Here is a 55,103-nt window from a genome sequence, read left to right as displayed (position 1 = left end):
GTTGCGGGTCAGGGTGGTGCGATCCATGCCGAGTTCCCCAGCCAGGTCGCCCAGCACGCGTGGCTCGCGTTCGCTGCGGCGCAGGATCGAGTACTGATTGAGGCTCAGGCCGGCCCCGGCCAGTTCATGGTCGTACACCTGGGTGACGCGGCGGCTTGCGCGGCGCAGGCGGAAGCAGGTGCATGTGCTGGGCGATGCGGTAGCGGAGGGGGCGGGCATGCGGGATTGATCGCGATGGGGGCTGCCGGATGAATTATGTGTATATGCACATAATTGTTGTCAAGAAGGGCGGCTGCCATCCAGGCCAGCCGCCCCGGGGAGGGCCGTCAGTCGCCGGTCAGAAGTACGCGCGGATGCCGAAGGCCACGCCGCGGCCCGGCAGCGGCGCGTAGTCGCGCAGCAACGAGGTATGCGGGCGGGCTTCTTCGTCGGTCAGGTTGCTGCCATCCAGGAACACTTCCCAGCTTGATGCCGTGCGATCCCAGCGATATGCCAAGTGCGCATCCACCAGCGTGTAGCCGTCACTCGGCTCCTCGTTCTGTGCAAGGTCGTCCTGCTTGCTGTAGCGAACCGCACCCAGCGACGCGCGCCAGCCACCCAGCGACCAGCCCAGGTCGGCCCCGACGCGCATCGGTGCGATACGCGGCAGGTGACCGCCCTGTGCGATGTCCACTTCGTAACCATGCGTGTGGTCGCCATGCGGTACCTCGAAGGCCACCGTCCGCATGCCGTTGCCATCGAGCTCCGCACGCACGTAGTCGCCGTACACGCGCAGGTCCCATGCGCCGGCGGCGGTATCGGCGAGCTGGATCTTCGCTTCGGCCTCGGCGCCGGTGAAGGTGGCGTCGTCCTGCGTCCACAGGCGCACCGGATAGCCTTCCTCTTCCACGCCGGTATCGGTGAGGTAGATGAAGTCCTTGAACTTCGTCTGGTAGACCGCCAGCTTCAGGTCGACGCGATCGGTGTGCCAATGCGCGCCGATTTCCGCGCGCACGCCCTTCTCGGTGTCCAGCGAAGCGTCACCGATCTCGATGGACTGCGTGGCGACGTGGGTGCCGCCGGCGAACAGTTCCTCATTCGTGGGCGCACGCTCGGAACGGTCCAGCCCGAAGCGCAGGTCGAAGCCGTCGCTCAGGCGCCAGATCGCGGCGGCAGAAAGATTGACCGCATTGAAGTCGCTTGCGGCACGGTCATCCGGCTTCAATTCGACCTTGTCGTAGCGGCCGCCCAGTTCCAGCTTCCACGGGCCGAAGTCCTTTTCCTGCACCACGAAGAAACCCAGGGTGTCGGTGACGGTCGACGGCACGAACGCTTCATCGCCCACGGCGCTGAAATCGGTGCTGCCGAACTGCAGGCCGAAGGCGCCGCGCCAGCCATTCCATTCCTTCTGCACGGCTTCAAGGCGCGCGTCGTAGCCTTCATTGGTGAAACGGGTGCCGACCTCGCCACCTTCCAGCTCCACATGCTCGTAATCGTTCCAGGCCGCGCGCAGGTTGAGGCTCTGCAGGAACGACACCGGGTCGTAGATGCCGGTTTTCAGGTCCAGCCGGTTCTGCACCATGTCGATCCGTACCGCGCCTTCCTCGTGCTCTTCGTGGTCGTGGTCTTCCTCGCCGTCATGGTCGTGGTCATGATCCTCTTCGCCATGCACGTGCGCGCCGGCAGGAATGCCGTAGTCGGTGCGGTAGGTGCTGGTGGCCAGGCCGAAGTAGCCGCGGTCGCCGAGATAGGTCGCGCCGATGGCGCCGGCGCGCGTCTTCACCGAGCTGTTCGGCAACGTGCCGCGGGGCTGCGGTTCCTCTTCGTGTTCTTCGCCTTCCTCGTGGTCGTGCAGGATGGCCACGCCCGGGATGTCGTAGTCATCGGTGTCGCGGACCAGGCCATCGACATGCAGCACCCAGTTCCGGTTGACGCCGTCGAGGCGGAACATGCCGGTGCGTTCTTCGTTGACGGTGTTGCCGCGCACTTCCGCGCGTCCGCTCAGTGGCTGGTCCGGGATCGATTCGGCCAGCCGGCCATCGACCACGTTGACGGCACCCCCTATGGCGCCGCTGCCGAACAGCAGGGTGGCGGGCCCCTTCAGTACTTCGATCTGATCGGCGAGGAACGGCTCGATGCTGACCGCGTGGTCGGCGGAGACCGTGGAGGCGTCCATCGAGCCGATGCCGCCGGACAGCACCTGCACGCGCGGGCCTTCCTGGCCGCGGATGATCGGGCGACCCACGCCCGTGCCGAAATAGGTGGTCTGCACGCCCGGCAGCTTCGCCACCGTCTCGCCCAGGGTGCCGGCCTTGGCCTTGTCCAGCGCTTCTCCGTACAGGACCTCCACCGGGGTGGCGACGGATTCGGCATTGCCCTTCAACGGTGAGGCGGTCACCACGACGGCGTCCAGATCCTTGGCCTGGGGGGCTCCGGCGTCGTCCGCCAGCGCGGCGGGAGAGGCCAGCGCCAGGGCGAGGGCGGCGGCGAGCAGGTGGGGGGCGGGAGGGGCGCGACGCGGGGATGGCATGGGCGTGGATTCACTCATGGTGGGGAAGTTGAAGATGTTATAATATACCAATAGTGACAATATAACCCTCCCGGAAGTCATACTTGTCCCCATGAAGTCCTCCCTCCGCTTCTTCATCGATCGCTTCGCCGCTGCCGGATCGCTGGTGTGTGCATTGCATTGCGCGATCACCCCCCTGATGTTGGCCGCGATTCCCTCGTTGGGCCTGTCCGTGTGGCTGGGCGACGGGTTCGAGCGTGGCTTCGTGACCTTCGTGACCGTGCTGGGCCTTTTCAGCCTGCTCTGGGGCTATCGCCGCCACCGTGCCTTCCGCGCGCTGGGCATGCTCCTGTTCGGCCTGGCGGCTCTGTGGGCGGGTGTGCTGTATGCACCCCTGCACGAAGCCGTGGTGCCGCACGCCATCGTCATGACCGTGGGCGGCACGCTGGTCGGCCTGGCCCACCTGCTGAACCTGCGCCTGAACCACTGGCACATCCACGACGCCAGCTGCGCCCACTGAGCGCCTGCCCGTGACGCCGGCAGGGGCCGGGAAGGCCCCGCTGTGGTAGGCTTTGCGGCCTCGCGCGCAGCGCCCCGATCCGGTGGTCGCACGTGCAATCGCCCTGACCCGGGCGTACTTTTCAGTGAATCAGGAGAACAAAGATGGGCAAGGGTGATCGCAAGACGGCCAAGGGCAAGCGCTATTCGTCCAGCTACGGCAATGCACGCAAGCACACGGTCGCCAAGGCGGGCGTGGCTGCCACCGCCACCGCCAAGAAGTCGGTCGTGAAGACCCCGGCGAAGAAGGCCGTGGCCAAGAAGGCTGTCGCCAAGGCGTAAGCCAACCGCGCCGGCAAGCCCGGCAGCGCGTGCGAAACCCCGGCCCATGCCGGGGTTTTCGTTTTTCTAGCCAGGGGTGACGAGGCGGCCACCCACGTGCACCGCCGACACCAGGTCGCCGCCGAGCCAGTAGGCGAGCTGCGCGGGCTGGCCGATGCGCCAGCGCACGAAGTCCGCGCGTTGACCGGCCTGCAGGCGTCCACGATCCGACACGCCCAATGCCCGTGCCGCATGCACGGTGGCGCCGCGCAAGGCTTCCTCGGGCGTCAGGCGGAAATGCGTGCACGCCAGCGACATCGCCAGCCGCAGGGATTGCAGCGGCGACGTGCCGGGATTGCAATCCGTCGCCACCGCCATCGGCACGCCCTGTGCACGGAAGGCATCCAGTGGCGGCAATCTGGTTTCGCGCAGCACGTGGAACGCGCCCGGCAACAGCACGGCAACGCTGCCTGCCTGCTTCATGGCGGCAACACCGGCTTCCGAGGTGTACTCCACATGGTCCGCCGACAGCCCGTCAAAGCCGGCGACCAGCGCAGCCCCACCGCCATCGCTCAACTGGTCGGCGTGCAGTTTCACGGGGAGCCCCAAAGCGCGTGCGGTTTCGAACACCCGCTGCGTCTGCGCCGCAGTGAAGCCGATGCGTTCGCAGAAGGCGTCCACCGCATCCACCAGTCCTTCCGCATGCAGCAACGGCAGCCAGTCGCACACGGCGCCGATGTAGTCGTCGGCACGTCCTGCGTACTCGGGCGGCAACGCATGCGCACCCAGGAACGTGGTGTGTACCGTGATGCCGAGCGCAGCGCCGATGCGCCGGGCCACGCGCAGCATCTTGCGCTCGTTTTCGAGATCGAGGCCATAGCCGGACTTGATCTCCAGCGTGGTCACACCGTCGTCGCGCAGCGCGCGCGCGCGCGGCAGCGACTGTGCGAACAGGTCGTCCTCGCTGGCGGCACGGGTGGCTCGCACCGTGGACACGATGCCGCCTCCTGCACGCGCGATGTCTTCATAGCTGGCGCCCTGCAGGCGCTGTTCGAACTCGCCGGCGCGGTCGCCGCCGAACACGACATGCGTGTGGCAATCCACGAGGCCGGGCGTCACGCAGTCGCCGCCCGCATCGATAAAGGTGTCGGTCAGCGCATCCGGTGGCGCTGGCAGGCTGTCCATTGCGCCTGCGAACACCAGCACGCCCTCGCGCCAGCCCAGCGCGCCGTTCTCCACCACACCGTAGCCGGTGTCGCCTGTAAGCGTCACCACTCGCGCATTCACCAGTAGGCCGTCCCAACGGAGCGTCATGTGGTCAATCGCCTCCGCCGTCGCCACCGCCGTCCGCGTCGCCCTCGAAGCCATGGACGCTGCCGTTGCCGCCGTCGTCTCGATCCGTCTTCGCGGCCTTCAGGAACACGAAGATCGCAAAAAGGGCCGCCGCGACGAACAGCAGGGCGATTTCAAGAGCATCCATGGGCGTGCCAGAGCAGGGAGCGACGCGGTAGCCTAACGCACCCTTGTCGCCAGCCGTGAGCATTGCCATGTCCCCGCGTGATCCCAACGAAGCGCTGGCCGTCGCCGCTGACGGCGGATGGCGCGTCCCCGGCATCGCCAACCTGCATTCGCATGCCTTCCAGCGCGCGATGGCCGGCCTGGCGGAGCGACAGACGCATCCCGAGGACAGTTTCTGGACTTGGCGCGAGATCATGTACCGCTTCGCGGCCCGCATGACGCCCGACAGCATGTACGCGGTGGCAACGCAGCTGTATGCGGAAATGCTGGAAGTCGGTTACACGCAGGTATGCGAATTCCACTACGTGCACCACCAGCCGGACGGCACGCCTTATGCCGACCCGGCCGCGATGTCGAAGGCGGTGGTGGCCGCCGCGCGCGACACCGGCATCCGCATGACGCTGTTGCCCGTGCTGTACATGACCGGTGGTTTCGACGGACGCGAGCTTTCGCCACGGCAGCAGCGGTTCGGTCACGGCGTGGACGACTTCCTTCGCCTGTTCGACAGTTTGCGCTCCCTGCAAGATGACGCATTGCGCGTGGGCTGCGCGTTCCACAGCCTGCGTGCGGTGCCGGAAGCGGCCATGCGGCGCGTGCTGGAGGCACTGCCCGCCGACGCGCCGGTGCACATCCACATCGCCGAACAGGTGGGTGAGGTGCAGGACTGCCTGGCGCTGCGCCAGGCGCGGCCGGTCGAATGGCTGCTGGGCGAATGCCCCGTCGATCGTCGATGGACGCTGGTGCATGCCACGCACCTCACCGAAGCGGAGACGCGCGGCATCGCCGCCAGCGGCGCCACGGTGGCGATCTGTCCCACGACAGAAGCCAATCTGGGCGATGGGCTGTTCCCGCTGCGCGACTATCTGCAGGCGGGCGGACGGTGGGGCATCGGTTCGGACTCGCATGTCTCGGTGTCGCCCGTGGAGGAACTGCGCTGGCTGGAGTACGGCCAGCGCCTGGTCACGCGCCATCGCAACATCGCGGTGACGCCGGCATCCACCAGTGTCGGTGAGACGCTGGTGCGTGGCGTGCTGGCCAGCGCCGCGGATGCCACCGGCTTCGTGGGGACACAGGGGGATTCCGTCCTCCTGGACGGACATGCTCCCGCACTGGCGGGCGCCACGCAGGACGATGTCATCGACCGCTGGCTGTTTGCCGGCAATCGTCCGCTGGTGGAGGAGGTCCTGGTAGCGGGGCGCCAGGTCGTCGCCGGCGGGCGGCACGTGGCAGGCGAGGCCATCGCGCGACGTTACGCCGGCACGCTTCGGCAGCTGCTGCGGGATTGAAGGCGTGCGGGACGGGCCGTCACCGTCGCCGGTGCCATCCGCCGGATCGGGGGTTCCGTCGCGGGTAGTGCCCGCTCCATCCGATGCCGGCACGGCGCATGGACAGGCGCGGCAGCATGGCGGCCATCCCACCCGGAGCCATGTCATGACGTTCGCGCATTCCCTCGCCCTGACGCTGGCAGTGGCCAGCGGTTCCGTCCATGCCATGAGCGACGACGCACTGGCCGATCTCGTCAGCCAGCGCCTGCAGGGCGATCGCACGGGCGCGTGCATGGCAGTGGCCGTGATCGAAGGCGGCAGCGTAGCCCGCACGTTCCAGTGCGCGGATGGACGGGACATCGCGCGCATTGGCGCCGATGCCGCCTTCGAAATCGGCTCCGTCAGCAAGACCATGACAGCGGCGCTGCTGGCCGACCTGATCCTGCAGGGCAAGGGCTCGCTGGATGACCCGCTGTCCGCGTGGCTGCCGGTGGGCACCAGGCTGCCGGACTACCAGGGCAAGCCGATCCTGATCCGCCACGTGGTGACACACAGCTCGGGATTGCCCGCACTGCCGTCGCGCATGGCCGCGCCGAACGTGGACGATCCCTACGCCAGACTGGACGAGGCCGCGTTGCTCGCCTCGCTTGGCGACGTCACCCTGACCGCCGCACCCGGCACGACATTCGAATACTCGAACTTCGCCTCGATGGTGCTGTCCTACGCCGTCGCCCGCCGCGCCGGCACGGATATGGAAACCTTGCTGAAGCAGCGGCTGTTCGCGCCGCTCGGCATGCAGCACGCTTACATCGACCATGCACCGCCCGGCGTGCGTGCGGCGGTGGGGCACACGCCGAATGCGCGACCGGCTTCCGCCTGGCATTTCCATGCCAACCTCGCGGGCGTGGGTGGCGTGCGCGCCACGCTCGAGGACATGGTCCGCTACGTGCAGGGCCAGCTTGGTGGCGAGGCGACATCCGTCTCGCCCGCCCTGGCGCTGTCGCAGCAGAAGCTTTCCGATGCGCCACCGATGGCGATGAACTGGATGCTGATGCCGGTCGGGGAGCGCATCGTGCACGTGCACGAAGGCGGTACCGGTGGCTTCTCGTCCTTCGTGTCGTTCGACAAGGACGGGCAGCGGGGCGTGGTGATCCTGTCCGACACCACCTGGAATTCGATCGGCAGCCTGGGCTCGCTGGGCCTGCATCTGGTCGACGCCCGCTTCCCGCTCGGCTCGCCGCGCCGCGAGAGCAAGGCGGATGCCGCACTGCTCGATGCGCTTGCCGGTGAGTACCAGCTCGCGGGCGGCATGAAGATGACCGTGCGCCGGAAGGGCGACGCGCTGGAGATCCAGCCCGCCGGGCAGGGCGCCTATGCGATGGGGCACGACACTGCGGGCGATTTCTACCCACGCGAGTTCGATGCCGTCCTGCGGCCGCAGCGTACGGCGGAGGGACAGTCGTTCACATGGATGCAGATGGGCGCCACTCTGCCGGCCAGGCGCATGGATGCCACCGCGTCGTCGAAGCCCGCGTTGAAGCTCGACGCCGCCGTGCTCCGCGACTACGAAGGCGAATACCCGCTCATGCCCGCGTTCGCGCTCACCGTGAAGGCGCAGGGCGGGACGCTGACCATCCAGGGCACCGGCCAGCCGGCGCTGCCCGTGCAGGCGGTGGCGCCGGACGTGTTCGTGATGGACGCCGTCGGTGCCGAGATACGCTTTGAGCGGGATGCGGCGGGCAAGGTGGTTGCATTGACGCTGAAGCAGGCCGGCCACCAGCTGCGCGGCGAGAGGAAGTAGCCATGGATCGCGATTACTCCCTGCGCCAGAAGCTGCCACCCGAGGTGCTGGTGGGTGGCAACGCGGTGTGGAGCCGTTATCGCCAGTACCCGGTGTTCGGCCGGCAGTGGTTGCTCGGTCGCAGTCTGCTGTTCTGCGGCGTGATCGCGGTGGTCGCCGCCTTCATAGGGGCCGGTGTCGGCATGGCGGTGCAGGATCTCGCCATCGCGCTGAAGGTGGCGGCGACGCAGTTCGTCGCCTTCAGCCTGATGGCGACGCTGGGGCCGGCGCTCGCCACTGCAGTGCGCCATCGTGGCTGGCCGGTTGCATGGGAGCGCAAGGCCGTGGTGATCGCCGTCCTGGTCGGCATGGTGCTCAGTTTCTTCGTCGATCGCGTGGCGTCTTCGTACATTGACCAGTTGGTGAGGCCGGAACTGGCTGCCGCCGGACTGCCCATGAAGCCGCCTGTGCTTTCACCCGTGATGAAAGCCATCGGCCTGGCCGTCAACATCGCCGCACTGGTGGTGGTCTATGGCCTGTTTGGTGGCGGTCTGGCCTTGCGCGCGTATTTCAGCGAGCACCGTCGATGGGAAGATCATCATCGCCTGCGCGAACTGACCGCACTCGAAGATCGCGTGCACGAAGCGGACCTGCGCCTGGGTGTGCTGCAGGCCCAGGTGGAGCCGCATTTCCTGTTCAATACCCTGGCCTCGGTGCGCGCACTGGTGCGACAGGATCCCGCTCAGGCGGAGGCCACGCTGGACGCGCTGGTCGCCTTCCTGCGCGCCACCATCCCCAAGCTGCGCGACGACCGCGGGCTGCATGCCACGCTGGGGCAGCAACTGGACATCGTCACCAGCTACCTCGCGCTGATGCAGGTGCGGATGGGCGGGCGACTGGCGTACACGGTGCAGGTGGACGACGCGCTTCGCGCGCTGCCATTCCCACCCTCATTGCTGATCACGCTGGTGGAGAACGCGATCAAGCACGGCATCGAGCCGCGCCCGGGCCCGGGGCGCATCGAGGTGGCGGCGGTCGTTGAAGGCGAGCAGTTGTGCGTCCGGGTCATCGACGATGGGGCCGGCCTGCAGCCTGGCCTGAGCACCGGCGTGGGATTGGCGAACGTGCGGGAGCAACTCGCCGCACGCTACGGTGCGCAGGCGGACTTCGCGCTGTCGCCACGGTCGGACGGCCGCGGTGTTTGCGCCGGGATCCGCGTGCCGCTACGGTCGCAGATATGAGTCGTATCACCGCCGTGATCGCCGAGGATGAAGCGCCGCAACGACGCGCGCTGCAGCAGCAGTTGCACGCTGCGTGGCCGGAACTCGAAATCGTGGCGGTATGCGAGGACGGCGTGTCCGCACTGGAGGCCGTGGCGCGGCATCGTCCCCGGATCGCTTTCCTCGACATCCGCATGCCGGGCGTCAACGGACTGGACGTGGCCCGCAAGGTGGTCGAACAGGAGGGACTGGTGGTTTTCACCACCGCCTACGAGGATTACGCGATCCGCGCCTTCGAGGCGGGCGCTGCGGACTACCTGCTCAAGCCTGTGCAGGACGCGCGGCTGGTGCAGGCGGTGGAGCGCGTGAGGGAGCGGCTTGCAAATCCGCGCGCGCCTGATCTTCGTGCGCTGATCGACGATCTCGAGGCGCGCCTGCGTCCGCAGGGGGAACGGCTCATTCGCTGGATCACCGCCAGCGTCGGCGACAGTGTGCGCATGATTGCCATCGATGAGGTGCTGTTCTTCCAGGCACAGGACAAATACGTGCGGGTGGCGACCGCCGATGACGACGCGATCATCCGCATGCCGCTGAAGGAACTGCTGGGCGGACTTGATCACGATGTGTTCTGGCAGGTGCACCGCGGCGTGCTGGTACGCGTGCAGGCCATCGACCGCGTGCGCAAGGACGAACTCGGCCGACACCAGCTCAGCGTGAAGGGCCGCAACGATGTGCTGCCGGTCAGCGCCGCGTTCCAGCAGCGTTTCCGCGGCATGTAGGCGACCTCAGCCGAACAGGTCGTCCGCCCTCGCCAGCGCGCCTTCCAGCTCCAGCAGGAACTGCTTGGTCGGCAGGCCGCCACCGAAGCCCGTCAGCGAACCGTCAGCACCGATCACGCGATGACAGGGCAGCACGATGGGCAGCGGATTGCGCCCGTTGGCGGCACCGACGGCGCGCATCGCGGTGGGTTTTCCAACGCGCTGCGCCAGTTGCGCGTAGCTGACCGTTTCCCCGTAGGCGATGCCGGCCAGCGCCAGCCACACGGTGCGCTGGAAGTCGGTGCCGCGCGGTGCCAGCGGCAGATCGAACGCGCGGCGCGTCGCGGCGAAATACTCATCCAGTTGGCGCGCGGCCAGATCGAGCACGGGATGTTGCCCCTCCGTCCATTCAGCACGGTTCGCGGGGTGGCGGTTGCGCGGGAATTCGATCGCATGCAGGCCGTCGTCGGTCGCGGCCAGGGTGAGCGTGCCGACAGGGCTGGCGAGGTGGCGGAAGAGGATCATGGCGAGGGCAGGATAAGGGAGCTCGGATCTAGGAGCCACGTGAGTCGCGACCGCATGAGTGAAATGTTCGCTGTCGTTGAAGGATCCCGCTCGCGACTCACGTCGCTCCTGCAGGAGAGCGTGGCTTCTGCGCGGCCATGCTCGCCTTCCACACGTGGATCACCGCATACGCGCGCCACGGCCGCCAGGCTTCCGCGCGTGCCGTCAGGGCTTTCGCTGTCATCCGCGTGCCATCCGTCGGCACGGCCTTCTGCAGGACCAGATCGTCGGCAGGAAACGCGTCCGGATGACCGAGTGCGCGCAGCGCCATGTAGTGCGCTGTCCACGGACCGATGCCGGGCAGGGCTACCCAGCGTGCAGTGAAATCGTCCAGCGTCCGCTCCGGGTTGAAGTCTACGCGACCTTCGATCACTGCACGCGCAAGCCCGCGTATCGTGGCGGCGCGCGCACGGGTCAGGCCGATCTCGGTCAGATCCACGTCGGCGATCGCGTCAGGCGTCGGAAACATCTGCGTCAGTGCCCCGAACGGTGTCGCCAGCGCGGTTCCATACCGTTGCGCCAGGCGGGCGGTCAGCGTGCGCGCGGCGGCCACGCTGACCTGCTGGCCGATGACGGCCCGCACTGCGATCTCGAAGCCATCCCAGCCGCTGGGCAACCGCAGGCCCGGCCGCTCGCGCAGCAACGGACGCAGGCGCGCGTCGCCCTCCAGCGCGTACGCGATGGCCTGCGGGTCCGCATCCAGATCGAACATGCGGCGCAGGCGGTGCACGATCCCCAGCAGTTCGGCAGGTGCCGCACCGTGCAATTCCAGCTTCAGGGCATGTGGGTCCTTCCCATCCCATGCGCTTACCCGCAACCAGCCCGGCGCAGCCCCCGTGCCGATCACGCGTGAATACCCGTGCCCATCCACGGCTTCCACGCCGGGCAGGGCGCGTCCGCGCAGGAAATCCAGCATCGCGGCAAAGTCGTAGGGCGGCCGGTAGCCCAGGCGGAGCGTCATGATCTCGTGCGAAGGCGGCGCATCGCGCTTGCGCAGATCGCGCGGTGCCATGCGGTATTCCTCGCGGAAGGCGGTGTTGAACCGGGTCAGGCTGCCGAACCCCGCTGCCAGGGCCACCTGCGTGATCGGCAGCGCGGTATCGGTGAGCAGCTGCTTGGCGAACAGCAGGCGCCGCGTGCCGTGCACGCCCGCAGGCGTCGCACCCAGGCGTTCGGTGAACAGGCGCCGCAGCTGCCGTTCGCCCAATCCGACTTTCCCGGCCAGTGCGGACAACGGTGCGTCCACCAGCGCGCCCTGGTCGATCAGCTTCAGTGCGCGTGCCACCACCGCATCGCCGCGTCGCCAGGTGCCGTCGCCGGGGGCGAGTTCCGGGCGGCAGCGCAGACACGGGCGGAAGCCGGCGGCCTCTGCGGCGGCGGCGTGCCGGTAGTAGACGATGTTCGCCGGCTTCGGTGCCGGGGCCGGGCATACCGGCCGGCAGTAGATGCGGGTACTGGTGACGGCGGTGAAGAACAGGCCGTCGAAGCGCGCATCGCGGCTCAGGCGCGCCTGTTCGCAGACATGCGGGTCGGGCAGGGCGGTGGCATCGGCGGGAAGCATGCGGGAAGGCTAGCACCGGCCCTGCGCGTGGACTCCCCGTTTCCGGACATCAATGCGGCATGTCCGCCCGCGGTGCCAGCACCGGCGCGAAGGTATCGGCCGTGCCGTCGTTGCGCGCCGGCGCGAGGCCCAGCAACGTCGCCAGCAGCGGGTACACGTCCACGTTGTCGAACGCTGGCAGCGTTGCGCCACGGCGGAAACTGGGCCCCGCCGCCACGAACACCGCGCGCATGGAGGGCAGGGTGTTGTCGTACCCATGCGAACCGCGGTTCAGCCGGTCCTTCGGCACGCGCTGCAGTTGCTCGGCTGGCAGGGCATTCCACCCTTCATCGAACTGGCAGACGATCGCGGGCACGCGCGGATGCCTGCCGTAGTGCCAGCGGGCCGGCAGATCCTGCTTGCGCCAGCATTGGTAGTGGTCGTGCCGACCGAGCAGGCGGTGTCCGGCGGCGGCTTCGTGGCCTGGGCGCGGATTGAAGCCGATCACCTGTCCCGTGCTGACCGCCTCGGCCTGCTCGAACGCGGCCATGTCTTCCAGCGCGATGTACTGGTCCGGTGCCACCGGCGCCATGCCGTGGTCGGAGACCACCACGAGGTCCGTGGACGTGCGCAGTCCGCGTGCATCCAGTGCCTGCATGATGCGGCCCACGGCGGCATCCACTTCGCGGATCGCCGCCAGGGTTTCCGGCGCATCCGGGCCTTTGTCGTGGCCCACGTTGTCCACCCGCTCGAAATACAGCGCCGCCAGGTGGGGGCGCGTCGCCGCGGGCTCGGTCAGCCAGCCGGCAACCTGGTCCGCGCGCTCGAGCGAACTGATCTCCGGGGAATAGGGGACCCACCGCGTGGGACGACGGCCATCGATGGGGGCCGCGTTGCCTGGCCACGCCCAGATCGCAGTGCGCAGGCCGGCCTTCTCGGCGGTATTCCAGATCGGTTCACCCTGCCACCAGCGCGCATCCGCGCCCGCTGCTTTGTCGGCCACCTTGAAGCCGCCCACGGCGTCATCGCGCATGCTGTTGTGGATGATGCCGTGGCGGTCCGGCCGCAGCCCCGTGACCAGGGTGAAGTGGTTGGGAAACGTCAGCACCGGGTAGGAGGGATTCATCCATGCCGCGTGCACGCCCTCGGCCGCCAGGCGGTCAAGGTTGGGCGTGTTGCCGCGTGCCAGCGCGCTGGCGGCCAGGCCGTCGATGGAAATCAGCACGACGCTGTGCCGCGTGGAGGGCGTCGGGGCGGTGGAGGGGGTGGTGGCGCAACCGGCCGTCCAGAGCAGGACGGCCAGCACCGTCACCCTGACCAATGGCAGGCGCATGCGGTACGTAGAGGAGCTGGAATCCATGACAGCTTGGCAGACTCCGGGGAAATCCGCATGACAACGCTCCTCCGACTTTCGTGCACGCTGGCGTTGGGGCTGCTGGCCGGTGATGCGTTGGCCGTGCCGCCGGAAACCACGCGACAGGCCGAATGCGCCGTCTGGCAGCGCGAACTCAGCTTCGCCCAGTCCGTCGCCGACCACGATGCCGCCGCATTCGCCGAGCACCTGCATCCCGACGCCGCCTTCGGTGTCAGCCGCGCGCCGACACGGGGACGCGAGGCCATCACCATGGAATGGGCACCGCTGATAGAAGGCAAGACCCTGAAGCTGCGCTGGTACCCGGCGGTCGTGACCCTCGGCGGCGATGGCCGCACGGCCTATTCCAGCGGTCCGGCCCTGTACGAAGACCCGGCGACCGGCGAGCACAGGATCGGCCGCTTCGGCTCGGTATGGCATCGGGGCGATGACGGCACATGGCGTGTCCTGTTCGACGATGGCGTGTCCCCGCAGAAGGCCGATGCGGCGGCCGTGCAACGCTTCCACGAAGGGCGCAAGGCGCAGTGCCCGCCTGCCTGAGTTCCGCTTAAACGGTCAGGACGTCCAGACTCACATTCACCCGTGGCGAGGCGTAACGTAGCGCCCACACGCTCGCCCGGGAGTCGATCATGAAACACCTGACCCTCTTCGCTTTCGCTGCCTGCCTGGCGGCCACCGCCGCGCACGCCGAATCGCCTGTCGCCGCAGCGCAACCCGCAGCTTCTCCGGAGACGGCTGTCGCCGAAACCCGCGCCGCGACGCCAGCCAGCGATGCCGAGGCCGCCTCCGCAGCCACCGAAAAGCCGCCCGTGTCGGAAGCCAACTGCGTGCGCCAGACCGGCAGCCGCATCCGTCCGCGCGATCACAAGACGGCCTGCAACGGTCTTCCGGGCCGTGCGTACACCAAGGAAGATCTCGACCGTACCGGTCACCTCAACCTGGCTGACGCGCTGCGCTCGCTGGATTCCTCCATCCGGTAGTTCCGCAACGGCACACGCCTTCCCGGTACCGGATCGACCGGAAGGCAAGCACTCCGGCGCGCGCTCCTCACGGAAGGGGAGCGCGCAACGCCTCAACAGTCGTCCGAACGCCCCGAGGCATACCGCAGCCCGCGCACCAGCTGCGCCATGACGTTCGCATCCGCATACACCGCCGCATCGTGTCCCAGCCCCGTGTACCAGCTGCGCCCGCCATCGAAGGCACGGCACCACGCGATGGGATGGTCGTCGCCCATCAGGCCGCCGTCGTATCCGCGTTCGTCCACCGTGGCGATCACCTGCACGCGCCCGCGCGGATTGGCGCGGTAGTTGTAGAGCTCGTCGGTGATCGGCCAGCGCTCACCCACGGGTTTCCCGCCATGCTCTGGCTGCACGTGCGTGGATTGCAGCCCCGGCGGGTGATCGTGGAAGTACGCGCCCACCAGTTGCCCGTACCAGGGCCAGTCGTACTCGGTGTCGGCCGCGGCATGCACGCCGACGAAGCCGCCGCCGTTGCGCACGAAGCCCTCGAGTGCCGCCTGCTGTGCATCGTCCAGCACGTCGCCCGTGGTGCTGGCGAACACCACCACGCGGTAACGCGCCAGATGGGCGGCGGTGAAGGCGCTGGCATCCTCGATGTGATCGACGACCATGCCTTGCGCCGTGGCGATCCGTTGCAGCGTTGCCACGGCTACCGGGATGGATTCGTGACGGAACTTCGCCGTCTTGGTGAACACCAGGATGCGGTCCGGTGGCGTGGCGGCCACAGGCGCCGCGCATGGCAGTCCGGCCAACAGAAAAGCGGAGAGAAGCAGGCGTAGGGCAGTCATGGCCCGGATTCTGCCACGCATGCCATCGCGCACTGCAGCATCGCCGCGGCTCGCGCAGGGCGGCGCCTCCCGCCGATAATGGCCGCATACCTGCATCTGGAACCTGCCATGTCCGATCCCCGCCACGACCCCTCCCGCGTCATCCGCGCCCCGCGCGGCAACACGCTGACCTGCAAGTCCTGGCTCAGCGAGGCGCCGTACCGGATGCTGCAGAACAACCTGGACGCGGAAGTCGCCGAAGACCCCACCTCGCTGGTGGTGTACGGCGGCATCGGCCGCGCCGCGCGCGACTGGGCCTGCTACGACGCCATCCTGAAGTCGCTGCGCGAACTGGACGACAACGAAACGTTGCTGGTGCAGTCCGGCAAACCGGTCGGCATTTTCCCCACGCATCCCGATGCGCCGCGCGTGCTGATCGCCAATTCCAACCTGGTGCCGCACTGGGCCACGTGGGAACACTTCAACGAACTCGATAAGAAGGGCCTGATGATGTACGGCCAGATGACGGCCGGTTCGTGGATCTACATCGGCAGCCAGGGCATCGTGCAGGGCACGTACGAGACCTTCGTGGAAATGGGGCGCCAGCATTACGGCGGCAACCTGGCCGGCAGGTGGATCCTCACCGCCGGCCTCGGCGGCATGGGCGGCGCGCAGCCGCTGGCCGCGGCGCTGGCCGGTGCGAGCTCGCTCAACATCGAATGCCGCCAGTCCAGCATCGACATGCGCCTGCGCACGTGCTACGTGGACGAGCAGGCCACCGACCTCGATGACGCCCTCGCGCGCATCGCGAAGTACACCGCGGCGGGCGAGGCGAAGTCCATCGCGCTGCTCGGCAACGCCGCGGAAATCCTGCCGGAGTTGGTGAAGCGTGGCGTACGCCCGGATGCGGTCACCGACCAGACCAGCGCGCACGATCCGGTGCACGGCTATCTGCCGATCGGCTGGACGGTGGAGCAGTGGCTGGCCGAACAGAAGGTCGAACCCGAGCGTGTGCGCGATGCCGCCAAGCAGGCCATGCGCGTGCACGTGGAAGCGATGCTGGCATTCCAGAAGATGGGAGTGCCGACGTTCGACTACGGCAACAATATCCGCCAGATGGCGTTCGACCAGGGCCTGAGGAACGCCTTCGATTTCCCCGGTTTCGTGCCGGCCTACGTGCGCCCGCTGTTCTGCCGCGGCGTGGGCCCGTTCCGCTGGGTCGCGCTCAGCGGCGATCCGGAGGACATCTACAAGACCGATGCCAAGGTGAAGGAACTGATTCCCGATGACGCACACCTGCACCGCTGGCTGGACATGGCGCGCGAGCGCATCAGTTTCCAGGGCCTGCCGGCGCGCATCTGCTGGGTCGGTCTGGGCCTGCGCCACAAGCTGGGCCTGGCCTTCAACGAGATGGTGCGCAATGGCGAACTGAAGGCGCCGGTGGTGATCGGGCGCGATCACCTCGATTCCGGCAGCGTGGCTTCGCCGAACCGCGAGACCGAGGCAATGAAGGACGGCAGCGACGCGGTCAGCGACTGGCCGCTGCTCAACGCGATGCTCAACGTTGCAGGCGGTGCCACCTGGGTGTCGCTGCACCACGGCGGTGGCGTGGGCATGGGCTACTCGCAGCACTCCGGCGTGGTCATCGTCTGCGACGGCACGGAGGAAGCCGACAAGCGCATCGCGCGGGTGCTGTGGAACGACCCGGGCACCGGCGTGATGCGGCATGCGGATGCGGGCTACGACATCGCCGTGCAGTGCGCGAAAGAGCAGGGATTGAAGCTGCCGATGGCGTGATGGCGTGATGCCCATGTCGCTACCAGACGGCCCGCGATCGCGGGCCGTCTGGCATGTATCTGCTTCGGCGACGGGCGTGCTTGCGATATGAGCCTGGCGGGCTGGCCGGACCCCATGGAGAACCATGTCAGAGTGCGGTCTGTTTCCGGTCATCTGCTTCGTCGCCCACATATCCCTGCCCAAAGGAACTCCAATGAAATACCTCGGCCTTGCCTACTTCACCCCCGGGAAGTTCGCCGCGATGAGCCCAGGCGACATCGAGGAACTGGTGAGCCAGTGCCCGGCACTGGACGAGAAGATGCGCGCTACCGGCAACGTGCTGGTTTCCGCGTCACTGGGAGACAGGGACGGCTGGGCGACGCTTCGCCCGCGCGATGGCAAGACCCTCGTCAGTGACGGGCCTTACACCGAGTCGAAGGAAGTGGTGGGTGGTCTTTTCATCATCGAGGCGGACAGCCGTGATGAGGCGTTGCGAATCGCGTCCATGCATCCGGCTGCCACGCTGGGCGAAGAGGGTGGATGGGCCGTCGAGCTCATTCCCGTGGATTTCTTCCTGGCGCGGTGACGGCCTGCGCGCGCGTCCAGGCGTGTTCTGGCACCCAAACTCCATCCATTCAATCACGATTTCACGAAGAGCCGCGGTGATGTCCGCTGCCAACCGGAGGCGGACAGGAGGCCTGACCGTTCTCTGTAATCCTCAATGAGGAACGATTCGACACTGGACGCAAAAGGCTAGCCACCCGTCCGTGACTAATATCTCAACGGGTTACACGTTGATGGTTCAGAGTGTCCCCGGTAAGCTCGCCACATGAATACCTCCATCGCCCCAGCTGCGGCCAGTCGTGGGCCGGCTACTCATGATGTCCGCGACCAGATCGTGGTCGCGGCGACTGAGCACTTCAGCCACTACGGCTACGAGAAGACCACCGTTTCTGATCTGGCCAAGGCGATCGGCTTCTCGAAAGCCTACGTCTACAAGTTCTTCGAGTCGAAGCAGGCCATTGGCGAGGCGATCTGCTCTAACTGCCTGATACAACTCGAACAAGAAATCCATCAGGCCCTTGAGGGCGTGGAGCAGCCTGCAGAGCGACTGAGAAAGCTTTTCAAGGCATCTACTGAGGCGCATCAGCGGCTCTTCTCCCAGGACCGAAAGCTCTACGAGATAGCGCAGTCGGCCGCCGCCGAGCGGTGGCCATCCGTGTTGGCATACGAGGCAAGACTTCGTGCACTACTTCAGGAAATTCTCCAGCAGGGCCGGGATTCGGGCGATTTCGAGCGCAAGACACCTCTGGATGAGACCACCGATGCAATCCATCTCGTGTTGCGCCCCTACCTGAATCCACTTTTGTTGCCGCATAGCCTGGACCATAGCGAGCAAGCTCCCATGCTGCTCTGCAGCCTTGTACTGCGGAGCCTGTCTCCTTGAAAGAATTTCTAAGTGACTATTGACTAAAATAGTCACAAGTAGCAGAGTGCCGTCCAGATTGGACTGACGGAACTCCTCCATGCGTCAATTTGTTAAAAATTCATTGATCCTTGCGCTTGCGAGTGTCTTGGTGGGTTGCGGTACCGAAGCGGCGTCTGATCCCAGAACAAAGGCGCCTCTGGTACGCACGGCGACGGTAGGGGGGGATAGCGCTGCGTATCGCGCATTCACAGGAACGGTAGCGGCGAGAGTCCAGAGCGATCTCGGATTCCGCGTTCCAGGCAAGGTGTCGCAGCGGCTAGTGGATGCGGGGCAGAAGGTCCGGCGCGGGCAGGTCTTGATGCGCATTGACCCGGCCGATCTTCATTTGTCGGCACAAGCACAACAGCAGGCCGTCGTAGCCGCGCAAGCCCAGGCCAGACAAGCGATTGCCGATGAGGCGAGGTATCGCGCCCTGCTCGGCACGGGCGCCATCTCCGCCTCGTCGTATGACCAGAGCAAGGCCGCAGCCGATGCGGCACGCGCCCAGCTGAGTGCCGCCAAAGCCCAGGCGCAAGTGGCCAGCAACGCCAATCGCTACGCCGAGCTTCTCGCCGATGCGGACGGTGTAGTGATGGAAACACTGGCCGAGCCAGGCCAGGTAGTGAGCGCCGGCCAGCCTGTCGTGCGCCTTGCGCGAACAGGAGAGCGCGAAGCCATCGTGCAGCTTCCCGAGACGCTGCGCCCCGCATTGGGCTCGGTCGGGCAGGCGAAGCTCTATGGCGATCGCAGGGATCCAGTGCCTGCCAAGCTTAGGCAACTCTCTGACGCGGCCGACCCGCTGACACGCACCTACGAGGCCCGGTATGTCCTGGACGGCGCGCTTGCAGAGGCCCCCCTGGGCGCCACGGTCACGGTCGAAATTGCAGATGGCATGCAAACCGCCGCCGCACTGCAGGTCCCCATCGGCGCACTGTTCGATCCGGGGAAGGGGACCGGCGTCTGGGCGCTGGAGGGCAAGCCCGTCAAAGCGGTCTGGCGTCCCGTCCAGGTAGTGGGACTCTCGGATGACATGGCGCAGGTCAAAGGCAACCTGGAATCAGGCCAGAAAGTCATATCGCTCGGCGCGCACCTGATCAAGAACGGCCAGATCGTCATGCCGATGGCCGAACTCAAAAGCGTGTCTTCCGGGGCTCAGCCATGAGCGAAGGGCGATTCAATCTTTCGTCGCTCGCGGTGCGTGAGCGTTCGATCACCGTGTTCCTTCTGTTCCTGATCTCGGCGGCGGGCGTCCTCGCGTTCTTCCAGCTGGGTCGCGCCGAGGACCCGCCCTTTACGATCAAGCAAATGACGGTCGTAACGGCGTGGCCGGGCGCGACAGCGCAGGAAATGCAGGACTTGGTGGCCGAGCCGCTGGAGAAGCGGCTGCAGGAACTGAGGTGGTACGACCGCTCCGAGACCTACACGCGCCCGGGCTTGGCATTCACGATGGTGTCCTTGCGCGACACCACGCCGCCCTCTCAGGTGCAAGAAGAGTTCTATCAGGCGCGCAAGAAGCTGGGAGACGAGGCCAAGAGGTTGCCTGCCGGCGTCATCGGGCCGATTCTCAACGACGAGTACGCCGACGTGACATTTGCCCTCTTCGCCTTGAAGGCGAAGGGCGAGCCACAACGGCTACTGGTGCGTGATGCCGAGGCGCTGCGCCAACAGTTGCTGCATGTGCCCGGGGTCAAGAAGGTCAACATCATCGGGGAGCAGCCTGAGCGCATATTCGTATCCTTTTCACATGATCGGCTGGCGACGGTAGGCGTCAGCCCACAGGACATTTTCAGCGCACTCAACAGCCAGAACGTGCTGACGCCAGCCGGTTCGATCGAGACCCGGGGGCCGCAGGTGTTCGTGAGGGTAGAGGGCGCGTTTGACAACTTGGAGAAGATCCGCCAAACGCCGATCGTGGCGCGCGGACGCACGCTGAAGCTCTCCGATGTAGCCACCGTCGAGCGTGGCTACGAAGACCCCGCTACTTTCCTCGTTCGCAACAACGGCGAACCCGCGCTCCTGCTGGGCGTTGTCATGCGCGACGACTGGAACGGACTGGACCTTGGTGAAGCGCTGGAGTCGGAAGTCAGCAAGATCAACGCCCAACTGCCTTTAGGCATCTCGCTTGCCAAAGTCACCGACCAGGCTGTGAACATCAGTTCGGCGGTCGACGAGTTCATGGTCAAGTTCTTCGTCGCACTGCTCGTGGTGATGCTGGTGTGCTTCATCAGCATGGGCTGGCGCGTCGGCATCGTGGTCGCCGCAGCCGTACCCCTGACGCTGGCCGCAGTGTTCGTCATCATGGCGGCCACTGGCAAGAACTTCGATCGCATCACGCTGGGCTCGCTCATCCTGGCATTGGGACTGCTGGTGGACGATGCCATCATCGCCATCGAGATGATGGTGGTGAAAATGGAGGAGGGATACAGCCGTGTCGCTGCTTCGGCGTACGCCTGGAGCCACACCGCCGCGCCCATGCTGTCGGGGACGCTGGTCACCGCCGTCGGGTTCATGCCCAACGGTTTTGCGCGATCCACTGCCGGCGAATACACCGGCAACATGTTCTGGATCGTCGGCATCGCGCTCATCGTGTCCTGGGTGGTGGCGGTGGTATTCACACCCTATCTGGGCGTGAAGCTGTTGCCGGACATCAAGAAGGTGGAAGGTGGGCATCAGGCCATCTACAACACCCGCAACTACAACCGCTTCCGGGAACTGCTGGCGCGTGTGATCGCGCGCAAGTGGCTGGTTGCCGGCACGGTGGTGGGACTGTTCGCGCTGGCCGTCGTCGGCATGGGCGCGGTCAAGAAGCAGTTCTTCCCCACCTCGGACCGACCGGAGGTACTGGTCGAAGTGCAGATGCCCTATGGGACCTCCATCCAGCAGACCAGTGCCGCGGCGGCGAAAGTCGAAGCCTGGCTTGCGAAGCAGAAGGAAGCCCGCATCGTCACGGCCTACGTCGGGCAGGGCGCTCCACGCTTCTTCCTGGCAATGGCGCCCGAGCTGCCTGACCCGTCGTTCGCCAAGATCGTCGTCCTGGCCGGCGATGACAGGGAACGGGAAGCCCTGAAGTTCAAGCTGCGCGAGGCGATCGCAGACGGGCTGGCACCCGAGGCGCAGGTGCGCGTCACCCAGATCGTGTTTGGTCCACCTTCCCCGTTCCCGGTGGCCTACCGGATCATGGGGCCGGATACGGACAAGCTGCGAGACATCGCTGCGGAGGTCGACGCCGTCATGCGGGCCAGCCCGATGATGCGCACGGTCAATACCGACTGGGGACCCCGCGTACCCACGCTGCACTTCGCACTGGACCAGGACCGCCTCAACGCCGTCGGCCTGACCTCTAGTTCGGTGGCGTTGCAATTGCAGTTCCTGCTCAGCGGTGCACCGCTCACGGACGTGCGCGAAGACATCCGCTCCGTGCAGGTGGTGGGCCGCGCGGCGGGCGAGACGCGACTGGATCCGCAGAAGATTGCGGACTTCACCCTGGTCGGCACGGCAGGGCAGCGCATCCCGCTCTCTCAGGTGGGTACCGTGGAAGTGCGCATGGAGGATCCGATCCTGCGCCGGCGCGATCGCACGCCCACCATCACCGTCCGTGGCGATATCGCTGAAGGCCTGCAGCCTCCGGACGTTTCCACGGCGGTCATGAAAGAACTGCAACCGCTGATCGAGCGACTCCCAGCGGGCTATCGCATTGAGCAGGCAGGCGCGATCGAAGAGTCCGGCAAAGCCACGACTGCGATGCTCCCGCTGTTCCCGATCATGATCGCACTCACGTTGCTCATCATCATCCTGCAGGTGCGATCCATCGCAGCGATGATCATGGTATTCGCCACCAGTCCGTTGGGACTGATTGGCGTGGTGCCGACATTGATCGTCTTCCAGCAACCATTCGGCATCAATGCCCTCGTCGGACTGATCGCCTTGTCAGGCATTCTCATGCGCAACACGCTGATCCTGATCGGGCAGATCCATCACAACGAGCAGGAGGGTTTGAGCCCGTTTGATGCCCTTGTCGAGGCAACGGTACAGCGGGCGCGGCCGGTGATCCTGACCGCGCTGGCCGCGATCCTGGCCTTCATTCCGCTGACGAGTTCGGTTTTCTGGGGAACGCTGGCTTACACCCTGATCGGCGGCACTCTGGCGGGAACCGTCCTGACGTTGGTTTTCCTGCCGGCCATGTACTCGATCTGGTTCAGGATCAAGCCGTCCTCACCCGATGAAAAAGCCGAGCCTGTGCTCGCCCCCGCGCACTGAGCCGCGGTCCGGCACATGAATTCAGATCCGATCAAGAAGGCAGCCATGGAAAAGAAGATTGTTCTGGTCACCGGGGTTTCCTCCGGTATCGGGCGCGCCAGTGCGAGGGCGCTCGCTGATGCGGGCTGCATGGTGTACGGCAGCGTGCGCCAGCTTGACCACGCGGAGCCCGTGAAGGGCGTGACGCTCGTGCAACTGGATGTCCGCGAGCAGGCAAGCATTGATCATGCGGTCGCCACCCTCATCGCGAGGGAGGGGCGCATCGATGTGCTGGTGAACAACGCGGGTCAGAATCTGGTCGGCTCGGTCGAGGAAACCGGAATACCGGAAGTCGAGTCGTTGTTCGACACCAATGTGCTCGGCGTGATGAGGGCCATCCGCGCCGTGCTGCCCCACATGCGCGCGCGCCGCGCCGGTCGGATCATCAACCTGAGCTCCGTGCTCGGATTCCTGCCGGCGCCCTACATGGGCATCTACGCGGCCAGCAAGCACGCCGTTGAGGGCCTGTCCGAGAGTCTGGATCACGAGCTGCGCCAGTTCGGCGTGCGGGTCACGCTGGTGCAGCCCTCCTTCACCAACACCGGCTTCAAGATGAACACGCAGCGCGCCATCGCCCGCGTGTCTGACTACGACCGTGAGCGCGAACTCGCACTACGAGCGATTTCCCGCGCATCGGACGAGGCTCCTGATGCGGCCCTTGTGGCCGACCTCATCGTCGAGGCAGCCCTCGGAAAGTGGAAGATGCGTCGCACGCCCGCCGGCCAGGCATCGCTGCTGGCGAAACTGCGGCGCTTCATGCCTGCCGGGCCGGTGGATGCCAGCCTGCGCAAGACGTTCGGGCTCGCCTGAGCCAAAGCGCATTGGGCGATCTCGAGATGAATGCATCCGCGAAGCGCTGGGAACGCGTGCGTACACATACCCGGGCATGCATCCTTGAAGCGGCTGCCCAAGCGTTCGAGGCTTCCGGCTATGACGACACGGGCATGCATCAGATCGCGGAGATCGCGGGGTACACGAAGGCGACTGTCTACGCACACTATCGCGATAAGGCGCGCCTGTTTGCGGCTGTCATGGAGCTGCATGCATCGGGCTTTCCCGTGGTCGTTGTGCCTTCTGATCCAGAGTCCGAGCTAAAAGATGTGTTGGCCCATGTCGCCCTCGAAATTCAGAAGCTGACTCAATTGGCTGCGTGTCGACGCTTCTGCGGAACGCTCCAGCGTTCCGCAAACGGCGTGGCCTTCTATGCTGAACTCTGGGACGCTTATCTGGCGCCTTACAAGGCGTACATTTGCTCGGCCATGGCTCTCGAGGGGATCGATATGGCAGAGGAGCACGCCGGTCTGTATCTGCAGTTACTTCTGCAGGCGAGCGCGCTGCAGGTCGCGCCGCTAGCGCCGACGAGCGCCGACGCAACGCTGAGCCTCTTTCGTCGAGCGTTTCAGGGCCCAAGCTCACGTGATTAGGCCATCTCATCGAAGTCCCAATGTCTGGCACATCTCGCGCACAGCGTTGAACGGTATGTGCCAGGTGAGCCTACTAACCTTCCACTCAGAACGCGGAGCCCATCACCATGAATGACGTCATCATCATCGGCGGCAGCTTCGCCGGTCTCGCTGCCGCCCTGCAACTTGGCCGTGCCCGTCGCAAGGTCACCGTTCTCGATACCGGCCTGCCGCGCAATCGCTTTGCCGGTCACTCGCATGGTCTGCTCGGCCACGATCACAAGCCGCCGCTGGACATCCTGGCCGAAGCGCGGCAGCAGCTGGCGCGCTATCCGACGATCAGGCTGGTCGATGCCAGGGCCGACAGCATCTCCGGCGCCATCGACGACTTCTCTGTTCTTACCGCAGATGGCGAAAGCCTTGGGGCACGCCGCCTGATCCTGAGTTATGGCGTTGTCGACCAAATCCCTGATGTCCTCGGTTATGCCGAAGGCTGGGGCAAAGCAATTGTGCCTTGCCCCTATTGCGACGGCTTCGAAGTTGCGGGACAACACTGGGGTCTTGTTTGGTCCGGCCCCCAGTCCATGAATCAGGTCAGGCTGTTCCACGATTGGACCGACAGGTTGACGGTCTTCGCCGATGGCCACGACATTGCACCCGATGTCCGGACCGACCTGGCGCGTCGCCACGTAGCTGTCGCTGATGGCCGCATAGTCGGGATTGTTGGTCACGGTGAGCATGAAGCCAGCGTCAAGCTCGATACCGCCCCCGATGTTGCGGTCGACATTCTGTTCGCGCATCCTCGCACCAAGCCGTCCGCAAGCCTGCACGAGTCACTGGGCCTCGACACGGTCACTACGCCTACGGGCATCGCCCTCAAAGTCGACGAGCGCCGCGAAACCAGCATGCCCGGCATCTACGCCGCCGGCGACCTCGCCAACCCCGGCTTGCCCTCGGTCACTACGGCAACATGGCAAGGCGCGATGGCGGGCATCTTCGCCCAGCAGTCGATGCTGGTTTGAGAGCAGAAATCGGAGAATGAGCATGGACGCGGAACCGGACAGTTCGGGTGTGCGTTTCCCCCCGCCCTTCATCTACCTGGGAGCGCTGCTGTCGGGGCTGGCGGCGGAGCGGTTCGTCACTCTGCGCTCTTTCGGCATCGATGGGTGGTTGCTGGTCGCGACGGGCACGCTGCTGTTCGTTGCCGGAGCGACGATGATGCTTGCGGCGGCGGAGCTGTTCCGGCGGCTGGGCACCAACGTTCCGCCGTCGCAGCCAACGACCCTCATCGCAACGGGCGGCCCCTATCGGTGGACGCGTAATCCCATGTACCTCGGTATGGCCCTTGTCTACGCCGGCCTTGCGATCGGCTTGGACGGGCCGATCGCCTTCGCCTTGCTTCCGTTGGTGCTGATAGTGATCCAGACGCAGGTAATCGCCCGCGAGGAGCGCTATCTCGAAGCCAAGTTCGGCGACGACTACCGCCGCTACAAGACCAAGGTTCGACGCTGGCTCTGACTGCCAAGCCAAGCAATAGCCTTATCGGCATAGCGGGCGCGAGTATTCGAATACCTCGCTCGCTGGTCGAGCCACTATGCTTGGTGGCCATGGAGAAGGTGGGATTCATTGACATGCGACGAGTGCTATTTGCGGTTCTGTGCGGCGTCGCGATGTCTTGCGCTGCCGCAGATCAGCCAGCACGCAAGGTTGAACTGGACATCGCCGAGGCGTTGGAGCCGATAGACCGCTCTTACGCGCTCTCGGTAGGCTCGGACTATCCGGGTACCCTGATCCGGGAGGACTCGCAGGCACATTTGGCGGCCGCGGCTGATGAGCTTGGGTTCAAGTATCTTCGCTTTCATGACCTCTTTCACGATGCGCTGGGTACGGTGCGTCAGGTCGATGGCCAAATCGTCTATGACTGGACCAGGATCGATCAGCTGTACGACGCGCTGCTGGCCAAGGGCGTCCGCCCTTTCGTGGAGCTCGGATTCACACCCGCTGCACTGAAGACATCCGACCAGTCGCTCTTCTACTGGAAGGCCAACACATCGCACCCCAAGCCTGCCATGTGGCGCCATCTGATCGACGCATACCTGCGGCACGTGATCGCCAGGTATGGCGTCGATGAGGTGCGCAGCTGGTATTTCGAGGTGTGGAATGAGCCCAATCTGAAGGACTTTTGGGAGGGCGCCGACCGGGATGCATATTTCGAGCTCTACTCCAATACGGCCAGAACCCTTAAGGCAGTGGACTCCCGATTGCGTGTGGGCGGTCCATCCACGGCGGGCGCGGCCTGGATCCCGGAGTTTCTGGCATTCTGCGATGACAAAGAGGTGCCGATCGATTTCGTCACCACGCATACCTATGGCGTCGATGGCGGTTTTCTGGATGAAGAGGGCAGGCAGGACACCAAGCTGCTGAGTTCGCCGGATGCGATCATTGCGGATGTGCGCAGGGCACGGAAAGAGATCGATGCGTCGGCCTTCCCGGGCCTACCCCTCTATTTCACGGAATGGAGCAGCAGCTACAGCCCCAGGGACGTCGTGCATGACAGCTACATCAACGCCCCCTATGTGCTGACCAAGTTGAAGCAGGCGAGGGGGCTGGCCCAGGGCATGAGCTACTGGGCCTACACCGATCTTTTCGAGGAGGCCGGCCCGCCCCCGGCTTCCTTCCACGGTGGATTCGGTCTCATGAATCGTGAGGGGGTGCGAAAGCCGACATGGTTCGCCTACAAGTATTTGAATCAGCTCACTGGGCGCGAAATTCCCACCAACGATGAATTGGCATGGGCATCCGTGGATGAAAGGAAGATCACGATACTCGCCTGGGACTGGCAACAACCCGTCCAGGACGTCAGCAACAGGCCGTTCTATACCCGCAAGCTGGTCGCCAGACCGGCGGTACCGCTCTCTATCCATCTGAAGAGCGTCCAGCCGGGGAGCTACCGGTTGAAGGTGCATCGTACGGGATACCTCAAGAACGACCCTCTGTCGGCTTACATAGACATGGGCTTGCCGTCAGACGTGAGCGCAATGCAGCTGAACGCCCTGCAGTCCGCTACTTCCGATCAAGCCGAGCAGGACAGGATGTTGCGTGTAGGCAGCGACGGACTTCTCAACCTCGATCTGGCGATGCGGAGCAACGACGTAGTCCTGGTCACGTTGGAGCCTCAGCAGAGATAGGCTGCCCATGCGTTCATGCGTTCATGCGTTCATGCGCTCTTCGCCCTCATGTTGACGTTGGCTCAGATGACAACGCTGGTGTCCCTATGAACGCGCTCGAGGAGTCGCTGCAAGGACCATAGCTCCGTGTCGGCGCCGGGGTCGGAGCAGACATTCCAGCCGGGACCGGGCTGGATGACATGCGCTCACTTGAACCAGCTGAACCCGGATTCGATTTGCTCATGATCGATACGGAGGCTGGCCTTGGCCGTGGATTCAGTTGATCGACGCAACATGCTGAAAGCTGCGCAGGCAGCAGGAGTGTTGCAGATGGAGTGCAGGAAGAGGGCCGGTCGCACCGACAGCCAGAAGGCGTTGATGTGGGGCCGCAGGCCCGTGCTTTCGCCTGTGCAGGTCCTTGAATCGTTCCCCTGTCGTTTGGAGCGACAGGGAGTTCCAGGGCCGGGCTGTTCGCGGGCCGCTACACCATCTGCACCACGACCTTGCCCTTGGCTCGCCCGCTTTCTGAGTGGGCCAAGGCTTCGTTGGTGTCCTTGAACGGGAACACCTTGTCGACGACGGGGCGGATCGCGCCAGATTCGATGAGGGTGGAGATCTCGCGCAACTGAGCCCCATCGGCGCGCATGAAGACGAACGTGTACTCGACATTCTTCTGCTTCGCCTTCTTGCGGATGCCTCGGCTCAACAGGCGCATCACCTGCTTGAGCGGCCATGCCAGTCCACGCGCAGTGGCGAACGCCGGGGTGGGCGGACCGGATATCGAGATGAGATGCCCGCCCGGCTTGAGAATCCGGAGGGATTTGTCCAGCTCATCGTTGCCAAGGCTGTTGAGCACCACGTCGTAGTCATGAAGCGCGGCGGCGAAATCCTGCTGCTTGTAGTCGATGACGACATCCGCGCCCAGGGCCTTCACCCAGGCGACGTTGCCCGTACTCGTGGTCGTGGCGACGAAGGCGCCAAGATGTTTGGCAAGCTGGATGGCGATGGTCCCGACGCCGCCGGAGCCGGCTTGGATAAGCACTTTCTGGCCCTTGGTCAGCCTGGCGGTTTCAACCAGCACCTGCCACGCCGTCAGGGACACGAGAGGGAGGGAGGCGGCTTCCACCATGTCGAGATTCTTCGGCTTGAGCGCCAGCGATGATGCCTTGATGGCGATGAGCTCAGCGAAGGTGCCGATGCGGTCGTCGTCGGGGCGTGCATAGACTTCGTCGCCCGGCTTGAACTGATGGACGCGGGCACCGACGCGCACGACCGTGCCGGCCACGTCGTTGCCCAGGATCAAGGGAAAGCGATAGGGCAGGATCAGCTTGAACGCGCCACTCTTGATCTTGGAGTCGAGCGCGTTGACGCCTGCGGCATGAACCTTGACGAGGACATCATCATCCCGCAGGTCCGGCTCGGGCACATCGCCGATGCGGCCGGTCTCTCTTTTTCCGTAGCGATCGATCACGAAGGCTTTCATGGTGCTGCGTCTCTGAGTGGGTGGTGTGGCCAGGTGGAAGTGCGGTGTCGTGACCGGGCAGGGCAGGCGTCAGTCGCCGAGGAACGCTAACGCCTTGGGCACGAACCCGGCGTGATACGGGAAGATGGCGCCGTGCCCGGGGTCCTCGTGGATGACAAGTTGCGAGTGGGGAGTGCGGCGCGCCATGTCGAAACTGTTGGGCGTGGGCACCATTCTGTTGCGGGCCGACAAGGCGCGGCCCGCCGTATTCCAGCCTCAGACAGCGACGCGGTAGCGCTCGGCGGCCTGCGCCTGGCGGATGTCGGTGAGCAAGGCCTGGCGCGTGGCGTCCAGGGTGTCCCAGCGTGCGGCCACATGCAGGGGAGGAATGGTGACGGCTTCGCGGCGATCGAATCCGACCAGCGCCGCATCGACCAGTTCGCCCACGTCCATCACCTCGGGCAATGTGTTGATGTCGATACCGGCACGCTCCCAGATTTCGGTGCGGGTGGCCGCAGGGAGGACCGCTTGCACGTACACCCCTTTGGGCGCCAGTTCCAGGCTCAGCCCCTGGGACAGGAACAGCACGAAGGCCTTGGTCGCGCCGTAGACGGACATGCCGAATTCCGGTGCCAGGCCCACGACGGAGCCGATGTTCACGATCGCACCTTCGCCGGCCTCCACCAGCCGCGGGGCGACGGCGGCGGCCAAGCGTGTCAGCGCGGTCGTGTTCAAGGTCACCAACTGCTCGATGCTGTCGGCCGACTGGTCGATGAAACCACCGGACTGCGCGACGCCTGCGTTGTTGATGAGGATGCCGATGGCGGCATCGTCGCGCAGGCGCGCTTCGACCGTGACCAGTTCATCGCGGCGGGTGAGGTCGGCCGGCAGCACCTCGATGGCGACGCCCGTTTCCTGGCGTAGGCGAGCGGCCAGTGTTTCCAGGCGCGCGTTGTCGCGTGCGACAAGCACGAGATCGTGGCCACGTCGCGCGAAGCGTTCGGCATACGTGGCGCCGATGCCGCTGGAGGCGCCGGTGATGAGGACGGTAGGAAGAGAGGACATGGGCTTTCTCTGTGTGTCAGGGTGGGGATCAAAGGGGTCGATACGCCAGACAGTGGGACGCCACCGCAAAGCAGCGGCATCCGGGTCTACCCAGCGCGTGTGTCGGCCAAGGTCGGGTAGTCGGTGTAGCCCTGGGCGTCGCCGCCGTACAACGTGGCCGGGTTCAGAGCGGCAAGCGGAGCACCGGTCTTCAGGCGCTCGACCAGATCGGGGTTGCTGATGAAGGCTCGACCAAACGCAATCAGATCCGCCTTGCCCTCGGCGAGGCGGGCAGTCGCCAACTGCAGGTCGTAGCCGTTGTTCGCCAGATAGGTGCGCGTGAAGCGGCGGCGCAGGCCATCGAAGTCGAACGGCGCCACCTCGCGTGGGCCACCCGTGGCGCCTTCCACCACGTGCAGATAGACGATGCCGAGTGCATCGAGTTGTTCGACGATGTAGTCGTACTGCGGCTGTGGATCGCTGCTGGAGATGGCGCCGGCCGGCGACACCGGCGAGATGCGTACGCCGGTGCGGTCGGCACCGATTTGCTCGACCACTGCGGCGGTGACTTCCAGCAGCAGGCGCGCGCGATTCTCGATGGAGCCTCCGTAGGCGTCGGTGCGCTGGTTGGCGCCGTCCTTGATGAACTGTTCCAGCAGGTATCCATTGGCGCCGTGGATCTCCACGCCGTCGAAGCCGGCCGCGATCGCGTTGGCGGCGGCCTGGCGGAAGTCGTCGACGATCCCCGGCAGTTCGTTGATGTCCAGCGCACGCGGCTCGGAAACATCGGCAAAGCCGTTGTTGACGAAGGTCTTGGTCTGCGCGCGGATGGCGGAAGGGGCGACAGGCGCGGCATCGCCGAGCAGATCGACATGGGAGATGCGGCCAACGTGCCACAGCTGCGCGAAGATGCGCCCGCCTTGGGCATGCACGGCATCCGTTACCTGACGCCAGCCGTCGATCTGGTCCTGCGTGTACAGGCCGGGGGTGTCCTGGTAACCCTGGGCCTGCGTCGAGACCTGGGTGGCCTCGGTGATGATCAGTCCAGCCGAGGCGCGCTGCGCGTAGTAGGTGGCGGCAAGCGCGCCGGGCACCAGGCCGGCACCGGCGCGGTTGCGCGTCAGCGGTGCCATGACGATGCGGTTGGCGAGGGTCAGCGGGCCGAGTGGGTAGGGTTGGAACAGCGTGGTATCGGTCATGTCGTACCTGAGGTGTGAAGGTGGATTGGGATGGCGGGTAGAGCGCCTCTCCCGGATCCCGTCCTGATCGAGACATCAATGATGATGACCGTAATCATTGATGTCAATGGTTTGATTATGAGCGTCATCTATCGGTGATATAGTGCGGACCTTCCGCAGGCGGGACGTCCAGAGACACGGGTCATGAAGGTCACCAAGCAACAAGTGCAGGCAAATCGGGCGCGCATCGTCGAAACCGCGTCCACCCTGTTCAGGGAGCGGGGTTACGACGGCGTGGGCGTCGCGGATCTGATGGCGGCTGCCGGCTTCACCCATGGCGGCTTCTACAAGCATTTCGGCTCCAAGACCGACCTGATGGCAGAAGCGGCAGCCTGCGGCCTGGCGCGCTCCGCGGACGCCGCGATGAGCGGCGATCCGGCTGACTTCATGAGCTATTACATTTCCCGGGAACACCGGGACAACCCGGGCAGTGGCTGCACGATGGCCGCGCTCTGCGCGGATGCCGCGCGCCAGCCGGAATCGGTCAAGGCGGCGTTTGCGGCCGGCATCGAGCGTCAGTTGTCGGCGCCAGCGCGCCAGGAACAGGCCCCGGGCGACAACGAGAGCGACGAGGCGCGTGCGCGCCGGATCGTCCTGATGGCCCAGGCCGTTGGAGCGGTGGTGTTGTCGAGGTCCTGTCCCGACGATTCACCGCTGGCGGACGAAATCCTGGAGGTCTGCCGGGCGCATGTCCTGGCGCGGCTACCGACTGAACGGCCTGCCTGAGCCCCTTCCCCGTGAAGTGCCATGGACCTCACCGAGCAGTACTGCGCTCCATGAGCGCTTGCTCGATCCGGTGGGAACCTGATGATGCTGTGGGGTGGCGGGTCGCTGCATGGCCTTCAGGCAATCCCCGGCACGCATGGGCGCTTCGACGAACGTCCGTGTCTGGCCGGAAGTCCTCGTAGCCCCATAGCGGAGGGAGCCGGCCCCATCCGCAAGCCACGGAATGTCGCCGGCAACCTTACGCTCCCCGACGCTGACGTGCCCGTGCCTTGCGCGCGACATGCAGAGACGTGCGCGCGAGTGCCGGAGCATCGGGGGCGCAAGCCTCGAACACCCGGTCGCGGGATCTGCAGGCTCGGCCGCAGGCTTCGGATATCCGCGCGTCACCCAGCGAGCGTCGTCGGCGACGGGTCGAGGCTTGCAGCGGCACGTGTTTCTCCCTTGCCTGCGAGCCGCCGAGGGTTGTCGGCGCGTCTTGGTGCCTTGCGCGCAGGTGTTTCCGGCCCAATGGTCACGCTCCGGACCTGGCGGGCGAGTTTCCCGGGCTTGCCGAAGGGATGAAGCGGACCGCATTGCGCTGTCGATGACGGCCGTCCGGCTTCCCGAGGGCCAACGCCGCCGTCGCGCTGCTGGAAGCAGTGCGATCGTCAGCCGCACGTGGGCCTGCTGCATTGTCGCGCCGGTATCGGGTCAGGGACGCCAGACCACCCAATCGCCGGGGGCCACCTGTTGGACGTCCATCGATCTCTCGTGCGCCGCTTCGCGCAGTCGACCTGGCGCGTCGTCCGCTTCCACGTATTCCTTCATGCCGGTGACGCCGTAGTGGATCGGCACCAGCGTGCGCGCGCCCAGGATGGTGGCGGCGGCGACCGCCTGCTCGGGCGTCAGCACGCCCGGCTGGCCGCTGACGGGCTGTCGCCAGCCGAATCGCGCGCCGTTGATCGGGAGGAAGACCGCATCGAACGGCCCGAACTGGCGGCCGATGCGCCACCAGTGGCCGTGCCATAGCGTGTCGCCCCCATGGAAGATGCGGCGTCCGCCGGCAGCGACCACCCACGACACCTGGGTGTCGCCATAGCCGTCCGACGCAGGTACCGGCGTGGCGGTGAAGTCGCCCAGCAACTGGGGTTCCCACAGCGCGCTCGGTCTCGCGCGTGCGCTGGCCGGCATCGGCAACGGCTGTGTCCCCGCTGGATAGGCGAGCACACCGCCGCGGCCGAGCGCATCCGCCACGGCGCGCGCATCGAAGTGGTCCGAATGCGTATGGGTGATCAGCACGCTGGTCTCGCCGACGCTGTCATCCACCGGCACCAGCCGGTCACCGAGCGCGGTTCCCCAGGCGTCCGGGTTGACCAGGGGATCGATGAACAAGGTCGCCTGCGGCAACTGCAGGCGGATGCCGGCCCACGCCAGGCGCTGGACGCGCAGCGTGGGTGCTGGGCCTGACGCCAGCAGGCTGCCCGACGGCAGCAGCGCCGCGGCGGATGCGGCCACGCAACCCGCGAGGAACCGCCTGCGGCCTTCCATGTGCGGACCACCGTTCATGCGTGCATCTCCCGGGATGCGAGGAAGGCATCCAGCGCGAAGATCGCCTGCGACGTGATGACCTCGAGATTGTGGCCATGCCACGCGCGTTCGAACGCCGTCGGCACCACGCCCGGTGCGAGGCAATCCTCGATGCGGATCGTCGCGATCCGGTCGTCGGCTTCCACCGCCGATACCTGCGTGCGGCAGCGGACCACGGCATCCCGCAGCTGGTCGAGATAGTGCAGGGCATTGTCGAGCACCACCGCATCGAACCTGCCGATGTGTCCGCCTATCACCGTCCCGCGGCCGAACTGGCGCATCCGCCCGATGGCGGCGCGGAGCAGGGCAGGATCGGCCTTCGACAGGTAGACGATGTTGCCGACGATGTTGTCGCCCGCGCAGACCAGGTCCGCCGTGGGCACGTCCACGCTCAGGTGGTCCATCGTCTTGCCCGGGTTGTGGAGGAAGCGCAGCGCATGCGCGCCCCAGCGGAGGACCATGTTGTCGAACACCATGTCCGGCTCCCGGTAGAGCGCATCCACGCGGCGGTTCTGCGACAGGTAGGCATGGCGATGGTGCCGATGGGCCATCGTCAGCGCGTCGGGAAACAGCGACATGCCGGCGATGTGGTCGCTCATGAAATGGGTGGCGGCGAGCAGGCGCACGGTCTTGCCCAACTGCCCGCACAGCACGTCGCGCAGGTGTCCTGCGTCCTGCGCACTGCCCAGCGAATCGACCAGCAGCACGTCATCGCCATCGATGAACGCGGTGGCGACGGATTGCACGTCGTCTCCGACAAACATCAGCACGTCGGTATGCACTTCTTCGAACTTCACGAGGGTCGCCTTGCCGTGGGTGGCGACATGGTGGCCAATGCCCTCGGTGGCCACAAACGAGTTGTTTTGTCGTTCGCTTCAGAAAAAGTAACGCGATACGATGCCGGCCGGCCCCCTCCGCCCAGGTGCTCGTGAAGCCCCGTCATCCCGCGCCACTCAATGCGCTCCGCACGTTCGAAGCGGCGGCACGGAACCTGAGTTTCAACACGGCCGCACAGCAGTTGTTCGTCACGCCGGCGGCGGTCAGCCATCAGGTCAAGCATCTCGAGACGTATCTGGGCGTCACCCTGTTCCATCGCGGCAATCGCTCGGTGGAACTCACCGTCGAAGGCAAGGCGCTGGCGGCCGCGCTGGGCGACATCTTCGGGCAACTGGACCTGGCGCTGGACCGGGTGACATCGCACGCATCGGCGGATCTGCGCATAAGCACGCTGGAATCATTCGCCGCCAAGTGGCTGGCGCCGCGGCTGCACCGCTTCCATCACGCGTTCCCCGATATCCGCGTGCGTATCGAAACCGGCAACGAGCCGGCCGACTTCGCGCGCGGTGTCGATGTCGCCATCCGCTACGGACCCGGTGGGTATGCGGGCCTGCATGCGGAACGGCTGATGGAGGCGCCGGCATTTCCCGTCTGTGCGCCATCGTTGGCGCTGTCGCGGTTGGACGACCTGCGACAGCAGACGCTGCTGCACGACGAAAGCGCGCTGGGCCGGCCCGGCGTGCCCCAGTGGGCCGACTGGCTGGAAGCCGCCGCTGTCGAGGGTGTCGATGCAGGGCGCGGCCCGGTTTTCGCCAGCATCTACCTGGCGCAGGAAGCGGCCATCGCCGGCCACGGCATCGCGCTGGGCATCGCGCCCCTGGTGAAGGAAGACGTGCTCCACGGCCGCCTGCTCCCGCCCTTCGAGTGCAGCCTGCCCAACGCATACGCCTTCTGGCTGCTGCGACGGGACGATGCGCGCCCACGCGCCGCCGTCAACGCATTCTGCGGATGGCTGCAACAGGAAGCGGGCGACGATGCCGCATTCTGGGAAGCGCGACGCACAGGTCGGTAGGGGTGTCGCGGCGATGCGGTTCGTACGCCCGTCCGAAGCAGATGCATTTCCCTGTGCCTAGACGCTTCACGGCCCGCCTGCATACCGGCTGGGCGGTTCGCCCACGTGCCGGCTGAAGGCCACGCTGAACGTGCTGGTCGAGCCGTAGCCGACGCGCTCGGCCACTTCGGCCACGCTGAGGCCGTCGCGCCGGAGCAATTCCTTCGCGACTTCCATGCGCCACGCCAGCACGTATTCCATCGGTGGCACGCCGACGGTGCGGGTGAAACGTTCGAAGAACGTCGAGCGTGAGAGCGCGGCGGCCTTCGCCAGCTCGCCCACGGTCCACCCATGCGCGATGCGCGCATGGATCTGCTTGAGCGCCATCGCCAGCCGCTCATCGCCCAGTCCGCGCAACAGGCCTGGCGGCGCGTTGCCTGCAGTGGTCGAGCGCATGGCTTCCACCAGCAGCATCTCCACCAGCCGGGACAGCATGTATGCATTGCCCGGCTGCTGCTGCGCGTACTCTTCGCCGACCATCTGCACCAGTTGCATGAGCCGCTGCGACCCCTGCACATGGACGACCGTGGGCAGCAGCGAGACCAGCAGCGCGGCATCCCGGGTGTCGAACAGGAACGCGCCGCCCAGCGAGCGCATGTCCGGCGGTCCGTCGGGATCGCCATGACGCAGTTCCCCTTGCCCGCCCGGTACGACGTCGGGGTCGATGAAGACCGGTGGCGCCGGCACGAAGCCGGAAAGCGTGAAGGCGGGTGTGGTCGGCAGCAGCACGAAGTCGCCCGCATTGATGGTGATGGGGGCGTGCCCATCCACGGCCAACCGCGCGCTGCCTTCCAGCACGATGCAGAAGCCGGGCTGACCGTAGTCGGCATACCGCACGGCCCAGTTGCCCTTGCCGCTGATGACGTTGGCAAAGACCGCCTGCGGATGCAGCAGCTGGACGACGTCGGAAAGTGGATCCCCCATTCCGGACTCCAGCTAAAACAAACAGGACGATGCGTTATCGATCATCCGGAAAGGCTGGCCTATCGTTCCCGCCGAGTCAACTCACCCTCGGAGAACGAAATGAAGACCGTCCTGATCACAGGCTGCTCGTCCGGCTACGGCCTGGAAACCGCCCGCCACTTCCTCGCGCAGGGCTGGCGCGTCATCGCCACCCAGCGGCATCCGCGCGAAGACCTGCTCCCCGCTTCACCCCATCTGCGCGTGCTCGCGCTGGATGTCACCCGGCCGGACAGCATCGCCAGCGCCGTGGAGGCCGCGGGTCCCATCGACGCGCTGGTCAACAATGCCGGCATCGGCCTGTTCGGTGCATTCGAGGCCACGCCCATGGACACCGTGCGCGAGGTATTCGAAACCAACACGTTCGGACTGATGGCCATGTGCCAGGCCGTCATCCCCCAGTTCCGCCAGCGCAGGGCAGGCGTCATCGTGAACGTCACCTCCAGCGCGACGCTGGCGCCGTTCCCGCTGGTGGCGGCGTATACCGCCAGCAAGACCGCAGTCGAAGGTTTCACCGCATCGCTGGAGCACGAACTCAAGGCCTTCGATGTGCGGGTCAAGCTCGTGGAGCCCGGCTATGGTCCGTCGACCCGGTTCACCGCCAACGGCCAGCAGCGCATGCAGGGCCTGATCCCCGAAGCGTACGAGGCCTTCGCCCACAGCGTATTTGCCGGACTGGGCAGCATCACCGCGGTGACGACCGAGGCCGACGTCGCCGAAGGCGTGTGGCGGGCCGTGAACGACGTCACCGGGCAACTGCGTTTCCCGGCGGGTGCGGATGCGGTGGCGCTGGCGGTGCGGTGAGGCGGTGAGAGGGTAAGGCCGGGGAGCGTCCGAACCGATGCGGTCGAATCGTTCAGTCGGTGGGATGCTAGTGTCCGGCCCTGGTCAAAGGGGCCATTCGGCCCAATCCGGGACCACTCCCCGGATCCGGGGATCGGCGTCGCGGATTTCCGTCACGCGTTGACCCAACTGGGGCAGCAGATGAAGCTCAAGCGCAAGATGTATCTGATTCTGATGATGCTCGGAACTCCGTTGTCTGTGGGATCGCAGACCGTGCACGACATCAACGCATGGGAAGAACGAAAAGCGGAAGCGCTGAAGCATATGCCGGAGGTCGTGGAATCCTATGCGAACTCGATCGGCTGCAATGTCTCGTTCAACCCTCGGAACTTCGCGCGTTGGCAAGGGAGCCCGGGGGTCCAGTACATCGCCCTGGTCGTGCTCGACGAAGGCTGCGCCGGCGGGAGCGCGACCTGGCGATCAATCCTTCTCGCGCTACGCGAAGGAGCCAATGCGAAGCTGCTGATCCACCCCGGTTACTCGCTTCCCGAACTCACGTCCCCCAGGTTTCCGCAGTTGATCGACTCCATTTCCGCAACTCCGCACGGTGTTCGATTCACGGGGCGAGTCGCTGATGCAGATGACCCGCCAAACACTCCTTCGGATACTTTGAACGGGATCATCGTGTGGTCGGGGACGGAGTGGACGTTCCGCTAGATCGGCACGAGACCGCACTTGGCCGGATATCGGCCTCGCGGTCAGAATAGGAATATGAAATCCGAGGCGTGGAGGGAATCGATGCTTGTTGTACTTCAGTGGATATCAATTAAGACGATGCGGCGTAGTCTGTTGCCGTGGCATACCGTCAAGAGCAGCGGCACCACAACCGTGCTGGCATTCGCATTGCTGGCTATGCATGTGCTCCCGGCCACTGCGAAGGAGACTAGAGGCACGACTCCCGCCATGCCGGGCGCCGTCGTGCAGACCGATGACGTGGCGCTGTTCTACCGCGTCTACGATGCGGCGGGTGGAAAGCCGACGGCTGCGCAACTGCAGCGCGACTATCTGGAGCAGGGTTCGGAAGGACTGCGCCTGTTCGCCCGTCTACGCAACACCACGGGGCAACGCATCGCGGATGCCGTGGCACGCGATCCCGCGCTCTATGCCGATGCGCGCCGCTGCCTGGCCGTGCTGCCGCAGGCGCGCGCGCGGCTCGAGAAGGCCCTGCGCGACCTCGGCGGGCTGTACGGCGAGGCGCGCTTCCCGCCGGTGACCATCGCCATCGGGCGCGGCAAGCCGATCGCCATCGGCGCCCCCGATACCGGCATCCAGGTGGGCCTTGAGGCGCTGTGCGACGCGGACTGGCTCAATGCCGACGCCGAGGACAGGATCGTCTACGTGCTCGCGCACGAATACGTCCATGTGCAGCAGGTCAACGCGCACAAACTGAGCGACAAGCCCGCGCCGACGGTACTGGAAATCTCGCTGCTCGAGGGGATCGCCGAATTCGTCGGCGAGCTGGTGGCGGGTGAGATCGCCTACGGCCGCACCGCGGCGATGGCGGCGGGTCGCGAGCAGGAAATCGAGACCCGCTTCGCCGCCGACATCGACAAGACCGAGCTCAAGGACTGGGTCTACAACACCACGCCGGAGCAGCCGGGCGACCTCGGCTACTGGGTCGGTTACCGGATCGCCAAGGCCTATTACCGCAACGCGCCCGACAAGCGCCAGGCGCTGCGCGAGATCCTGGAGATGGACGACGCCCGCGCCTTCCTGGCCCGCAGTGGCTGGCATCCCGGCATGGTGCTGTAGGCGGGCAGGAGGGGTCCCGCGCGAGCGCTATGCCTTGCGTCGGCTGACTCCATGCAGCGTCACCTCCCGGGCGCCCCGGATGTGTCATGCTCCCGGTGGTCGCAACGACCATGGGAGTACACGTGATGGCCAAGGGCCTGGACAAGAAGAAAGAGCAGAAGAAAAAGCCGGCGAAGACGATGAAGGAAAAGCGCGCCGAGAAGAGCGAGAAGAAGGCCACGCGCGGTTTCGCGCCGACCTGACCGCCTGTTGTTGCTGCAAGTGAATCCCGGGCGAGCGCCGCGAACCCGGGATACGTTCCGGAAACGCGAGCCCTGCCGGCCATGTGCCATCCCTGCCTGGGTCGCGCGTGGCATGTCTAGCCAGGGTTGCGCATGACCCAGCCGCGGAACGTGAACCCGGCATAGAACAGCTCGATATCGACAAACCCCGCCTCGCCCAGCAGCGCTTCGTCCTGCGCGGGCGACAGCAGCGGCAGGCGCGCGTTGATCGCGGCGGCAGCGTTGACCATGTTCGTGGCAGGCACGCCGGATGCGACCGCAAAAGCGGCGTAACGGGAAAGCCAGCGCTCGCGCTTGTCCGTTGCGTCGTCCACGCTGTGGTGGGCGACGATGAACGGTGCGCCGGGGGCGAGCCGTCGGCGTACTTCGGCCAGCGTGTGCAGTCGCTGTTCCGCTGGCAGGAAATGCAGGGTCAGCAGGCAGGTCGCGCCGTCGAACGGGCCTTGCGCCGCATCGTCGATGTAGCCCTCGATCAGCCCCGCGCGCGACGCCAGCGGCCCGAGGGTGGTGGTGGCCAGCTGCAACATCTCGGCCGACGGATCGACGCCGGTGAAACGCCAGCCGGGCTGCGCGTCGGCGAACGCTTTCAGTTCCAGCCCGCCCCCGGCACCCAGCACCAGTACGTGGCCATCGTCGGGCACGCGTTCGGCAAGCAGGATCCGCGCCATCTGTTGCATTCCCTGGAAGCCCGGCACCTGCCGGATGGGGCCCTGGGCGTAGCGGGCGACGGCGTCTGGATCCGAGAACGACATGCGGTGTTCCGTTGCGGCGGGGCCTCCATGCTAGCGTGCGATCCATTCGCGAATCGTTGCAGCGGAGCCGTCGGCTGCTCAGTGCGGTACGCGGCGCAGCTTCGACACGTCGTAGCCCAGCGTTTCGATCTGGCGGACGCGCGCCTGGTAGTCCGTCTCCGGAATCCGCGGCGTACGCGCCATCAGCCACACGTAGTCGCGCTTGCTGCGCCCCACGATCGTCTGCTGGTAGTCGGCATCCACGTAGGCGATCACGTACTCGGCCTGGATCGGCCAGACGAACTGCATGTCCCATACCGCGCCACCTGTGCCCGGCGTGACCGTGCCGACCGGATGCATGGTCTTCTCCGGTCCGTCCAGCGCGCCCTTGCGGAAACGGAACGTGGTCTGGATGCGGCCGTCCGGCTGTTTCGCGTACGACTCCACGGCGGCATAGGCCTCGCGTTCGGGAAACGACGGGATGTGCGCGATGACGTACCAGTCGCCCATGAAGCGGTCCACGTCGACCGGTGCGGCCGTGGGGATGGACGGCTTGACGTTGCCGGAGCGGCAGGCCGAGGTGGTGGTGGCGACCATCAGCGCGAGCAGCACGAAGGGCAGGGTGCGCATGTCAGTGCTCCCGGGTGGGTCGCTGGAAGCGATAGTGCGCGACCAGCCATTCCTGCCCGCCGCGATAGCCGAACAGTTCGGCGCAGGCCATCCAGAACATCCGCCAGCGCTGGTTCCATAGAGGCGCGGCATCGCCATAGGCTTGGCGCAGTACGTCCATCACCTCCGCGCGATGTGCATCGTGCCGCGCCAGCCAGTGGTTGGCGGTGCGCTGGTAGTGGCTACCGTCCAGCAGCCAGCGTTGCTGCAGGTGCAGGTGGTCCTGGAAGAACAGCAGCAGGTCGGCGGATGGCATCATGCCGCCGGTGAAGAAGTGCCGGCCCATCCAGTTGTCCTCGCCCTGTGTTTCGAACGGATACATCAGGTGGCGGTGCACGAAGATGTGCACGAACAGCGTGCCGCCGGGCCGCAGCGCGTCATGGATGCGACGCAGCAGCGCGGCATGGTTGCTGACGTGTTCGAACATCTCCACCGACACGCAGCGGTCGAAGCCCTGCGGCTCCAGGTGCAGCTGGTTGACGTCGCGGGTAAGGACGCGGACGTTGCGCAGTCCGCGTTCGGCGCAGCGGGCCTCGATGAATTCGCGCTGCGAATGGGAGTTGGAGACGGCGGTGATGCGTGCGTTCGGGTAACGCTCCGCCATCCACAGGGTCAGCGAACCCCAGCCGCAGCCGAGTTCCAGGATGTCCTGTCCGTCGGCCAGGTCCGCGCGCTCGCCGTACAGGGCCAGCATGGCGTCCTCGGCCTGGTCCAGCGTCTCGGTGCCGGTGGCATAGAAGCAGCTGCTGTACTTCAGCCGGTGTCCAAGGCAGTGCTGGAAGAAGGCGGGTGGAAGTTCGTAGTGCTGGCGGTTCGCAGCGTCGGTATGCAGGGCGAGTGCGCCGCGCTGGAGGTCGCGCAGGCGTTGCGCCAGGCGTGCGGACTGCGCCGTCTGGCCACCTTCGCCTTCGTCGCGCAGGCGCTGCGCGCACAGGCGGCGGATGCCGGCGCGAACGAGCGCGTCGGGCAGCAGGCCGCGTTCGGCCAGGCCGAGCAGGCCGGTGGCGGGGCGGTCAACGGGAAGCTCGTCGGTCATGGTGTTCATCGCGTCGTTTCCTCGTCGCGGGGTGTCGGGAACCAGGGGAACAGCATCGGCGTGCGTCGCTGGTAGTCGCGGTAGTCCTCGCCGCGCGTGCGCAGCGCCTGCGCCTCGGTGTAGGGGATGCCGCTGATCCAGCGCAGGAACACGTACATCACCACCGGGCCCGTCCATGCCAGCCAGAACCAAGGCGAACCGGCTGCCAGCGCGACGTACGCGAACCAGTGCAGCCATTCGAAGAAGTAGTTGGGGTGTCGCGAGTAATGCCACAGGCCCTCGCGGCAGGTGCGCCCGCGGTTGGCGGGATCTGCGCGGAAGCGCGCGAGCTGGCGGTCGGCGATGGCCTCGCCGGCGACGCTGCCCATCCATATGGCCACCGCCAGCACGATCCACGGCCACGCCGAGTCCACGGGGCTGCGCGCCGCGGCAGCGAACGGAAGCGCGAACAGCACCACCAGCAACGCCTGCGCCATGAAGAACAGCAGGAACTTGCCCTGGTGCCCCTGCCAGTGGTCGCGCAGATGGCGGTAGCGGCCGTCTTCCGGTTCGTGGCGCACGCGTCGCCACAGGTGCAGCGCGAGCCGCGCGCCCCACAGGCCACCGAGCACGGCCAGCGTCACGCGTGCCTGCCACGCGCCATCACCGAGAACTGCAAGCAGTACGGCGCTGCCGCCCACGCAGGCCGACCACAGCACGTCGACGATGCCCGCATTCTCATGGTGCCGTTGCCACAGCCAGCCCAGCGTCATCACCGCGGCGGCCACCAGGGCCACCCAGCCGAGGGAGTGCAGGAGACTCATGCGGCCCCCGACGGGTGGCCGGGACGCGCCATCAGCAGATGCGACACGCCGATGGAGCGCTCCAGGAAGCCGCCTTCGCAATACGCCAGGTAGAACTCCCACAGGCGGATGAAGCGCTCGTCGAAGCCCTGCGCGCGTACATCCGCCAGGCGCGTCATGAAGCGCCGCCGCCATGCGCGCAACGTGCACGCATACGACAGGCCGAAGTCCTCCTGGTGGACGACCTGCAGGTCGCTGGCGCGGGTCTTCGCGTCATACATGGCATTGAGCGAGGGGATGAAGCTGCCGGGAAAGACGAAGCGCTTGATGTAGTCCACCGAGTCGCGCGCCTGCAGGTAGCGGTGGTCCTCGATGGTGATGGCCTGCAGCAAGGCCTGCCCGCCCGGGCGCAGCAGGCTGCCCAGCTTGCCGAAGAAGGTGCCGAGGTACTGCGCGCCGATCGCTTCGATCATCTCGATTGACACCAGCTTGTCGTAAGCGCCCTGCAGGTCGCGGTAGTCCTGCAGCAACAGCGTCACCCGGTCCTGCAGGCCGGCGTCGACCACGCGCTGGCTGGCCAGTGCATGCTGTTCGCGCGAGATCGTGGTGGTGGTCACGTGCGCGCCGTAGTGGCGCGCCGCATGCAGCGCGAAGCCGCCCCAGCCGGTGCCGATCTCGACCACGCGGTCCCCCGGCGCGAGCGCCAGCTTGCGGCACACCGCATCGAGCTTGCGGTAGGAGGCTGTCTCCAGGTCGTCGTCCGGGGAGGCGAACATCGCCGAGGAGTACATCAGGTCCGACGACAGGAACAGGGCGAAGAAATCGTTGCCGAGGTCGTAGTGCGCGGCGATGTTGCGGCGGCTGCCCTCGCGCGTGTTGCGGCGGAGTGCGTGCCAGCGGCGCAGCGCCCAGCCACCGATGCGGGCCAGGCCGCCCTCCATGCCATCGAGCAGTGTGCGGTTGCGCACCAGCAGCCGGACCAGCCCGACCAGGTCGTCGCAGCGCCAGTGGCCGGCGATGTAGGCCTCGCCGGCGCCCACACTGCCCTGCGCGGCGAGCGCGCGATAGAACGCGGGATCGTCGATCCACAGGTGCACGGTCGACAACCCTCCCTCGCCGGCGTGGCCGAAGCGGTGTTCGCCCAGCGCGTCGCGGACCACCAGCACGCCATGGTCCAGTGCATCCAGGCGGGCCAGCAGCTGCGAGCGCAGCAGGCGATCGAACGCACCGTAGGAGGGAACAGCGGAGACGTCGGCAATCTCGTTCATGGGGTCTCGCGTGCGAGTGAAGGATGGTCGTGCACTGGCGTGCGCTTCAGCCACAGGCGCAGTGCCTGCCAGTGGATGCCGGCCACGACCTGCGTGGTCATCAGCGGGTAGCGCCACAGCACGCGCGCGAGCGAGGCGCCATCCAAGGGTCGGCGCAGCAGGGTCAGGGTGGCGTCAAAGGCGCGCTGTCCTTCGCGGTCGACCTGCATGTGCACGCGCAGGGCGTCTACGGGCGGCGTGAAGCGCCAGCGGTAGGTGCAGTCCATCGGCAGGAACGGCGACACGTGGAAGGCCTTGTCGAAGCCCCATTCCCAGCCGTCGCCGTACGGCACGCCGTCGTGTATGGGCAATACGTAGCTGTGCCGTTCGCGCCAGGGCGTGTTGGTGATCTCGGCCAGCACGGCGTCCAGCGTGGTGCCGTCCGGCTGGAAGCAGTAGTAGAAGCTGACCGGATTGAAGACGTGGCCGGCGTAGCGCAGGTGCGTCAGCAGGCGGACCGGACCCTGTGGCCGATGGCCGAACGCGCGTTCGACGCGGTCGCGCACGGCCTCGACCAGCGGCCGGTCGTGCGGTGCCAGGTAGTCGCACCGGCGGAACTCCGCGAGGTTGCGGCGATCCGCCGACCACAGCCAGCGGCGGTCGAACACGGTATCGACTTCGTCCAGGTCCAGGTACAGCTGGGCCATGCGATAGCGGAAGGCGTGCGCGCGTGGTGAGTGCCGACGATGCCGCACCCAGCCCTCGTATACGGCGCTTGCCAGCGGAGCGGTCACGCGCTCACCGCTTCGGCGTCGCGCCGGAAGGCCAGCGCCTCGATGGCATCCACCACGTCGCGTGCGCTGCGGATGCCGTCCTCATGGAAGCCCCAGCCCCAGTAGGCACCGGCGAACCACGTGCGGCGGCGGCCCTGGATCTCGGCCTTGCGTTGCTGCGCCGCGACCATGCCGTGGTCATAGACCGGATGGCGGTAGTGCATGCGCTTGAGGATGCGCGCGGGATCGATCGCCTCGCTGCGGTTGAGGGTGACCACGAAGGGATCCGGCGACGCGACGCCCTGCAGCAGGTTCATGCAGTAGCTCACCGTGCACGGCGCCGAAGGGTCGCGGGGCACATGCGCATTCCATGCCGCCCAGGCTTTGCGTTCGCGCGGCAGCATGCTGGCGTCGGTGTGCAGCACGGTGTCGTTGGACTGGTAGCGGATGGCGCCGAGGATCGCGTGCTCGCTGGCATCCGCGTCGTGGAGCAGGGCAAGTGCCTGGTCGCTGTGGCAGGCCAGGACGACATGGTCGAAGCGCTCGCGGCCGTGGCGGGTGTCGAGTTCCACGCCTTCGTCGTCGCGGCGGATCGCCAGCACGGGCGTGGACCGTCTTTCCTGCACGCGCCAGCGACGACGCAATGCCTGTACATAGGTGCTCGAACCGCCCGTCACCACGCGCCAGGGCGATCGTGCTCCCAGCGTCAGCATGTGGTGGTTGGCCATGAACTGCACCAGGTACCGTGCCGGGAACGCCAGGATGCCCTGCGGCGGCGACGACCACAGGGCCGATGCCATCGGCACCAGGTGTTCATCGCGGAAGGCATCGCCGTAGCCGCCGACCTGCAGGTAGTCGCCGAGCGTGGGGCCCGTCTGTCCTCCGGCCAGCAACGCGGGCGCCTCGCGGTAGAAACGCGCCAGGTCGCGGAGCATGCCCCAGAAGCGCGGCGACAGCAGGTTGCGACGCTGGCAGAACAGCGTGTCGAACGTGGTCGCGTTGTATTCCACGCCACTGCGCGCGCTGTGCACGGAAAAACTCATCGTGGTCGGCTGCGAGGCCACGCCAAGCTCGTCGAAGAGCCCGCACAGCAGCGGGTAGTGGTCCGGGTTGAAGACGATGAAGCCGCTGTCGATGGCGTAGTGCCGTCCCGCCTGTTCGACATCGTGCGTGTGCGTGTGGCCCCCCAGGTAGTCGTTGGCTTCGAACAGGACCACTTCGTGCCGGCGCGACAGCCACCATGCCGAGGCCAGTCCGGCGATGCCGGAACCCACGATCGCGATGCGCATGCTCAGTGCCTCGCCTTCGCCAGCACCCAGGCGGGCACCGGCTTGAGTTCCCGCACCAGGCCGAACAGGGCGAGCAGCCGCAGTCCGTACCAGGTCAGGTCGATTTCCCACCAGCGGAACCCCTGGCGCGCGGTACCTGGAAAGAAGTGGTGGTTGTTGTGCCAACCCTCGCCGAAAGTCAGCAGCGCGAGCCAGATGTTGTTGCGGCTGTCGTCGCGCGTGTCGAAACGGCGGCGGCCGAAGCGGTGCGCCAGCGAATTGATGGTGACCGTGGCATGGAACAGCACTACGGTGGACACGAAGAAGCCCCACACCAGCAGCTGCGGGCCGTTCGTGCCCCACTGCGGGGCCACGTACTCCAGCAGTTCCCCGACCGCATACAGGCTGGCGGCCAGCAGTACCGGCACGACGGTGTCGTAGCGATCCAGCCAGCGCAGCTCCGGATAGCGCGCAAGGTCGGGGATGCGCGCCCAGTCCGTGCGGAAGCCGCCGCGGGTGAGGAACCAGCCCGCGTGGCTCCACCAGAAGCCGTGCACCGCGGGCGAATGCGGGTCCGCAGGGGTGTCGGCATGGCGGTGGTGGTTGCGGTGGTGCGCGGCCCACCACAACGGCCCGCGCTGCACGCTCGCGGCACCGATCAGCGCGAACACGAACTGCAGCACGCGCGAAGTGCGGAACGTGCGGTGCGAGAAGTAGCGGTGGTAGAAGGCGGTGATCGCGAACATGCGCACGGCGTAGAGCGCCACTGCCGCGATCACCGCGACAGGCGATACGCCGACCCACAGCACGGCCACGCACGCAAGGTGCATGCCGATGAAGGGGGCGGCACGCAGCCAGTCGATCTCCCGGGCGCGGCCTGCGTCTTCGTCATCCACCCTCTGCGTGTCGAACCAGCGACGCACAGCGGCCAGACCGCGTGCCGCCAGCGTGGAGGTGGATGAAACGCTGGCCGGCATCGCTCTGTCTCCGCTGCATTCACGGCACATACGTGTGCAGACGGTGATTGGATGCACGCGGCACGACACTCAGGGCGTGCACCGCTGCACGAGCGGCGTGGCGAGTGCGCGCTGCAGGGCGCCTGCATCGGCGGGCTTGGCGGGTTCGGGAAACACGATGCGGACGTCCTGGTGCCGCCCGGCGCTGTCGCGGATGGTGGCGATGCCGGCGAACTCCAGCAGGCGCCGGTCCGCGTCCGCGTAGGTCAGTTCCATCGAAGGCGCGACGAAGCCATACCAGCGGTCCAGTCGCATCGTCATGCGCTGCGCGGGAATGCCTTGCCATCGCACGGAGGGCCCGGGCTGCAGGCGTACCGGCACGAAGGACATCCGGCTGGGCAGCAGGAAGGGTTGGGTCACGTCGTCACCGGCGCGGAGGGTCGCCCAGTGCAGGCGCACGCTGGCGTCGAAGCCGGCATCGATCACGCCATCGGCGGGTACGGCCAGCGCACGTTCCTTCAGTGGAGCGCGCGCACCCGACCGGACGTAGACCACGCGCCCCTGCGGCCCGCTGCGCACGCCTTCGCGATAGCCATCCCGGGCATCCTGGAAATCGAAGTCCGGTGCCTGGGCCATGGCGCGTTCGACCACGGTCTTGCGCGCGAACGCACGGCCATCGGGACACCGATACAGCACCAGCCGGCGCGCCGTTCCCTCCTGCCGGTAACGCCAGTGCGATTCGCGGTAGAGCAGCGTTTCGCCCTTGCGGGCATGTGCGCGGGCTTCCTGATGCTGGACGTCGGTATCCGCACGGGCGGGACCGGCCACACAGGCGCCGATGGTGCCCATCGACAGCGCGAGCAGGTGGCTGCGTACGGACATGCGTCGGGATTCCCGGGAGGTGGACCGGTTCGTCCTACGGTGTGCGGGGCAGGGTGGATGCATCCGGGCACTGGATGACGCCGCATCCAAACGGCGGTCCCGCCCGTACATACGCCCATCACGACCAGCAACGGGGCCTGGCATACCATGCCGTCCGACTTCACAAGGATTACGCCGCCCCGCGGGGCGGCACGGCCGGTGTCCACGCCCACGCCCTCCACCCGGGATACGCATGACTGGACCCGCGAGATGATCGCGGTCGCGCGTTTGCGCGACCGGGGCAGCTTCATGCGGATCTACGATCACTTCATGCCACGCCTGTGCCTGTACCTGCGCGGGCTGGGCAGTCCCGAGGCGGTGGCGGAAGAGCTCTCGCAGGAGGCGCTGCTGCGCCTGTGGCAGCGGGCGGCCATGTACGATCCGCAACAGGGCGCGGTGTCCACCTGGCTGTTCCGGATCGGCCGCAACCTGCACATCGACCGCGTGCGACGCGAACCCGGGTGGGTGCAGGTGCTGGAGGATGCGTGCCAGGGCACGGACGAGGAGTTGGCCCGGCCCTTCACGTCGGCGGAGGACTACGCCGAGCACGTCCACCTGCAACGCCGCATCGAGGAACTGCCGGCGGTGCAGGCGAGGTTGATGCGGATGTCGTATTTCGAAGCCAAGAGCCACCAGGAAATCGCCGACGAGCTGGACATGCCGCTGGGTACGGTGAAGTCGCACCTGCGGCGCGCGTTCCTGCGCCTGCAGGGCCAAGTACGAGGTCAGTCGTGAATCCGCACCATCATCTCGATCCCTCCACCCTGCTCAGCTACGCGGCGGGGGCGCTGACCGTCGAGATGGCGATCGTCGCCGCCACGCACCTGGAAACCTGCCCGCACTGCCGCGCGCGCGTGGAGGAGGCCGAGTGCATCGGAGGGCAGCTGATCGAACACCAGCAGCCCGGACCGGGCGCCCCGGAAGAAGGCCACCGGGCCGTCCTGCGCGAGGCGATGCTGCGTCGCCTCGATGACGAACCTGTCGTGGTGGCACCGCCACCGCGTGTCGCACCGTACGAGGCGGACGATCGCCTGCCGGCGCCCCTGCATCCCTATTTCGGCACGTCCTACCGTGCCTTGAAGTGGCGCTGGATGGCGCCGGGCGTGCATTGCATCCGGGCGGCGGGTACGCCGACAGGTACGCTGCTGATGCTGAAGATCGGCCCCGGCCGCAGCATGCCCGTGCACAGCCATGGCGGCACGGAACTCACCCAGATCCTGCGCGGCGCCTACCACGATGCGCTGGGCCACTTCGCCCCCGGTGACGTGGCCGACCTGGACAGCGACGTCGAGCACCAGCCGGTGACCGTGCCCGGCGTCGCCTGCATCTGCGTTTCCGCGCTGGATGCGCCGCTTCGCTTCCCGGGCTGGCTGGCGCAACGCCTGCAGCCGCTGTTCAAGCTCTGATCGAGGCCCTCGGGCACCCCGGCACCGTACGTGCCGGGGTGCCCGCGTACTCGCCGCAAGCGCTGCGGGTCCAGCGGGCGTGCGTTCCAGGCCAAGGCGCCCGCGGGCCGGTATTGCGTGCATCTCGCGGGGTAACCGGTACACCTCAGTCTTGCAAAATAAGAACCATTCGCATCTAATGTCCGCATCGCGCGATGTCGCGGGCGGGGACGTCGTTGCCCGTCACGGCTGCGCCGCTTCCTTTCCCCTCCCCGATACCCCCCATGCCCTCCACGTCCCCCTTCCTGCTGTCTTCCCGTGCCCGCCGTTCCCTTGCCACCCCCGCCATGGCGGCGCGACTGCGTACCGCCATCTGCATCGCGCTGGCCTGTACGGCGGGCACGGCGATCGCCGCGCCGCAGGACGCGGTGCCTGCTGTCCAGGCGGCCGCAGATGCCTCCGCGACAGCGACAGACCTCGATGCAGTGATGGTCGTCGGTCAGCGCGCCAGCCGCGTCAGCAACGGCGCCACCAACCTCGACCTGGCGATCAAAGAGACGCCGCAGTCGATCAGCGTGGTGAGCAGCGAGCAGATGGCGCAGTTCGGCACCGACAGCCTCAACGAAGCGTTGCGCATGGCGACCGGCATCCAGGTGGAGGAATGGGAAACGAACCGTACCAACTTCACCGCGCGCGGCTTCGACATCGCCAACACCCAGATCGATGGTGTCGGTCTGCCCAACAGCTGGGGCATCGTCACTGGCGCGCAGGACACCTTCGGCTACGAGAAGCTGGAGGTCATCCGTGGCGCCAACGGCCTGCTGACCGGCGTGGGCAATGCCGCCGGCACGATCAACTACGTGCGCAAGCGCCCCACCAACGAGCCGCAGGGTAGTGTCGGCATCAGCTATGGCTCCTGGGGCACAACGCGGGCGGAGGTCGATTACTCCACGCCGTTCACCGAGAACGGCACCTGGGCCGGACGGGTGGTGGCCGCGCACGAAGAAGGCGATTCCTGGCTGCGCGGCAAGGACGACACGCGCGACTTCCTCTATGGCGTAGTGGACGGCCAGATCGGCGAGAACGGCACGTTGACGCTGGGGTATTCCTGGCAGGAAGGAAAGACCAACGGCAACATGTGGGGCGCGCTCGGCTTCATGTACAGCGACGGCACGCAGGCCGAATGGGATCGCGGAGCCTCGACCACCCAGGACTGGACGTACTGGGACACGACCACCAAGACCGGTTTCATCGAGTACACCCACCAGCTGGGCGCAGACTGGCAGATGAAGCTGTCCTACAACCATCGCGATATCCGCAACGACGACAAGCTGTTCTACGCCACTGATTTCGCGGCCACTGGCCTGGAGCCGGGCACCAATCTGGGGCTGTATGGTTATCCGTGGGGCGGCGCCGACAAATTCACTGCCGACCTGGGCTCGGCGACGCTCAATGGTCACTTCCCCATGTTCGGCCGCGATCAGGAAGTCATGCTTGGCGTGAGCTGGTCCAAGAGCGAAAGCGTCAGCAGCCAGTACGCGGGCGCCATGTGCGGCACCGAGCTTTGCGGTTACATCGAGATGCCCGGCTTTCCGTGGGCGGGTGACGTGATCCCCGAGCCGGTGTGGGGCGATCTGTCGGTCTACAGCACGCTGGATGAGCGGCTCAAGCGCGCCTACGGCGCGACCCGACTGTCGCTGACGGACAGGCTTAAGGCCGTGGTCGGATTCAACTACGCCGAGTACCACCGCGAAGGCGTCAACTACGGCGTGGTATTCGATCAGACCGAGAGCGAGACCAGTCCTTACGCGGGTCTGACCTTCGACTTAACTCCCAACGTATTGGGCTACGTCAGCTACTCGGACATCTACCAGCCGCAGAGCCAGTCGGACGCTGACGGGCGTTACCTGGATCCGACCAAGGGGTCGAACTACGAGTTGGGTGTGAAAGCCGATTGGCTGGACAAGCGCCTGCTGACCACGCTGGCCGTGTTCCGGGCCGAGCAGGATGGCCTGGCAACCGGTGCCGGTTACAACGACCTTGGCCAGTTCTACTACGAAGGCGTGGACGTCGAGTCCAAGGGCGTCGAATTCGAAGCCACCGGCAAGCTGAGCGACAACGTCGACATGGTGTTCGGCTATACCGCGCTGAAGCTGACCGGGCAGGATGGAGACGATACCTATCGCTGGGTGCCACGCCGGACGGCCAACCTGTTGCTGAGCGCGCGCCTGCCGACCTACACGGCACTGTCCTTCGGTATCGGCGGGCGCTGGCAGAGCAGCATTTCGAACGTGGAATCCAGCGGCTTCACCGTTCGCCAGGACAGCTATGCGGTGCTCAATGCGTTCGCCGCCTGGGACTTCCTGCCCAACGCCACGCTCCGGCTCAACGTCAACAACCTCGGCGACGAGAAGTACATCAACACGCTGCGTTACAGCGGCTACTACGGCGCGCCGCGCAACTACACGCTCAGCCTGAACTGGCGGTTCTGAGCCGCCGCTTCCCGTACCGAGACACGAGCCATCGCCATGTCCCGCACCATCGCCGCTTCCCCCCACGCGCCGCGCCTGCAACTGGCGGCGCGCATCGCCGCCGCCGTGTTCGGCGGCTATGCATTCGCCTGGGGCATCGTCGCCACCGGCGCGAGCCTGATGTTCGCTGCCGGCATGGACTTCCACGACGCGGAGTTCCTCGCCAGCCTGCTGGGCGTGCTGGCGTTCCTGGTGGCGTTCCTCTGGGCGTTCGCGGCGCGCCGGGTGTGGGTGGTGTGGGCGGTACTGGCCGGCGGCGGTGCGTTGCTGGCGGGCACGGGCTCGTTCGTGCAATCGCTGCTGGTCTGAGGAGGCCGACATGTTCCCGAGCTTCCGTCAGGCCATGGCATGGCTGCATACCTGGTTCGGCTTGGTGCTGGGCTTCGTGCTGATGGCCGCGTTCTTCTTCGGCGCGCTCTCGGTGTTCGACCGCGAGATCGACCGCTGGGCGATTCCGTCCACGCGTTTCGAGCCGCAACCGATGCCTTCGTACGAAAAGGTGCTGCGTCCGGCCTTCGAGCGCATGCAGCCGCTGCCGGCGGCCGTGGACGCGATGCGCCCCCGCGTCAACGGCGAGATGCCGGCCCGCTTCGATACCGTGGTCAGCTGGAGCGCCTACACCACCCACCGCGATCCGGTGCTGCAGGTGTTCGCGGGTTACGAAGTGCCGAATGCGAAGGATCCGGAGGAGACCATCTGGGCCGACGGCACCCTCGATCCGCGCGACGGCACGCCCTTGCCCAACGACAGGCTCAAGGTCGGCAGCGGCTTCTTCTATCCCATGCACTACGGTCTGACCCTGGACTGGAAGAACCTGGGCATCTGGATCGTTGGCTTCTCCGCGCTGGTGATGCTGGCCGCGCTGGTCAGCGGCGTGGTGATGCACCGCAAGATCTTCCGCGAGTTCTTCACCTTCCGTCCCGACAAGGCGCGCCTGCGCAGCGTGCTGGACCTGCACAACCTGACCGGCGTCGTCGCACTGCCGTTCCATTTCTTCTTCGCGTTCACCGGCCTGCTGATCTTCGCCGCCACGTACTACTTCCCGCTCGGACACACGCAGCTGCACGGACTGCATGACCTGCACGCGGAAGTGGAAGCGCGCGAGACCGGCCTGCCGCATGAGCGCGCGGGCGTGCCTGCGGGCCTGGCCAATGTCGACGCGATGGTGGCCGATGCGCAACGCCGCTGGGAGGCGAAGGACAAGGCGGGCGACGTCGGCTTCCTGGTGCTGCAGCACGTGGGCGATGCCAATGGCTACGTCAGCGTCTACCGCGCGGGTACCGACCGCATCGCGCTGGTGGGCGACGGCATCCACTACAAGGCATCGACCGGCGAACTGATCCGCGAGGATCCTGCCGCCACCCCGGTGGGTCGCGTCAGCGAGTTCCTCACCGGCCTGCACCTGCAGCACTTCCGTCACTGGTTGCTGCGCTGGTTCTACGTGCTGGGCGGGCTGGCGGGTGCGGTGTGCATCGCGACCGGGTTCGTGTTCTTCGTCGAGAAGCGCAAGCGCCAGCATGCCCAGCGTGGCAGCCAGGGTGCGAGGGTGGTCGATGCCCTGGCCGTCACCACGGTGACGGGCATGGTGCTGGCCGCACTCGGGATACTGGTCGCCAACCGCCTGCTGCCCGAGGGCCTGCCGGCACGCGGGGACTGGGAGCGCTACGCCTTCTGGGGAACCTGGGTGCTGGCGTTGCTGCATGCCGGCTGGCGCAGCGCACCGGTCGCGCGCGGGCTCGCCAATCCCGCATGGCGCGAGCAATCCGGGGCGATAGCGGTGCTGGCCGTGGCGGCCGTGTTGCTGAACTGGGTGACGACCGGTGACCACCTGCTCGCCACGCTGCGCACGGGCTATTGGCCTGTCGCGGGCGTTGACCTGTCATTGCTGGTGACCGCCGCCGTGGCGTGCATCACGGCGCGTACCCTCAAGCGGCGTGCCGTTGCCGCCGGGATGCGGGTGACCGGGGTGGAGGCGTCGCATGCCTGACTCCATGGCGGGATGCCTGTTGCTGGCGGCGTTGCTCTCCAGCCTCGCCGGCATGGGCTGGCTGGCGCTGTCGATGCAGCCCCACGCGCAGCAGGTATGGGTGCGCGGATGTTCCCGTCATACGCCGGGCTTGTTGCGCCTGCTGGGTGCCGCCGGCCTGGTCGTCGCGCTGGCCCTGTGTCTGGTGGTCGACCACGCTTCCATGGCGGTGCTGGTGTGGGTGATGAGTCTCGCGGCGGGCGCGCTCACCACCGCATTCGTGCTCACCTGGCGTGCGCACTGGTTGCGCGTCCTCGCGCCGTGGGTGCGCGCTGTCCACTAGCGTCGCTCGGGACCGCACATTCCACCTGTCAACGGAGTGCATCCAACCCGTCCCCTGGGGACAAAACGCGGCGGTGCGTGCAGTCGTCGCGCGCAGGTCCAACAGGCGATGCGTTACCCGTTCACGCGCGTGCAGGGCGCGTGAAGGGAACGCCATTGCAACCTCGCTGCATCAAGAAGTGAATCCAACCCGCGCGTATACACGTAAGGGAGGCGTCGTGTGCATCACGCCACGGCATCCCACCCTTCATCCTGGATACCGTCATGAACACAAGGTTGGCTGGCTTGGTGTTGCTCGCTGTTTCCACTCCCGCGTTCGCGTCCGGCCCCGAGCAGGGCAAGTTCTCGATGTCGTTGTTCGGTGGCGTGGATACGCCCGTCAGTGGCGATGTGCATGATGGCGCCGTGGCGCCGGTGCCTGACCTCGGGCCGCTCAATCCGGATCTGGCCGGCATCAGTGCGGAGTTGCGCATCCAGCCGCGCACGCATGAAGACATCTACGACCAGGCGGTGACATACGGTCTCGAATTCTCGTACGGGCTGAGCGATCGGGCGGAGATCTTCGGTCAGTTGCGGCGCACCGAAACCGATCCGGGCACCGTGCGCGTGGGCGGTGCCTTCGTGCCGGCGCTCAATACCGAACTGCCGGTCTACGGGACCTTCAGCGACTACAAAGCGCTGACGGTCGAAGCCGGATACCGGTACTACTTCATGCAACCGGGCTACACGCGCCCGTTCATCGCCGGCCGCTTGGGCGCCACGCAGACCGACGACATCCGCGCCACGTTCGACATCCCTGATGCGGCCATCACCATCGAGAACGCGCCTTTCACCGAAAAGAAGTGGGCGGCCAGCGCCGGCGTGGATATCGGCGTGCTGATCCCGGTCAACGAGACCTTCAGCATCACCGCGCAGGCGGGCGTGCGCTACATCGCCGATCTGGAAGGCGATGACAGCGCCATCGGTGGCCTGGGCCTGGGTTCGATCAACGATACCGGCAAGCGTGTATCGGTGCCGCTCTCCATCGCCGCACGCTTCGACTTCTGACGGGCGTTCCGAGGTTTCCGGTCTCCTGGCGGGGCCGGAAACCGGAACCGTCGCTGCGCATGTGCCCGCGCTCGCATGCCCGTCATGTTCATGCCATCGCCCTCATTCAGGGCGGGCAGCGCATGGCGCTGTCCGCAGGGTGGGGGCGGGGCCGCGATTGCGTGCGCCGATGGCCCGCATCGTCTCATCGCATGAGCGTGCGCCGGATACCATGACGCCATGCAACTGAAGGACAAGCTCGCGATCCTGGCCGACGCGGCGAAGTACGACGCGTCGTGTGCCTCCAGCGGCGCAGGCAAGCGCCATTCACTGGGCAAAGGGGGCATCGGCAGCACCGAGGGCATGGGCATCTGCCACTCGTACACGCCGGACGGGCGCTGCGTGTCGTTGCTGAAGATCCTGCTGACCAACTTCTGCATCTACGACTGCGCCTATTGCGTCAACCGTGTCTCAAGCAACGTGCCGCGCG

General features: G+C 66.4%; 55 protein-coding genes (2 of these 55 only partly in view). 32 read left to right on the top strand and 23 right to left on the bottom strand.

The genetic code is table 11. The annotated features are described in order from the left end of the window. Nucleotides 1-219 carry the 5' portion of a MarR family winged helix-turn-helix transcriptional regulator gene (locus IB223_RS10880; RefSeq protein WP_192201680.1) on the bottom strand. The gene continues 237 nt to the left of window position 1, outside the view, so the window shows 219 of its 456 coding nt (coding positions 1-219); it begins with the start codon at nt 217-219; the stop codon falls past the left edge of the window. Nucleotides 220-337: 118 nt separating this feature from the next. Continuing rightward, nucleotides 338-2,509 (bottom strand): TonB-dependent receptor, encoded by a 2,172-nt coding sequence (locus IB223_RS10875; protein ID WP_192201678.1) that lies wholly within the window; start codon nt 2,507-2,509, stop codon nt 338-340. A gap of 91 nt (nt 2,510-2,600) precedes the next feature. Here IB223_RS10875 and IB223_RS10870 point away from each other — a divergent pair, with 91 nt between their 5' ends. Further along, nucleotides 2,601-3,008, top strand: coding sequence for a MerC domain-containing protein (locus tag IB223_RS10870; protein WP_192201676.1), 408 nt, complete (start codon nt 2,601-2,603; stop codon nt 3,006-3,008). 143 nt (nt 3,009-3,151) lie between these two features. Beyond that, a complete protein-coding gene (locus IB223_RS10865; RefSeq protein ID WP_142124535.1) occupies nt 3,152-3,328 on the top strand; it encodes a 30S ribosomal protein THX in 177 nt (58 codons plus the stop codon). 66 nt (nt 3,329-3,394) lie between these two features. Here the strand turns inward: IB223_RS10865 and hutI are convergent, their stop codons facing one another. Both hutI and IB223_RS10855 read right to left on the bottom strand, forming a co-directional pair. Next, the gene (gene hutI, locus IB223_RS10860; RefSeq protein WP_192201675.1) at nt 3,395-4,621 is read right to left on the bottom strand and encodes an imidazolonepropionase; all 1,227 of its coding nucleotides are present in this window, start codon (nt 4,619-4,621) and stop codon (nt 3,395-3,397) included. 4 nt (nt 4,622-4,625) lie between these two features. Then, nucleotides 4,626-4,856 (bottom strand): hypothetical protein, encoded by a 231-nt coding sequence (locus IB223_RS10855; RefSeq protein ID WP_192201673.1) that lies wholly within the window; start codon nt 4,854-4,856, stop codon nt 4,626-4,628. On the opposite strand from IB223_RS10855, the gene IB223_RS10850 reads away from it, so the two are divergent. The 4 genes from IB223_RS10850 (at nt 4,855) to IB223_RS10835 (ending at nt 9,869) form a co-directional block, all read left to right on the top strand. Then, complete coding sequence (locus IB223_RS10850) at nt 4,855-6,111, top strand: formimidoylglutamate deiminase (RefSeq protein ID WP_192201672.1); 1,257 nt, start codon at nt 4,855-4,857, stop codon at nt 6,109-6,111. The two genes, IB223_RS10855 and IB223_RS10850, sit on opposite strands and share 2 nt — an antisense overlap. A 145-nt stretch (nt 6,112-6,256) precedes the next feature. Then, on the top strand, nt 6,257-7,891 hold the full coding sequence (locus tag IB223_RS10845) for a serine hydrolase (protein ID WP_192201671.1): 1,635 nt from the start codon (nt 6,257-6,259) through the stop codon (nt 7,889-7,891). Nucleotides 7,892-7,893: 2 nt separating this feature from the next. Next, the gene (locus tag IB223_RS10840) at nt 7,894-9,111 is read left to right on the top strand and encodes a histidine kinase (protein WP_192201670.1); all 1,218 of its coding nucleotides are present in this window, start codon (nt 7,894-7,896) and stop codon (nt 9,109-9,111) included. Next, nucleotides 9,108-9,869, top strand: a complete 762-nt coding sequence (locus IB223_RS10835; RefSeq protein WP_192201669.1) for a LytTR family DNA-binding domain-containing protein — start codon at nt 9,108-9,110, stop codon at nt 9,867-9,869. Before IB223_RS10840 ends, IB223_RS10835 begins: the two co-directional genes overlap by 4 nt. Before the next feature lie 6 nt (nt 9,870-9,875). Here IB223_RS10835 and IB223_RS10830 read toward each other — a convergent pair whose 3' ends face one another. From IB223_RS10830 to IB223_RS10820, 3 genes are all read right to left on the bottom strand, one after another. Continuing rightward, entirely contained in the window at nt 9,876-10,373 is a 498-nt protein-coding gene (locus IB223_RS10830; protein ID WP_192201668.1) for a methylated-DNA--[protein]-cysteine S-methyltransferase, read from the bottom strand. 97 nt (nt 10,374-10,470) lie between these two features. Then, nucleotides 10,471-11,973, bottom strand: a complete 1,503-nt coding sequence (locus IB223_RS10825) for a DNA-3-methyladenine glycosylase 2 (RefSeq protein ID WP_192201666.1) — start codon at nt 11,971-11,973, stop codon at nt 10,471-10,473. 49 nt (nt 11,974-12,022) lie between these two features. After that, nucleotides 12,023-13,312 (bottom strand): ectonucleotide pyrophosphatase/phosphodiesterase, encoded by a 1,290-nt coding sequence (locus tag IB223_RS10820; protein WP_225591006.1) that lies wholly within the window; start codon nt 13,310-13,312, stop codon nt 12,023-12,025. Nucleotides 13,313-13,342: 30 nt separating this feature from the next. Between IB223_RS10820 and IB223_RS10815 the strand changes: the two genes are divergently transcribed. Continuing rightward, nucleotides 13,343-13,864: a nuclear transport factor 2 family protein gene (locus IB223_RS10815; protein WP_192201664.1), complete on the top strand. Its 522-nt coding sequence runs from the start codon at nt 13,343-13,345 to the stop codon at nt 13,862-13,864. Between the two features lie 89 nt (nt 13,865-13,953). Further along, nucleotides 13,954-14,304: a hypothetical protein gene (locus IB223_RS10810; RefSeq protein ID WP_192201663.1), complete on the top strand. Its 351-nt coding sequence runs from the start codon at nt 13,954-13,956 to the stop codon at nt 14,302-14,304. 92 nt (nt 14,305-14,396) lie between these two features. Here the strand turns inward: IB223_RS10810 and IB223_RS10805 are convergent, their stop codons facing one another. Beyond that, complete coding sequence (locus IB223_RS10805; protein ID WP_192201662.1) at nt 14,397-15,131, bottom strand: ThuA domain-containing protein; 735 nt, start codon at nt 15,129-15,131, stop codon at nt 14,397-14,399. Between the two features lie 108 nt (nt 15,132-15,239). Between IB223_RS10805 and hutU the strand changes: the two genes are divergently transcribed. From hutU to IB223_RS10755, 10 genes are all read left to right on the top strand, one after another. Further along, nucleotides 15,240-16,907 (top strand): urocanate hydratase, encoded by a 1,668-nt coding sequence (hutU, locus tag IB223_RS10800; RefSeq protein ID WP_192201661.1) that lies wholly within the window; start codon nt 15,240-15,242, stop codon nt 16,905-16,907. 193 nt (nt 16,908-17,100) lie between these two features. Further along, nucleotides 17,101-17,472, top strand: coding sequence for a YciI family protein (locus IB223_RS10795; RefSeq protein ID WP_192201660.1), 372 nt, complete (start codon nt 17,101-17,103; stop codon nt 17,470-17,472). A gap of 243 nt (nt 17,473-17,715) precedes the next feature. Continuing rightward, nucleotides 17,716-18,333 (top strand): TetR/AcrR family transcriptional regulator, encoded by a 618-nt coding sequence (locus IB223_RS10790; protein WP_192201659.1) that lies wholly within the window; start codon nt 17,716-17,718, stop codon nt 18,331-18,333. A 79-nt stretch (nt 18,334-18,412) separates the two neighbouring features. Continuing rightward, on the top strand, nt 18,413-19,516 hold the full coding sequence (locus IB223_RS10785) for an efflux RND transporter periplasmic adaptor subunit (protein ID WP_192201658.1): 1,104 nt from the start codon (nt 18,413-18,415) through the stop codon (nt 19,514-19,516). Beyond that, the gene (locus tag IB223_RS10780; RefSeq protein ID WP_192201657.1) at nt 19,513-22,611 is read left to right on the top strand and encodes an efflux RND transporter permease subunit; all 3,099 of its coding nucleotides are present in this window, start codon (nt 19,513-19,515) and stop codon (nt 22,609-22,611) included. The genes IB223_RS10785 and IB223_RS10780 overlap by 4 nt, the downstream gene beginning before the upstream one ends. 15 nt (nt 22,612-22,626) lie before the next feature. Next, a complete protein-coding gene (locus IB223_RS10775) occupies nt 22,627-23,460 on the top strand; it encodes an oxidoreductase (RefSeq protein ID WP_225591005.1) in 834 nt (277 codons plus the stop codon). Nucleotides 23,461-23,486: 26 nt separating this feature from the next. Next, nucleotides 23,487-24,074: a TetR/AcrR family transcriptional regulator gene (locus tag IB223_RS10770; RefSeq protein ID WP_192201655.1), complete on the top strand. Its 588-nt coding sequence runs from the start codon at nt 23,487-23,489 to the stop codon at nt 24,072-24,074. A 107-nt stretch (nt 24,075-24,181) separates the two neighbouring features. Continuing rightward, nucleotides 24,182-25,075: an NAD(P)/FAD-dependent oxidoreductase gene (locus IB223_RS10765; protein WP_192201654.1), complete on the top strand. Its 894-nt coding sequence runs from the start codon at nt 24,182-24,184 to the stop codon at nt 25,073-25,075. Nucleotides 25,076-25,091: 16 nt separating this feature from the next. After that, entirely contained in the window at nt 25,092-25,571 is a 480-nt protein-coding gene (locus tag IB223_RS10760; RefSeq protein ID WP_225591004.1) for an isoprenylcysteine carboxylmethyltransferase family protein, read from the top strand. 113 nt (nt 25,572-25,684) lie between these two features. Further along, a complete protein-coding gene (locus IB223_RS10755) occupies nt 25,685-27,241 on the top strand; it encodes a beta-xylosidase (protein WP_192202394.1) in 1,557 nt (518 codons plus the stop codon). A 460-nt stretch (nt 27,242-27,701) separates the two neighbouring features. Here IB223_RS10755 and IB223_RS10750 read toward each other — a convergent pair whose 3' ends face one another. The 3 genes from IB223_RS10750 to IB223_RS10740 all read right to left on the bottom strand — a co-directional run bounded on the left by IB223_RS10750 (nt 27,702) and on the right by IB223_RS10740 (nt 30,925). Further along, a complete protein-coding gene (locus tag IB223_RS10750; RefSeq protein WP_192201653.1) occupies nt 27,702-28,703 on the bottom strand; it encodes an NADP-dependent oxidoreductase in 1,002 nt (333 codons plus the stop codon). A gap of 255 nt (nt 28,704-28,958) precedes the next feature. Next, nucleotides 28,959-29,747 carry an SDR family oxidoreductase gene (locus IB223_RS10745; RefSeq protein ID WP_192201652.1) on the bottom strand — a complete coding sequence of 263 codons (789 nt, stop codon included), beginning with the start codon at nt 29,745-29,747 and terminating at the stop codon, nt 28,959-28,961. Between the two features lie 86 nt (nt 29,748-29,833). After that, complete coding sequence (locus IB223_RS10740; RefSeq protein WP_192201651.1) at nt 29,834-30,925, bottom strand: alkene reductase; 1,092 nt, start codon at nt 30,923-30,925, stop codon at nt 29,834-29,836. A 183-nt stretch (nt 30,926-31,108) separates the two neighbouring features. Between IB223_RS10740 and IB223_RS10735 the strand changes: the two genes are divergently transcribed. Then, nucleotides 31,109-31,690 (top strand): TetR/AcrR family transcriptional regulator, encoded by a 582-nt coding sequence (locus tag IB223_RS10735; RefSeq protein ID WP_192201650.1) that lies wholly within the window; start codon nt 31,109-31,111, stop codon nt 31,688-31,690. Between the two features lie 690 nt (nt 31,691-32,380). On the opposite strand, the gene IB223_RS10730 is transcribed toward IB223_RS10735, so the two are convergent. Next, complete coding sequence (locus tag IB223_RS10730; protein ID WP_192201649.1) at nt 32,381-33,235, bottom strand: MBL fold metallo-hydrolase; 855 nt, start codon at nt 33,233-33,235, stop codon at nt 32,381-32,383. Continuing rightward, nucleotides 33,232-34,107: an MBL fold metallo-hydrolase gene (locus IB223_RS10725; protein WP_192201648.1), complete on the bottom strand. Its 876-nt coding sequence runs from the start codon at nt 34,105-34,107 to the stop codon at nt 33,232-33,234. Before IB223_RS10725 ends, IB223_RS10730 begins: the two co-directional genes overlap by 4 nt. A gap of 77 nt (nt 34,108-34,184) precedes the next feature. Between IB223_RS10725 and gcvA the strand changes: the two genes are divergently transcribed. After that, nucleotides 34,185-35,105, top strand: coding sequence for a transcriptional regulator GcvA (gcvA, locus tag IB223_RS10720; protein ID WP_192201647.1), 921 nt, complete (start codon nt 34,185-34,187; stop codon nt 35,103-35,105). A 66-nt stretch (nt 35,106-35,171) separates the two neighbouring features. Here gcvA and IB223_RS10715 read toward each other — a convergent pair whose 3' ends face one another. After that, nucleotides 35,172-36,068 (bottom strand): AraC family transcriptional regulator, encoded by an 897-nt coding sequence (locus IB223_RS10715; RefSeq protein WP_192201646.1) that lies wholly within the window; start codon nt 36,066-36,068, stop codon nt 35,172-35,174. Between the two features lie 99 nt (nt 36,069-36,167). Between IB223_RS10715 and IB223_RS10710 the strand changes: the two genes are divergently transcribed. The 4 genes from IB223_RS10710 (at nt 36,168) to IB223_RS10695 (ending at nt 38,941) form a co-directional block, all read left to right on the top strand. Continuing rightward, a complete protein-coding gene (locus tag IB223_RS10710) occupies nt 36,168-36,908 on the top strand; it encodes an SDR family oxidoreductase (protein ID WP_192201645.1) in 741 nt (246 codons plus the stop codon). 180 nt (nt 36,909-37,088) lie between these two features. Then, nucleotides 37,089-37,604 carry a hypothetical protein gene (locus IB223_RS10705; protein WP_192201644.1) on the top strand — a complete coding sequence of 172 codons (516 nt, stop codon included), beginning with the start codon at nt 37,089-37,091 and terminating at the stop codon, nt 37,602-37,604. 246 nt (nt 37,605-37,850) lie between these two features. Further along, the gene (locus IB223_RS10700) at nt 37,851-38,699 is read left to right on the top strand and encodes a DUF2268 domain-containing putative Zn-dependent protease (RefSeq protein WP_225591003.1); all 849 of its coding nucleotides are present in this window, start codon (nt 37,851-37,853) and stop codon (nt 38,697-38,699) included. A gap of 86 nt (nt 38,700-38,785) precedes the next feature. Then, nucleotides 38,786-38,941, top strand: a complete 156-nt coding sequence (locus IB223_RS10695; protein ID WP_192202449.1) for a hypothetical protein — start codon at nt 38,786-38,788, stop codon at nt 38,939-38,941. A gap of 116 nt (nt 38,942-39,057) precedes the next feature. Here the strand turns inward: IB223_RS10695 and IB223_RS10690 are convergent, their stop codons facing one another. The 9 genes from IB223_RS10690 to IB223_RS10650 form a co-directional block, all read right to left on the bottom strand. After that, nucleotides 39,058-39,732: a class I SAM-dependent methyltransferase gene (locus IB223_RS10690; protein WP_192201643.1), complete on the bottom strand. Its 675-nt coding sequence runs from the start codon at nt 39,730-39,732 to the stop codon at nt 39,058-39,060. Nucleotides 39,733-39,810: 78 nt separating this feature from the next. Continuing rightward, the gene (locus IB223_RS10685; RefSeq protein ID WP_192201642.1) at nt 39,811-40,341 is read right to left on the bottom strand and encodes a lipocalin family protein; all 531 of its coding nucleotides are present in this window, start codon (nt 40,339-40,341) and stop codon (nt 39,811-39,813) included. A 1-nt stretch (nt 40,342) separates the two neighbouring features. Continuing rightward, nucleotides 40,343-41,425 carry a cyclopropane-fatty-acyl-phospholipid synthase family protein gene (locus IB223_RS10680; RefSeq protein WP_192201641.1) on the bottom strand — a complete coding sequence of 361 codons (1,083 nt, stop codon included), beginning with the start codon at nt 41,423-41,425 and terminating at the stop codon, nt 40,343-40,345. After that, complete coding sequence (locus tag IB223_RS10675) at nt 41,422-42,210, bottom strand: DUF1295 domain-containing protein (RefSeq protein ID WP_192202392.1); 789 nt, start codon at nt 42,208-42,210, stop codon at nt 41,422-41,424. The genes IB223_RS10680 and IB223_RS10675 overlap by 4 nt, the downstream gene beginning before the upstream one ends. Before the next feature lie 5 nt (nt 42,211-42,215). Beyond that, nucleotides 42,216-43,466, bottom strand: coding sequence for a cyclopropane-fatty-acyl-phospholipid synthase family protein (locus IB223_RS10670; RefSeq protein WP_192201640.1), 1,251 nt, complete (start codon nt 43,464-43,466; stop codon nt 42,216-42,218). Beyond that, nucleotides 43,463-44,239 carry a DUF1365 domain-containing protein gene (locus tag IB223_RS10665; RefSeq protein ID WP_343227187.1) on the bottom strand — a complete coding sequence of 259 codons (777 nt, stop codon included), beginning with the start codon at nt 44,237-44,239 and terminating at the stop codon, nt 43,463-43,465. The genes IB223_RS10670 and IB223_RS10665 overlap by 4 nt, the downstream gene beginning before the upstream one ends. Beyond that, nucleotides 44,236-45,507, bottom strand: a complete 1,272-nt coding sequence (locus IB223_RS10660) for an FAD-dependent oxidoreductase (protein ID WP_192201639.1) — start codon at nt 45,505-45,507, stop codon at nt 44,236-44,238. Before IB223_RS10660 ends, IB223_RS10665 begins: the two co-directional genes overlap by 4 nt. A gap of 2 nt (nt 45,508-45,509) precedes the next feature. Further along, nucleotides 45,510-46,463, bottom strand: a complete 954-nt coding sequence (locus IB223_RS10655; protein WP_192201638.1) for a fatty acid desaturase — start codon at nt 46,461-46,463, stop codon at nt 45,510-45,512. A gap of 69 nt (nt 46,464-46,532) precedes the next feature. After that, nucleotides 46,533-47,324 (bottom strand): hypothetical protein, encoded by a 792-nt coding sequence (locus IB223_RS10650; protein ID WP_192201637.1) that lies wholly within the window; start codon nt 47,322-47,324, stop codon nt 46,533-46,535. 249 nt (nt 47,325-47,573) lie between these two features. Between IB223_RS10650 and IB223_RS10645 the strand changes: the two genes are divergently transcribed. From IB223_RS10645 to IB223_RS10610, 8 genes are all read left to right on the top strand, one after another. Then, nucleotides 47,574-48,098 carry a sigma-70 family RNA polymerase sigma factor gene (locus tag IB223_RS10645; protein WP_225591076.1) on the top strand — a complete coding sequence of 175 codons (525 nt, stop codon included), beginning with the start codon at nt 47,574-47,576 and terminating at the stop codon, nt 48,096-48,098. Then, nucleotides 48,095-48,769 (top strand): ChrR family anti-sigma-E factor, encoded by a 675-nt coding sequence (locus tag IB223_RS10640; protein WP_192201635.1) that lies wholly within the window; start codon nt 48,095-48,097, stop codon nt 48,767-48,769. Before IB223_RS10645 ends, IB223_RS10640 begins: the two co-directional genes overlap by 4 nt. A gap of 263 nt (nt 48,770-49,032) precedes the next feature. Next, on the top strand, nt 49,033-51,240 hold the full coding sequence (locus IB223_RS10635) for a TonB-dependent siderophore receptor (RefSeq protein WP_225591002.1): 2,208 nt from the start codon (nt 49,033-49,035) through the stop codon (nt 51,238-51,240). Nucleotides 51,241-51,276: 36 nt separating this feature from the next. Then, nucleotides 51,277-51,588 carry an iron uptake protein gene (locus IB223_RS10630; protein ID WP_192201634.1) on the top strand — a complete coding sequence of 104 codons (312 nt, stop codon included), beginning with the start codon at nt 51,277-51,279 and terminating at the stop codon, nt 51,586-51,588. 10 nt (nt 51,589-51,598) lie between these two features. Further along, complete coding sequence (locus IB223_RS10625; RefSeq protein ID WP_192201633.1) at nt 51,599-53,266, top strand: PepSY-associated TM helix domain-containing protein; 1,668 nt, start codon at nt 51,599-51,601, stop codon at nt 53,264-53,266. After that, a complete protein-coding gene (locus tag IB223_RS10620; RefSeq protein ID WP_192201632.1) occupies nt 53,259-53,588 on the top strand; it encodes a DUF3325 domain-containing protein in 330 nt (109 codons plus the stop codon). Before IB223_RS10625 ends, IB223_RS10620 begins: the two co-directional genes overlap by 8 nt. Before the next feature lie 263 nt (nt 53,589-53,851). Then, complete coding sequence (locus IB223_RS10615) at nt 53,852-54,634, top strand: hypothetical protein (protein WP_192201631.1); 783 nt, start codon at nt 53,852-53,854, stop codon at nt 54,632-54,634. A 219-nt stretch (nt 54,635-54,853) separates the two neighbouring features. After that, a protein-coding gene (locus IB223_RS10610; protein ID WP_192201630.1) for a putative DNA modification/repair radical SAM protein crosses the window boundary here: on the top strand, nt 54,854-55,103 show its start. It continues 1,001 nt past the right edge of the window; only the first 250 of its 1,251 coding nucleotides appear in the window; it begins with the start codon at nt 54,854-54,856; its stop codon lies off the right edge, out of view.

This window comes from Pseudoxanthomonas sp. PXM03 (assembly GCF_014852005.1).
In the GTDB taxonomy this organism is placed as follows: Bacteria; Pseudomonadota; Gammaproteobacteria; order Xanthomonadales; family Xanthomonadaceae; genus Pseudoxanthomonas_A.
The sequence above is the reverse complement of the archived record's forward strand: the minus strand, read 5'-3'. Positions and strand labels throughout refer to the sequence as shown.

Excerpts from the sequence above, each read along its gene's own strand:
- IB223_RS10875 (WP_192201678.1), bottom strand. The coding sequence starts at position 2,509 with ATGCCATCCCCGCGTCGCGCCCCTCCCGCCCCCCACCTGCTCGCCGCC.
- IB223_RS10870 (WP_192201676.1), top strand. The coding sequence starts at position 2,601 with ATGAAGTCCTCCCTCCGCTTCTTCATCGATCGCTTCGCCGCTGCCGGA.
- IB223_RS10865 (WP_142124535.1), top strand. The coding sequence starts at position 3,152 with ATGGGCAAGGGTGATCGCAAGACGGCCAAGGGCAAGCGCTATTCGTCC.
- hutI (WP_192201675.1), bottom strand. The coding sequence starts at position 4,621 with ATGACGCTCCGTTGGGACGGCCTACTGGTGAATGCGCGAGTGGTGACG.
- IB223_RS10850 (WP_192201672.1), top strand. The coding sequence starts at position 4,855 with ATGTCCCCGCGTGATCCCAACGAAGCGCTGGCCGTCGCCGCTGACGGC.
- IB223_RS10855 (WP_192201673.1), bottom strand. The coding sequence starts at position 4,856 with ATGGCAATGCTCACGGCTGGCGACAAGGGTGCGTTAGGCTACCGCGTC.
- IB223_RS10845 (WP_192201671.1), top strand. The coding sequence starts at position 6,257 with ATGACGTTCGCGCATTCCCTCGCCCTGACGCTGGCAGTGGCCAGCGGT.
- IB223_RS10840 (WP_192201670.1), top strand. The coding sequence starts at position 7,894 with ATGGATCGCGATTACTCCCTGCGCCAGAAGCTGCCACCCGAGGTGCTG.
- IB223_RS10835 (WP_192201669.1), top strand. The coding sequence starts at position 9,108 with ATGAGTCGTATCACCGCCGTGATCGCCGAGGATGAAGCGCCGCAACGA.
- IB223_RS10830 (WP_192201668.1), bottom strand. The coding sequence starts at position 10,373 with ATGATCCTCTTCCGCCACCTCGCCAGCCCTGTCGGCACGCTCACCCTG.
- IB223_RS10825 (WP_192201666.1), bottom strand. The coding sequence starts at position 11,973 with ATGCTTCCCGCCGATGCCACCGCCCTGCCCGACCCGCATGTCTGCGAA.
- IB223_RS10820 (WP_225591006.1), bottom strand. The coding sequence starts at position 13,312 with ATGGATTCCAGCTCCTCTACGTACCGCATGCGCCTGCCATTGGTCAGG.
- IB223_RS10815 (WP_192201664.1), top strand. The coding sequence starts at position 13,343 with ATGACAACGCTCCTCCGACTTTCGTGCACGCTGGCGTTGGGGCTGCTG.
- IB223_RS10810 (WP_192201663.1), top strand. The coding sequence starts at position 13,954 with ATGAAACACCTGACCCTCTTCGCTTTCGCTGCCTGCCTGGCGGCCACC.
- IB223_RS10805 (WP_192201662.1), bottom strand. The coding sequence starts at position 15,131 with ATGACTGCCCTACGCCTGCTTCTCTCCGCTTTTCTGTTGGCCGGACTG.
- hutU (WP_192201661.1), top strand. The coding sequence starts at position 15,240 with ATGTCCGATCCCCGCCACGACCCCTCCCGCGTCATCCGCGCCCCGCGC.
- IB223_RS10795 (WP_192201660.1), top strand. The coding sequence starts at position 17,101 with ATGAAATACCTCGGCCTTGCCTACTTCACCCCCGGGAAGTTCGCCGCG.
- IB223_RS10790 (WP_192201659.1), top strand. The coding sequence starts at position 17,716 with ATGAATACCTCCATCGCCCCAGCTGCGGCCAGTCGTGGGCCGGCTACT.
- IB223_RS10785 (WP_192201658.1), top strand. The coding sequence starts at position 18,413 with ATGCGTCAATTTGTTAAAAATTCATTGATCCTTGCGCTTGCGAGTGTC.
- IB223_RS10780 (WP_192201657.1), top strand. The coding sequence starts at position 19,513 with ATGAGCGAAGGGCGATTCAATCTTTCGTCGCTCGCGGTGCGTGAGCGT.
- IB223_RS10775 (WP_225591005.1), top strand. The coding sequence starts at position 22,627 with ATGAATTCAGATCCGATCAAGAAGGCAGCCATGGAAAAGAAGATTGTT.
- IB223_RS10770 (WP_192201655.1), top strand. The coding sequence starts at position 23,487 with ATGAATGCATCCGCGAAGCGCTGGGAACGCGTGCGTACACATACCCGG.
- IB223_RS10765 (WP_192201654.1), top strand. The coding sequence starts at position 24,182 with ATGAATGACGTCATCATCATCGGCGGCAGCTTCGCCGGTCTCGCTGCC.
- IB223_RS10760 (WP_225591004.1), top strand. The coding sequence starts at position 25,092 with ATGAGCATGGACGCGGAACCGGACAGTTCGGGTGTGCGTTTCCCCCCG.
- IB223_RS10755 (WP_192202394.1), top strand. The coding sequence starts at position 25,685 with ATGCGACGAGTGCTATTTGCGGTTCTGTGCGGCGTCGCGATGTCTTGC.
- IB223_RS10750 (WP_192201653.1), bottom strand. The coding sequence starts at position 28,703 with ATGAAAGCCTTCGTGATCGATCGCTACGGAAAAAGAGAGACCGGCCGC.
- IB223_RS10745 (WP_192201652.1), bottom strand. The coding sequence starts at position 29,747 with ATGTCCTCTCTTCCTACCGTCCTCATCACCGGCGCCTCCAGCGGCATC.
- IB223_RS10740 (WP_192201651.1), bottom strand. The coding sequence starts at position 30,925 with ATGACCGATACCACGCTGTTCCAACCCTACCCACTCGGCCCGCTGACC.
- IB223_RS10735 (WP_192201650.1), top strand. The coding sequence starts at position 31,109 with ATGAAGGTCACCAAGCAACAAGTGCAGGCAAATCGGGCGCGCATCGTC.
- IB223_RS10730 (WP_192201649.1), bottom strand. The coding sequence starts at position 33,235 with ATGAACGGTGGTCCGCACATGGAAGGCCGCAGGCGGTTCCTCGCGGGT.
- IB223_RS10715 (WP_192201646.1), bottom strand. The coding sequence starts at position 36,068 with ATGGGGGATCCACTTTCCGACGTCGTCCAGCTGCTGCATCCGCAGGCG.
- IB223_RS10710 (WP_192201645.1), top strand. The coding sequence starts at position 36,168 with ATGAAGACCGTCCTGATCACAGGCTGCTCGTCCGGCTACGGCCTGGAA.
- IB223_RS10705 (WP_192201644.1), top strand. The coding sequence starts at position 37,089 with ATGAAGCTCAAGCGCAAGATGTATCTGATTCTGATGATGCTCGGAACT.
- IB223_RS10700 (WP_225591003.1), top strand. The coding sequence starts at position 37,851 with ATGCCGGGCGCCGTCGTGCAGACCGATGACGTGGCGCTGTTCTACCGC.
- IB223_RS10695 (WP_192202449.1), top strand. The coding sequence starts at position 38,786 with ATGCTCCCGGTGGTCGCAACGACCATGGGAGTACACGTGATGGCCAAG.
- IB223_RS10690 (WP_192201643.1), bottom strand. The coding sequence starts at position 39,732 with ATGTCGTTCTCGGATCCAGACGCCGTCGCCCGCTACGCCCAGGGCCCC.
- IB223_RS10685 (WP_192201642.1), bottom strand. The coding sequence starts at position 40,341 with ATGCGCACCCTGCCCTTCGTGCTGCTCGCGCTGATGGTCGCCACCACC.
- IB223_RS10680 (WP_192201641.1), bottom strand. The coding sequence starts at position 41,425 with ATGAACACCATGACCGACGAGCTTCCCGTTGACCGCCCCGCCACCGGC.
- IB223_RS10670 (WP_192201640.1), bottom strand. The coding sequence starts at position 43,466 with ATGAACGAGATTGCCGACGTCTCCGCTGTTCCCTCCTACGGTGCGTTC.
- IB223_RS10660 (WP_192201639.1), bottom strand. The coding sequence starts at position 45,507 with ATGCGCATCGCGATCGTGGGTTCCGGCATCGCCGGACTGGCCTCGGCA.
- IB223_RS10655 (WP_192201638.1), bottom strand. The coding sequence starts at position 46,463 with ATGCCGGCCAGCGTTTCATCCACCTCCACGCTGGCGGCACGCGGTCTG.
- IB223_RS10650 (WP_192201637.1), bottom strand. The coding sequence starts at position 47,324 with ATGTCCGTACGCAGCCACCTGCTCGCGCTGTCGATGGGCACCATCGGC.
- IB223_RS10645 (WP_225591076.1), top strand. The coding sequence starts at position 47,574 with ATGATCGCGGTCGCGCGTTTGCGCGACCGGGGCAGCTTCATGCGGATC.
- IB223_RS10635 (WP_225591002.1), top strand. The coding sequence starts at position 49,033 with ATGCCCTCCACGTCCCCCTTCCTGCTGTCTTCCCGTGCCCGCCGTTCC.
- IB223_RS10630 (WP_192201634.1), top strand. The coding sequence starts at position 51,277 with ATGTCCCGCACCATCGCCGCTTCCCCCCACGCGCCGCGCCTGCAACTG.
- IB223_RS10625 (WP_192201633.1), top strand. The coding sequence starts at position 51,599 with ATGTTCCCGAGCTTCCGTCAGGCCATGGCATGGCTGCATACCTGGTTC.
- IB223_RS10620 (WP_192201632.1), top strand. The coding sequence starts at position 53,259 with ATGCCTGACTCCATGGCGGGATGCCTGTTGCTGGCGGCGTTGCTCTCC.
- IB223_RS10615 (WP_192201631.1), top strand. The coding sequence starts at position 53,852 with ATGAACACAAGGTTGGCTGGCTTGGTGTTGCTCGCTGTTTCCACTCCC.